The sequence below is a fragment of the Mycobacterium sp. NGS18 genome (genome assembly GCF_059813185.1).
This window is the reverse complement of sequence record NZ_JCALEC010000002.1, coordinates 459,043-515,157: the sequence shown is the minus strand read 5'-3', so window position 1 is coordinate 515,157 and position 56,115 is coordinate 459,043. Positions and strand designations below refer to the sequence as shown.

Below are 56,115 nucleotides of genomic sequence, written 5' to 3'. Positions count from 1 at the left end.
GCGCCCGAGGTGACCGTGTCGGTGCGGAAGACGACGTTGCCGTGCGCCGGCAGCGAGACCGCGGCGTCGGTGATGGCACCCGGGCCGGCGCCGTCGCGCTGCCACAGCGCGATGTGCACCGCCCAGTCGTCGCGTCCGGGCGTGGTGAACTCGCGGGTGCCGTCGAGCGGGTCGATGATCCAGACCCGGTCGGCGTGCAGCCGGGCCAGATCGTCGGGGGATTCCTCGCTGAGCACGGCGTCGTCGGGGCGTTCCTCCCGCAGCCGGTCGAGGATCAAGCGGTTGGCGCGCGCGTCCCCGGCGTCGCCGAGGCGCCACGGGTGGCCGAATCCCACCTCGTCGCGAACTTCGAGCAACAGCTTTCCGGCCTCGACTGCCAGTTCGGCGGCCAGCGCCGCGTCGGTCAGCGTCACGTGGAAAGTATCCCCGACCACGCCGGGGCGGCCGCTGCCGAGCCGATCAGAACGCCGGCCACGGTATGGGCCGATCACTGTTCGGGCCGGGCATTACCGGGTGCTCCAGCAGGTCTGCCACCCGGCCGCGCAGCGCAGCGATCTCGGCGAAGGTCAGATGCGGCTCCAGGGACGCCGCCAGCGGGCCGTCCAACGCCTCGGCCAGCGCGGAGACCGCCTGCAGCGTCTCGTCGTCGACCGGTTTGCCGGCCCAGCCCCACAGCACGGTGCGCAACTTGTCGTGGGTGTGCAGGCCCACCCCGTGGTCCACGCCGTAGACGACGCCGTCGGTGCCGCACAAGATGTGCCCGCCCTTGCGGTCGGCGTTGTTGATCACCACGTCGAAGACCGCGATGCGGCGCAGCCTGGTGTCGTCGGCGTGCACCAGCACGACCGGGTCGCCGGCGTAGTCGTAGGCCCGCAGTACCGACAGGTAGCCGGCCGGGATCTTGCCGACCGGGATCAGGTCGACCAGGCCCGGCGTGGGCCCCGGATCGGGTTGGTCCACCCACAGCTGCGCCATTCCCGGCCCGGCCGGGCCATCCCGAATAATGGTGTAGGGCACCAGGTTCCAACCCAGCTCCACCGAGATCAGGTGTGCGGCGAGCTCGCGACCGGCCAGGGTGCCGTCGGGGAAATCCCACAGCGGCTGCTCGCCGGCGATCGGCTTGTACACGCAGTGGACGCGGTGCTCCCCCAGCGTCGCCTCGCACAGGAAGGTGGCATTGCTCGCCGAGCGGATGCGGCCCAGGATCTCCAACTCCCCGGAGCGCAACGCCTCCCGACCGTCAGAGCTCGGCGTCATCGGGCTCATCGTCGGGCCCGAAAGCGCCCCGCCGATAGCCGTTGGTGCGGACGCAGATGTGACCGGCCGGATCCAGCGGTTCGTCGCATAGCGGGCAGGGCGGGCGGCCCGCCGAGATGACCCGGTTGGAGCGGGTGGCGAATTGCCGCGCCGACTCCGGCGTCAGGAACACCCGCACCGCATCCGGGCCCTCCTCGGTGTCGTCGAGCACCACCGAGGCATCGAATTCGGTATCGCTGACCGCGAGCAGCTCCACCACCACGGTCTGCGCCTCGGAGTCCCAACCCAGCCCCATGGTGCCGACCCGGAATTCGGCGTCCACCGGCGTCACCAGCGGGTTCAGGTCCTCGATCTCGGTGGGCTCGGGCGGTACGGGCGTACCGAAACGACGGTTGACCTCCAGCAACAGCGCACCGATCCGCTCGGCGAGCACCGCAACCTGCTGCTTTTCCAGCACCACCGAGACCACCCGCTCGTCGTGCACCGCCTGCAGGTAGAACGTGCGATTCCCGGGTTGGCCGACGGTCCCGGCCACGAAGCGGTCGGGAGTGCGGAAGACGTGGATTGCTCGGGACATGGCATCTCCAAAATACCGGCAGTCGGCAACCACACCGGGATCTGCGTGGACTAGGTGGTGGACCCGCCGACGACGGCGTCGCTCGACGAGCCGTCGGCGGGCGGCGAATCCTTGACGGCGGCGGCCAGCGAGGGCCCGGTGTGGTTGAGATGGATGACGAACGGGCGCAACGGCGTGTAGCGGATCACGCTCGCCGAGGCCGGGTCGGCGACGATGCGCTGGAACCCGTCCAGGTGGACGCCGAGTGCGTCGGCGACGACGGCCTTGATGACGTCACCGTGCGTACAGGCCAGCCACAGCACATCGCCGCCGTGCTGCTCGGCCAGCTGCCGATCATGGTCGCGGACCGCGGCGACCGCCCGGGTTTGAACCTGCGCCAAGCCCTCGCCGTCGGGGAACACCGCCGCGCTGGGCTGGGCCTGCACCACCCGCCACAACGGCTCGCCGGTCAGCTCGCTCATCTTGCGCCCGGTCCAGGCCCCGTAGTCGACCTCGGCGAGCCGGTCGTCGATCACCGGTTCCAGCTCGAGCGCGGCGGCCAGCGGTTCCAGGGTGCTGCGGCAGCGCAGCAGCGGTGAGCGCACCAGCGCCTTGATCGGCAGCCCGGCGAGCCGGTCGACGAGCTGTGCGGCCTGCTCGCGACCCTTCTCGTCGAGGTCGACGCCTTCGGAACGCCCGGCCAACACGCCGGCGGTGTTGGCGGTGGAGCGGCCGTGCCGCAGCAGGATGGCGGTCATGGCTGGGCCGCCAGCACGCCGGTGGCCAACAGAACCAGGATCGTCGTTCCGGCCAGGACCCGATACCCGACGAACCAGTACATGCTGTGGGCGACCAGGAACCGCAGGAACCAGGCCACCGCCGCCCAGCCCACCGCGAAGGCGATCAGGGTGGCCACCAACAGTTGCGGCCCGCTGGCGCTCATCCCGGCACCGGCCGGGTGAAACGCGTCGGGAAGTGAGAACAACCCGGAGGCGAACACCGCCGGAATGGCCAGCAGGAACCCGAAGCGGGCGGCCAGTTCCCGGTCCAGGCCGGCGAACAGCCCGGCGCTGATTGTCGCGCCGGACCGCGACACCCCGGGCACCAGTGCCAGGGTTTGCGCGGAACCCACCAGGACGGCGTCGCGCCAGGTCAGCTGTTCGGCGTGGCGAGTCTGCCGCCCGAAGTACTCGGCGGCGGCGATCACCGCCGAGAACACCACCAGTGCGGTGGCCACCACCCACAGGTTGCGGACCCCGGAGCGGATCTGGTCGGTGAACACCAGCCCCAGCACGCAGATCGGGATGGTGCCGATGATGACGTACCAGCCCATCCGGTAATCGGTTCGGCGGTCGGCGGCCAGCGGGGTCTTGGTCATCCCCGAGGCGACCCCGGACAGCCAGGCCGTGGCGATGCGCGCGATGTCCTTGGCGAAATAGACCAGCACGGCCACTTCGGTACCGAGCTGGGTCACCGCGGTGAACGAGGCTCCGGCGTCGCCGGCGAAGAACAGCCGCGACACCAACGCCAGGTGTCCCGAGGACGAGACCGGCAGAAATTCGGTGAGTCCCTGGACTACCGCCAGGACGACGACCTGGGGCCATGACATCGCCGGCTCGAGTACCGACACGACCTCAGACACGTCAAAGACCGTACCGGCCGGGGCTCAGCGGGTCAGGTCGGCTACCACGTCACGGACCGCGGCGATCAGGCTGCGCTCGTCGGCGAGGTCGATGTCGAACATCTTCCGGCTCGCGGTGGCCACCACGTCCTCGTCGTGCGGGACCGGGCACTGCAGCTGCGGCCGGTAGATGTCGACCACCAGTGATTGCTGCTCGACGCGGAAGGAGAAGCTGCGGCCGTCGCCGACCTCACCGAACCCGCTCGCGAACGCGCCGGTCCAGATCTCCTCGATGAAGAATTCTGAACATGCCAGTTGCCAGTCTTCGGCCACAGTCATGGCCGCGAGATTACACGTAAGCGAACTTATTGTTGCCGGGACATGCTGATCGGCTGTCAGCGCCTTCCTTAGAATCGGGTTCGCCCCCGACCGCGACGAGCCAGAAGAGCTGCCCGTGCTGAAGCACTCCCCCCGCCGGCCCTTGCCGGGCCTGCTGTTCTCGCTGCTGCTGGTGCTCAGCGCATGCTCGTCCAATCCCGTCACCGCGCCGCCGCCGACCATCCCGCCGGCACAACCTGCTGTCTCCCCCGCGGTGTCGGGGCGTCCGGCCGGCACGGTGCGGCCGCTGAGCGCCCCGGCCACCGGCGCGGTGTTCGACGTCGCCACCGGGCTGCTGGTGGTGCTGTGCCCCGGAGCCGACCCGCAGGCGCCCGCCACCGTCAATCTGATCGGCGCACCCGGCCAGCCCGCCCTGGCGCTGCCGGGCCCGGCCACCGCGGTGACCGGTGACGGCGCCGGTGTCGCCTATCTGTCCGGCCGGGGCGGCTACTTCACTGTCGACCTGACCACCCGACGCATCGAACGGGTCGCCGTCGACGATGCCGCCGAGGCCGACTTCACCGCGATCGCGCGGCGCAGCGACGGCACCCTGGTGTTGGGCACCGCCGACGGCGCGGTCCACACCCTGGCCTCCGGCGGCACCCGCACCGCCGAGCGGGCCAAGATCTTCGCCCGAGTCGACGAGCTTGTGACCCAAGGCGACACCGCCGTCGTGCTGGACCGCGGTCAGACGTCGGTGACCACCATCGGCGCCGACGGCAAGCCGCAGTACGCGCTGCGCGCCGGCCAGGGCGCGACGACGCTGGCGGCCGCGGCAGACGGACCGGTACTGGTGGCGGACACCCGCGGCGGCCAGCTGCTGGTCTACGGCGCCGACCCGCTGATCCTGCGGCAGGCCTACCCGGTGCCGCAGGCCCCCTACGGGCTGGCGGGCTCCGGGGGGTTCGCGTGGGTGTCGCAGACCGCGACGAACACCGTGGTCGGTTACGATCTGACCACCGGAATCCCCGTGGAGAAGGTTCGGTACCCGACCGTGCAGCAGCCCGACACCCTGGCCTTCGACGACACGTCGGACACCTTGTATGTGGTGTCGGGTGCCGGAGCCGGGGTGCAGGTTATCGAGCATGCGGCACGGCAACCTTGACCGCGCTGCGCTCGCATCGGCTGCCGCCGGGTTGGGACGGCGAGCTGTCCGATGAATACGAATGGATTCCGCTGCGGCTGCCGCCGGAGATCACCCGCATAGGTGCCTCGACCCGGTTGTCGATCGAGGCCGAGTATCGAGGTTGGGAGTTGACCCGGGTGCGGTTGTACACCGATGGAAGCAGGCGGGTGTTGTTGCGCCGCAAAAAGTCCCAGTTGAACGCGGTCAACGGCAACCGCTGCGTCGACCAGCCAGGGTTGTAGGCGGATGGACTGGTACGGCGTACTGCGCCGCGCGCTTTTCCTGGTGCCCCCGGAACGCATTCACACCATCACGTTCGCCGCGTTGCGCGGCGCCACGGCGCCGTCGCCGGCCCGTCGGGTGCTGCGGCGCCGGCTGGCGCCCCATGACCCGGTGCTGGCCAGCACGGTGTTCGGGGTGCACTTCCCCGGTCCGCTCGGGCTGGCGGCCGGGTTCGACAAGGACGGTGTCGGGCTGAAGGCTTGGGGCGCATTGGGTTTCGGTTATGCCGAGGTGGGCACCGTGACGGCGGCGCCGCAGCCCGGCAATCCTGCGCCGCGGCTGTTCCGGCTGCCCGAGGACCGCGCCCTGCTCAACCGGATGGGGTTCAACAACCACGGGGCCGGCGCGCTGGCCGCCCGGCTGGCCTGGCAGCACGCCGACGTGCCGATCGGGGCCAACATCGGCAAGACCAAGATCACCCCGGCGGAGGAGGCGGTCGCTGACTACCGCGCCAGCGCCCGGCTGCTCGCGCCGCTGGCCGCCTATCTGGTGGTCAACGTCAGCTCGCCGAACACCCCGGGGCTGCGGGATCTGCAGGCGGTCGAAGCGCTGCGGCCCATCCTGGCCGCGGTGCGCGCCGAGACCACCCGGCCGGTACTGGTGAAGATCGCACCGGATTTGGCCGACGACGACCTCGACGCCGTCGCCGACCTCTGCGTGGAGCTGGGGCTGGCCGGCATCGTGGCCACCAACACCACGGTGTCCCGCGACGGCTTGGCCACCCCGGGGGTGGCCGAACTCGGGCCGGGCGGCATCTCCGGCCCACCGGTGGCCCGGCGAGCGCTCGAGGTGCTGCGGCGGCTGTACGCCCGCGTCGGTGACCGGTTGACCCTGATCAGCGTTGGCGGGATCGAGACCGCCGACGACGCCTGGGAGCGGATCACCGCCGGCGCCTCGCTGCTGCAGGGCTACACCGGGTTCATCTACGGCGGCGGCCTGTGGGCCCGCAACATCCACGACGGCCTGGCCCAGCGGTTACGTGACGGCGGGTTCGCGTCGCTTGCCGAGGCCGTGGGGAGCTCGGCCAAGTAACCGCGAGCAGACGCGAAAGCCCCCAAATCGAGGCCGAAATGGGGGCTTTCACGTCTGCTCGGCGGGGATTCGCTACTTCTGTTCGTAGGTGCCGACGATCACCGCACGGGCGATCGCCTGCATGAACAGGTTGAACCCCAGGTAGGCGGGGCTGGCGTCCTCGGCCAGCTCCAGCTTCTCCACCTTCACCGCATGCACCGCGATGTAGTACCGGTGCGGGCCGTGGCCGGCCGGCGGCGCGGCACCCACGTAGCGGCGCATCCCGGCGTCGTTGACCAGGGTGAGCGCATCACCGGGCAGCAGGCTGCCGTCGCCGACACCCTCCGGCAGCTCGGTGCAGGTGGCCGGCAGGTTGGCCACCGCCCAGTGCCAGAACCCGGATGCGGTCGGCGCGTCGGGGTCATAGACGGTGACCGCGAAGCTGCGGGTCTCCTCCGGGAAGCCCGACCAGCTCAGCTGCGGGCTGGCGTCCTGGCCTCCGGCGCCCATGATTCCGCTGACCTGCGCGGTGGCCAGCGGTTGGCCGTCGGTGACCGACGACGAGGTCAGCGTGAACGTCGGCAGCTTGGGCAGCGCGGCGTAGGGATCGGGGGCGGCACTCATGGCGTGGTCCTCTCGTTTTGATCAACAGTGTGTCAGGAAGTGTTCTAGTACCCGGGTACCGAACGTCAGGGCGTCGACCGGAACGCGTTCGTCGACTCCGTGGAACAGCGCGGAGAAGTCGAGATCCGGAGGCAGGCGTAGCGGAGCGAATCCGAAGCACCGAATACCCAATTGCGCGAACGCTTTTGCGTCCGTTCCGCCGGAGAGCATGTAGGGCACGGTCCGGGCGTCGGGGTCGCAGAACAGCAGCGCGGCGTTCATCGCCTCCACCAGGTCGCCGTCGAAGGTGGTCTCGACCGGCGGCAGGTTGGTGACCCATTCCCGGGTCACGGCCGGACCGATCAGTTCGTCGACCTCGGCTTCGAACGCCGCCTGGCGCCCCGGCAGCACCCGGCAGTCCAGCACCGCCTCCGCCGTCGCGGGGATGACGTTGGCCTTGTAGCCGGCTTGCAGCATGGTCGGGGTGGCGGTGTCACGCAGGGTGGCGTTGACGATGCGGGCGATCGGCCCGAGTTTCTCGATCATCCCTTCCAGGTCCGGCGAGTCGACGTCGATGGCGTGGCCGGTCTCCTCGCTGACCGCGGCCAAGAACTGCTCGACGGCCTCGGTGAGCACCAGCGGGAACCGGTGTCGGCCCAGCCGCGCCACCGCCTCGGCCACGGCGGTGACGGCGTTGTCGTCGTTGACCATCGAGCCGTGCCCGGCGCGTCCGTGGGCCCGCAGCCGCATCCAGCACAGCCCCTTCTCGGCGGTCTCGATCAGATACAGCCGGCGCTCCCCGCCGTCGCGGCGCGGCACGGTCAGCGAGAAACCGCCGACCTCACCGATCGCTTCGGTGACGCCGGCGAACAGGTCCGGCCGGTTCTCGACCAGCCAGTGCGCGCCGTATTTGCCGCCGGCCTCCTCGTCGGCGAGGAAGGCGAAGACCAGATCCCGCGGCGGGGTGATGCCGGCGCGGGCCAACTTCCTGGCCACCGCGATCATCATCCCGACCATGTCTTTCATGTCGACCGCGCCGCGGCCCCACACGTAGCCGTCGGTGATCGCACCGGAGAACGGGTGCACACTCCACTCGCTGGCCTCGGCGGGCACCACGTCGAGGTGGCCGTGGATCAGCAGCGCGCCGCGGCTCGGGTCGCTGCCCGCCAGGCGGGTGAAGACGTTGCCCCGGCCCGGCGCGCCGGACTCGACGTACTCGGTCTGGTAACCGGCCTCCTGGAGCTGCGCGGCCACCCACCGGGCGCACTCGGCTTCGCCCTTGGTGGTGTCCGGCTCACCGGTGTTGGTGGTGTCAAAGCGGATGAGCGCACTGACGAGATCCACTACTTCGTCGGCAGGATCAGGGCAAACCGTCACAGTTACCTTTCCTACCACTTCGCCACATCGGCCTTGATCTGACGCCGTGTGGGCTGGGTTGGGTCCGGGCAGCGGCATCCGTTAGCCTTAGCTGCCCGGCCCGAACCGGGTTGGTCCGAGTGGCGGAATGGCAGACGCGCTAGCTTGAGGTGCTAGTGCCCTATTAATGGGCGTGGGGGTTCAAGTCCCCCCTCGGACACAATCGCGATTGAGTCGCGTCAGCGGTGACGGGTGTTTGGGTTGCGGTTTTCCTAGACCAGCCCGCGAGACTGCAATCATGCAGGGAAAACTTAACTTTTTCCTGCGTGTACGCAATCTCGGCGCGGGCTACGCTCCGCGCCGGAGCCTGGGCCGCCGGGCGTCGTAGGCTCGATGGGGAGATGACTCAACCAGGCGCCTGGACCCATACGGCGGCTCGCACGTTCCGCGACCGCCACGACGCCGGCCGGTTTCTGGCCGAACAGCTGGTCGATTTCCGCCGCGCCGATAATCTGCTGGTACTGGGTCTGCCCCGCGGCGGCGTGCCGGTCGGATGGGAGGTCGCCGCCGCCTTGCAGGCGCCGCTGGATGTGTTCCTGGTCCGCAAACTCGGTGTGCCGCGGTGGCCGGAACTGGCGATGGGCGCGTTGGCCAGCGGCGGGCTGGTGGTGCTGAACGATCACGTGGTCGCCGACCTCGGTATCAGCAGCGAGGCGCTGCAGACGGTGGTCGACCGCGAGTCGGCCGAGTTGCAGCGGCGGGAACGCGCCTACCGCGGTAATCGGCCGGCCGCCGATCTGCACGGCCGGGTGGTGATCCTGGTCGACGACGGGATCGCGACCGGCGCGAGTGTGCTCGCAGCGGTCCGAGCGGTCCAGGCGGCCGAACCGGCCAGGACCGTCGTCGCAGTACCGGTCGGCCCACTCTCGGCGTGCCGCAAGATCTCCCAGGAGGCCGACGAGGTCGTATGCGCGACGATGCCCGCCGCGTTCGACGCGGTCGGACAGAGCTACATCGACTTTCGTCAGGTCACCGACGACGAAGTCCGCGACCTGCTGGCCACGCCGACCACCGTGGCCGGTTAGTTAGTCGGCCGGATGCGGCACGGGCTCGTCGGTGTTGTCCTCGACCGCCACGCCGTCGTAGTCCTCGATGGCGTCGGGGTCAACGGTTTCCGCCACCTCGGTCGTGCCGTCGTCGATGTCGTTGTCGGCGTCGATGAAGGCCTCGGAGTCGTCGGGGACTTCGGCCGCGTCCGGGACCTCTTCCGGCGCGGCCGCCGGGCTGTTTTGGCGCCGTTCCCGCAGCGCGTCCACGATCAGTAACAGCACGCCCAGCAAGCTCGCCCCGATACACACCCATGCCACCAGCGCATTACTGGTGACCACGGCGAATACCAACGCAGCAAGTCCTATTGCCGCCAATACCAGTGCGATGATCAGCATCGACTCACCTCCCACCCGACGAGCAGACTACTCGGTTCCGCCGTGCCGGTTCGGTTCCGCCGGTCAGTTGGTGCCGCGGTTGAAATGGTTGAACCCGCCGCCGTCGCTGGTCGCACTGGTGTCGACCGGTGCCGCCGAGCCGCGTTGACCCAACTCCTCGAGCTGGGATTCCAGGTAGGTCTTGAGCCGGGTGCGGTATTCGCGCTCGAAGGTGCGCAGCTGCTCGAGGCGGCCTTCCAGCACGGTGCGCTGCTGGTTGATCGTGCCCATGATCTCGGAGTGCTTGCGTTCGGCGTCGGCCTGCAGTGCATCGGCCTTCTCCTGGGCCTGGCGCAGCTGGGTCTCCGAGCGCGTCTGCGCGTCGGCCAGCATGGCGTCGGCCCGCTGGCGGGCGTCGGCGACCGTCGTCTCCGCGGTCTGCCGGGCCTCGCTGACGATCTGGTCGGCGTTGGCGCGGGCGTCGGCCATCAGCTTCTCGGACTCGGCCCGGGCGGTGCCGGTGAGCCGGTCGGCGGTGTCCTGGGCCAGGCTCAGCACCCGCGCCGCCTTGAGGGCCTGGTCTTCGGAGCTCGACTCCGGTGCGGCCGGCTGCGGCGGAGGCGGCGCCGCCGGCTCGGGGGACGGCTCGTAGACCGGGATCGCGGTGGTGGCCTGCGCACCTCCACCGGCGCGGGCCGCAGCCAGATCCTGGTCGAGCTCGCTGACCCGCTGGCGCAGGTCGGCGTTCTCCTCGATGAGCCGCGTCAGCTCGGTCTCCACCAGGTCGAGGAAGGCGTCGACCTCGTCCTCGTTGTAGCCGCGCTTCCCGATCGGCGGTTTGCTGAACGCGACGTTGTGTACGTCTGCCGGTGTTAGTGGCATCGTCTGCCCCCTTGGTCAGGTAGGTAGCACCGATCGGGCAAGGTTAGGTCGACCGGGAATACGCTAGCCGTGTTGTAACTGCCGCCCATCCTGTCACATCAGACGCTGTGCTCGGCAATGAGAATGATATTAAGAGTGAATTTCAAATTGCTGCCACAGAAATCACGTTCCGGCAAATATCGCTGGTGGGGCTCATCACTGTCCTGCCGGTGAGCCGCGCCGCGAGCACGAGTCGCCCCGCGGGGTACCGGCCCGAGCGCCGTGGTCGTATTATTCACAACACCCACCCGTAAATATTGACGGCAGGTCGCCGTAAGGCCGGCGCAGGCGATGACCGATCGGAAGGACACCCGAGGATGACAATCAATGACGTGGTCGTGGCGACCAGCGCGGCGGATTCGGCGGCGGTCGACGAGGTGCGGTCGCGCTACGCCGAGCTGCTCGGGCACCAGGCCGCACTCGGGGCAGCGGTGTTCGCCGCGGTCGGCACGGCCGGCCCCGGCTTCGACGACGCCCACCGCGCGGTCCAGGCCTTCATCGAGCACGGGGTGCGCCCGCAACTGCGGGCCGCGGTGGAGCTGATCTACCCGGCTTCGGCCGGTGTCGAACGATCGCGGCTACTGGTCGAGGGCCTGCTCGGCGAGACCCAGCTCATCGAGCAGGCAGCGGCGCGCATCGCCCGCGACGCCGACCGGGTGCAGATCGCCGCGCACGTCGAGGCACTACGCGTGCTGCTGGAGGCGCTGCTGGGCAAGGTCGCCGACCTGCTGCTGCCCGCGCTCGCCGAGGCCAGTGGGGTCTCCCTGGCCGATCTGGCCGCCCAGTTGCCGGCGGTCCCGTCCGAGCCGGCCCAGCCCGGCCCGGCCGGCGGCGGCCACGGACACGGCCACGGCCACGGCGGGTGCGGCTGCGGCGAAGAGGACGAGGAGATGCCCGAGCTCGACGTGCGCGAGATCCCGCACGCGATCCGGCACGCGACGGTGTTCGGGGCTTTCGACGCGGTCCCGGTCGGCGGCTCGATGCTGCTGGTGGCGCCGCACGACCCGATTCCGCTGCTGCACCAGCTCGCCGAGCGCAGCGGCGGCCGAATCGCGGTCGCTTACGAGGAGCGCGGCCCGGAGGCCTGGCGGCTGCGGCTCACCCGGGTCTGAGGCCCGGCCAGGGCTGTCAGGCGGCGTCTTTCAAGCGGCGTGCTGCAGCGCCAGTTCCATCCCGACGAACGCGATCAGCAGCAGCACCATGATCGACAGGTCGATGCGCACCGCGCCGATGGTCAATTGCGGGATCAGGCGCCGCAGCAGCTTCACCGGCGGATCGGTGATGCTCATGATCAGCTCCAGGATCACCACGGTGGCGCCGCGCGGGTGCCAGTCCCGGCTGAACGAGCGGATGAACTCGATGACGATCCGGGCGATCAACAGCAACCAGAAAACGAACAGCGCGATACCGAGAATCGTGAAGAACAGCGCCAACGGAATGCGACCTTACTGACGAGGGTGTGCCCGCATCAGCATCGCGCTGACCGGCCCGACTGTCGTCCCAGCCTACCGATAGGCGTAGAAGCCGGTTTCGGCGATCCGACGGCGCTCTTCGGGCGACACGTCGACGTCGGCCGGCGACAGCAGGAACACCTTCGTCGCGACCTTGTCGAACGAGCCGCGCAGCGCGAAGGCGAGACCCGCCGCGAAGTCGACCAGCCGCTTGGCGTCGGCGTTGTCCATCGACACCAGGTCCATGATCACCGGGGTGCCGTCGCGGAACCGCTCGCCGATGGTGCGGGCCTCGCTGTAGTCCTTGGGGCGCAGCGTGGTGATCTTCGACAGCGGGCTGCTCTCGTCGAACATCATCGCCATCCGGCGCGGGTCCATCGCCAGCGCACCGCGGGTCGAACCGCGCAGCGATGCGAAACGCGAGCGTTCGAAGTCGCGGGGCCGGTCGAAATCGCGGCCCCGGTACCGCGGCTCGTCCTCGTAGCCGCCCCGGTACCCGCCCGGCGCCTCGTCGTAGTCGCGGTCGTCGAACCGATCGTCGTAGCGGCCCTCGGAACGGCCCGCGACGCGGTCGAAGACGTCCGCCCGGGGTGAGTAGTCGCGCGACGAGGCGCGGTCATCGCCGTCGTCGTAGTAGTCGTCGTCGTAGTCCTCCATTGGAGCCATCCCGAAGTAGGCCTTGACCTTGTGGAGTGTGCTCATCCTTGGACCCTTCTCTGATGACTGTGATGAAGGTGTGACTGAAGTGACTAATAACGGTGACGGTAACGGCCGAGAACGCCTTGGCGCGGCAACGACACGCGGACAGGCGCAACCCGTTTCATTCCAGCCACACCAGCGAGGCGAGTCGGCCGGTGCGTCCGTCGCGGCGGTGGCTGAACAGGTTCGCATCCGCCGCCGTGCAGCGCGGGTCGACATCGATCGCTTCGACGCCCAATTCCTGTAATTGCCGGGCGATTCCAGCGCGCAGGTCCAGTCCGGGCGTGCCGGCCGAGGTGCGTGTGCGACTGCCCGGCAGGGCCGCCTCGACCTCGTCGGCCATTGCGGCGGGGACCTCGTAGTGCGGCCCGCTGACCGCCGGGCCCAGCAGCACGGAGATGTCGCCGGCCTGCGCACCGGCCGCGAGCATGCCCTCCAATGCCCGAGCCACCACGCCGTGCTGCGCGCCGACCCGGCCGGCGTGCACCGCGGCGACCACTCCCGCGCGCGCATCGGCCATCAGCACCGGGACGCAGTCGGCGGTCACCACCACCATCGCCAGCCGGGGCACGGTGGTGATCAGCGCGTCGGTCGCCTCCAGGGCGGCGTCGCGGGGGCCGTCGACGAACTCCACGTGATCGCCGTGCACCTGGTTCATCCACACCAGGCGATCGGGACCCAGGCCGGTGGCCTTTGCCAACCGGGATCGGTTGGCCGCCACCGCATTCGGGTCGTCGCCGACGTGATCGCCCAGGTTGAAGCTGTCGAATGGAGCCTTCGACACCCCACCGGCCCGGGTGGTCGTCACCCGCCGGACGCGAAAGCTCACGAGGCCCGCGGGCTAGTGGCGCATGAACGGCGGGACGTCGACGTCGTCATCGTCGCAGCCGTCGTCACCGTTGCGGCCGCCGCCGACGCTGACCGTCGCACCGTTGGTGGGGGCGGGCACGCTCACCGCGTCGACCGGGTCGAACAGCGACGAGGTGACCTTGCCGGCCTGCCCGGGGGCCACCGCGTGCCGGGCCTGACCGGGCGCGCTGGTCACCGGCTTGCGGCCGGAGCCGGCCGAGTCGAAGCCGGCCGCGATCACCGTGACGCGGACCTCGTCGCCGAGCGAGTCGTCGATCACGGTGCCGAAGATGATGTTGGCCTCGGGGTGAGCGGCGTCCTGCACCAGCGAGGCCGCCTCGTTGATCTCGAACAACCCCAGGTCGCTGCCGCCGGCGACCGACATCAGCACGCCCTGGGCGCCCTCCATCGAAGCCTCCAGCAGCGGCGAGTTGATCGCGACCTCGGCGGCCTTGAGCGCCCGGCCGTCGCCGCGCGCCGACCCGATACCCATCAACGCGGTGCCCGCACCGCTCATGATGCCCTTGACGTCGGCGAAGTCGACGTTGATCAGCCCCGGGGTGGTGATCAGGTCGGTGATGCCCTGGACACCGTTGAGCAGCACCTCGTCGGCGCTGCGGAAGGCGTCCATCAGCGAGACCTGGGCGTCGCCCATCTGCAGCAACCGGTCGTTGGGGATCACGATCAGGGTGTCGCAGCTCTCCCGCAGCGTGGTGATGCCGTTCTCGGCCTGGGTGCCGCGCCGCTTGCCCTCGAAGGAGAACGGCCGGGTGACGACGCCGACGGTCAGTGCCCCCAGCTTGCGCGCGATGCTGGCCACCACCGGGGCGCCGCCGGTGCCGGTGCCGCCGCCCTCGCCGGCGGTGACGAACACCATGTCGGCGCCGCGTAGCAGCTCCTCGATCTCGTCCTTGGCGTCTTCGGCGGCCCGGCGGCCCACTTCGGGGTCGGCGCCAGCACCGAGGCCGCGGGTGGAGTCCCGGCCGACGTCGAGTTTGACGTCGGCGTCGCTCATCAACAATGCCTGGGCGTCGGTGTTGATCGCGATGAACTCAACGCCCTTGAGGCCCTGCTCGATCATCCGGTTGACGGCGTTGACGCCGCCACCACCGATACCCACGACTTTGATGACGGCCAGATAGTTGTGCGGTGGGGTCATCGTTCGTCTTCCTCCCTGGTGGGATTGGATTCCTCTTGGGCCTATCTGCGGAACTCCCGGAGCTGCCGTGGTGTTACTGACCCTGGCCAAACCCTCAACCTCAACCACAGGCTTAGAGTTATGTCAAGTTGTTCCGTGCAACCGCCACAGTAGGGCCGTCGCGCCCGTCAACAGCGCAGACGCGCCGAGACACGCCGGGCGAATTTTCCTGTCAGACGGGAGGTTCCCCGTCGCGATCCGCGCCGCGCGTCAGCGCACGGTCGGCAGGTCCGGACTCGACACGTCGTAGGTGTGCCCGGGCTGGGTGAGCAACGCCGCGAGTTTCTGGGCCTTCTCCGCAGTGCGATCGGTGCTGCCCCAGACCACCACCCTGCCGTCGGTCAAGGTCAGGGTGATCGAGGCGACCGACGGGGCGGCCACCCGGCTGACCTGCCCGGCGACCTCCGGGGCCAGCGCGGTCATCACCTGCAGCGCGGCCCGGCTGGCCGGGTCCGTCGGCCCGGGGTTGTCGACGTCGAAGATCGGCAGCATCGCCGTTGGCGCCGCCGTCGCGAAGTCGACCCCGTCCCGGTCGAACAGGTGCGGGCCGTCCGGAAAGTCCTTGTACACCACCGCGACCCGCTCGATCACCGAGATGCCCAGCGCCGACGGGTACTGCCGCTGCACCCGGGCGCTGGCCACCCGCCGGATCGTGGCGACCCGCTCGGCGACACCGCCGGTGTCGACCTGCAGCAGCGGAGTGCCCAACTGCACCTTGGCGACGTCGAGCACCTCTTCGCGGGTCACCGCCGCGATGCCGGTCACCTCGATGTCGCGCACCGACATCACCGGCGTGAAGTACAGCACCAGCCCGAGCCCGACGACGACAACCACCGTGAGAAAGGTGGCCAACGCCATCTTCAGGCCCCGCACCGTGCCGCGCGGAACACCTTTCGCCGGCTCGGCGGAGCCGGTGCGCAGCCGCCGCTTGGCTTCCCGGCGGGCCTGTTCGATCGCCTCGGCGCGGGCCTGCGCCTCGCGCCGCTCGGCCCGTTCCCGCCGCGCCCGCCGCCGCGGACCCTCGACTTCGGCCGGCTCCTCGGATTGCTCACCGGGTTCTTCGGTGACGTCGGTGCCTTCGGGGTCTTCGGGGTCTTCGGCGACAGTGATGTCTTCGGTGTTCTCGCCCGCGCCGACCCCCACCGGGTCATCCGCTGGCACATCCGGGGTTTCAGGTGGCTCGCTCACAGCACGCCTGGGCGGCCGGGAAAGGTCCGGGCGGCCCGCGCCCGCAGCGCGGTCACGATCTCCGGGCCCAGCAGGGTCACATCGCCGGCGCCCATGGTGACGATCACGTCACCGGGACCGGCGGCCGCGGCCACCGCTTCGGGCACCGCGGCGAAATCCGGTAGATAATGCACCGGCACGCTCACGTGCTCGGCGACGCTGGCCCCGCTCACGCCGGGCAACGGCTGCTCGCGCGCACCGTAGACGTCGAGCACGAAAACCTCGTCGGCGCCGTCCAGCGAGTGACCGAACTCAGCGGCGAAAGCCTTTGTCCGCGAATACAAATGCGGCTGGAACACCACCAGGCTACGGCCCATCCCGCGTTCGGACAGCAGGGCGCGCACGGCGGTCAGGGTCGCGGCGATCTCGGTGGGATGGTGCGCATAGTCGTCGAAGACCTGCACCGAATCGCCGTTGCCGGCCGAGCCCACCAGCTCAAACCTGCGCCGTACCCCGTCGAACCCGGCCAGGCCGTCGAGCACCGCATCCAGCGGCGCGCCGACCTCGATCGCGGCCAGCAGCGCCCCCAACGCGTTGAGGGCCATGTGCCGCCCGGGCACCGCCAGCCGCATCGCCGCGCGGTGGGTCGTTCCGGCCAGCGCGATCTCGGCGACCGCGCCGGTGCCCTGCTGCTCCCAGCTCAGCAGCGACCCGGCCAGCTCTGGTCGCCCGGGGGCCTCGGTGCCGTAGCGCAGTACTCGGATGCCCTGGGCCGCAGTGCGATCAGCCAACTCAGCGGCTCCGGGATCGTCCACGCACACCACCACGGCCCCACCCGGGGTGATACGCTCCACGAACGAGTCGAACACCTGGGTGTAGGCCTCGGCACTGCCGAAGAAGTCGAGGTGATCGGCTTCGATGTTGGTCACCACCGCGACGTTGGGGGTGTACTCCAGCAGCGAGCCGTCGCTCTCGTCGGCCTCGGCGACGAACAGCGGTCCGCTGCCGTGGTGGGCGTTGGTGCCCGCTTCGGCACCGGCAGAACCCAATTCGCCCCCGACCGCGAACGACGGGTCCAGTCCGCAGTGCTGCAACGCGACCACCAGCATCGAGGTGGTGGTGGTCTTGCCGTGGGTGCCGGTGATCATCAGCGTGGTGCGCCCGGCCATCAGCTTGGCCAGCACCGCGGGCCGCAGCACCACCGGGATGCCGCGGCGGCGGGCCTCGACGAGTTCGGGGTTGGTCTTGGGGATCGCCGCGTGGGTAGTGACCACCGTGGTGACACCGCCCGGCAACAGATCCAGGGCCGACGCGTCGTGACCGATCCGGACCTGCGCGCCGCGGGCCCGCAGCGCATGCGTACCGCGGGACTCCTTGGCATCCGATCCCGACACCAGGCCGCCGCGGTCCAGCAGGATGCGGGCGATACCGGACATGCCCGCTCCCCCGATACCGACCATGTGCACCCGGCTCAGCTCCGGCGGCAGTTGTTCGGCGCTCATGCCGGGCTCCCCGACCGCCCGGCAACCGCGACCTCCAGCGCGACGGAAGCCACCCGCCGCGCCGCCTCGGGGTGCCCGGCCAGGGCGGCCGCGCTCGTCATCGCCGCCAGCCGCGCCTCGTCGACGAGCAGCCCGGCGACCGTGCCGGCAACGAATTCCGGGGTCAGCGCGGCGTCGTCGACCAGCACCCCACCGCCGGCGTCCACCACCGGCAGCGCGTTGAGCCGCTGCTCTCCGTTGCCGATCGGCAGCGGCACATACACCGCCGGCAACCCGACCGCTGAGACCTCGGCGACCGTCATCGCCCCGGACCGGCAGATCGCCAGGTCGGCGGCCGCGTACGCCAGGTCCATCCGGTCCAGATAGGGCACCGCGACATAGGGCGGATCGCCCGGGCCGGGCTCCGGCAGGTCCAGGGTGTTTTTCGGCCCGTGTGCATGCAGCACCGAAACCCCGGCCGCGGCAAGGTGTTTGGCTGCTGCGGCCACGGCCTGGTTGATCGATCGGGCGCCCTGGGAGCCGCCGAACACCAGCAGCACCCGGGCGTCGTCGGCGAAGCCGAAGTGGGCGCGGGCCGCCGAGCGCAGCGCCGCCAGGTCCAGCGTGGTGATCGCTGCCCGTACCGGCACCCCGACCACCTCCGGCCGCGCCAGCCCGCAATCGGCGACGGCCGAGAGCACCCGCTGTGCGCCGCGGGCCCCGACCCGGTTGGCCAGTCCGGCGCGCGCGTTGGCTTCGTGGATGACCACCGGGACCCGGCCCCGGGCAGCCAGGTACGCCGGCAGCGCCACATAACCGCCGAATCCGATCACCACGTCGGCCTGCACGGCGCGCAGCACCGCCCGGGTCTCCCGGACCGCCCGCAGCACCCGCAGCGGCAACCGGGCCAGATCGGCGTTGATCTTGCGGGGTAACGGCACCGGGGTGATCAGCTCCAGGTCGTAACCGCGCGCGGGCACCAGTCTGTTCTCCAGGCCGCGGGCGGTGCCCAGGGCGGTGATCCGGACGCGCGCATCCAGTGCGCTCAGCGCGTCGGCGACGGCCATCGCGGGCTCGACGTGGCCGGCGGTACCCCCGCCGGCCAGGACCACCGAAATCGGCGCACCGCGGTCCGGCTTGCTGACCGAGTCGTTCACGCCCCTAATGCTGACCTTCCAATGCGCGTGCGCGCCCGCCGGTCGGACGCCGCTCGGCCGACGCCGCCCGGCGGCGTTGGCCGCCTCCATTTTGCCCTGCGCGGCCCCTACCCCGACTCGCCGCCCGGTTGGGCGTCTGCGTGGACCGCCCGGTGGCACGTCGGGGTCCGGCCGGTTGCGGCCGGGACCGCAGCCGGTCGCGCAGCGCCTCGATCCGGGTCGGGGTGTAGGGCTCCGGCAGCGGCAGCCGCAGGATCCGGTTCATCCGGTCGTCGGCGCCGGCGCGCAGTGCGGCAACGGCCTCCGGTTCGTGCCGGGCCGCGTTGGCCATGATGCCGATCATGAACAACGTTGTGGCGGTGGATGTCCCACCAGCGGAGATCAGCGGCAGCTGGATGCCGGTGACCGGCAGCAGACCGATCACATAGCCGACGTTGATGAACGACTGGCCGATCACCCACATCGTGGTGGTGGCGGTCAGCAGCCGCAGGAAAGGGTCGGCGGAGCGCCTGGCGATGCGCATGCCGGTGTAGGCGAACAACCCGAACAGTGCCAGCAGCCCGAACCCGCCGATGAAGCCGAGCTCCTCGCCGATGATGGCGAAGATGAAGTCGTTGTGCGCGTTGGGCAGATAGTTCCACTTGGCGGTGCCCTGGCCCAGTCCGTCGCCGAAGATCCCGCCGTTGGCCAGCGCGAACTTCGCCTGCCGGGCCTGGTAGCCGGCGCCTTGCAGGTCGGCGTCAGGGTCCAGCCAGGACCGCACCCGGTCGGAACGGTAGCCCTCAGTCACCGCCATGATCGCGGCGGCGACGACGATGGCGGCCAACGAGGTGGTGAAGACCCGCAACGGCAGGCCGGCGTACCACAGCAGCGCCAGCAGGATGATGCCCAGCGAGACCGTCTGGCCCAGGTCGGGTTGGATGACGATCAGCACCAGGGCGACCCCCGCCGCAGGCACCAGCGGGACCAGCATCTCGCTCAGCGTCGCGCGCTCCATGCGCCGGGCCGCCAACAAGTGTGCACCCCAGATGGCGAAGGCGATCTTGGCAAGCTCCGAGGGCTGCATCGAGAAGCCGTAGATGACGAACCAGCCCCGCGAACCGTTGGACAGCGTGCCGATACCGGGGATCAGCACCAGCACCAGCAGCACGATGGTGAAGGCGTAGCCGGCAAAAGCCGTGCGGCGCATGAACCGTACCGGCATCCGCAGCGCCACATAACAGCCGAACAGCCCGATCACCGTCCACAGCACCTGCTTGCCGAAGATTCGCCACGCCGAACCGTCGACACCGTAGGACTCCACTCCCGATGCGGACAGCACCATGATCAACCCGAGCGTGGTCAGCAGGGCGGCGATGGCGACGATCAGATGAAACGAGGTCATGGGCCGGCCCAGCCAGGCGCCGAAGCGGGTGCGTGGCTCGGTCTTGGCCGGCTTTTCGGCAGTCGACTCCGCGGTGGCGTCCGCGCCGTCGGCTGCGGCATCGCGCCGCCGCAGCCGGGCCAGCAGGCCGATCACACCGACCCTGCCGCGGAGCGCGCGGCGGCCGCGAACGCATCGCCCCGGGCGGCGTAGCCGGAGAACTGGTCGAAGGATGCCCCCGCCGGGGCCAGCAGCACCGTGTCGCCGGGCCGGGCCAGACTGCGGGCGGCGCTCACCACCGCCGTCATTACCCGGGCACTCAGCGACTCATCAGACCCATCAGCTACTTGCGCAACACGAGTAACTGGAGACACGGCAGTATCACCCATATCAATATCCTCGCCTGTCACAACGTGGACGACGGGGACATCCGGTGCGTGTCGTGATAACGCGTTGGCAACCTCGCCGCGATCGCGGCCGATCAGCACCGCCCCGGCCAGGTGGCCGGCGATCCTGGCGACGGTCGCGTCGACCGAGGCGCCCTTGAGCAGTCCGCCGGCCACCCAGACCACCCGCGGATAGGCCAGCACCGACGCCTCGGCCGCGTGCGGGTTGGTGGCCTTGGAGTCGTCGACGTAGCTGATGCCGTCGGCGACGACGACCAGTTCGGCGCGGTGCCGGCCGACCTGGAACGCGGCCAGCGCCTCGGCGATCGCCGTCGCCGGCACCTCCACGCTGCGGGCCAATGCGGCCGCGGCCAGCGCGTCCAGCGTTCCGACCGGCCCAGGCACCGGTATCGACGCCACCGGCGCAAGGACCAGATCACCGGCGCCGGCTGAGACAAAGGCCCGATCGACCAACATGCCGTCGACGACCCCGAGTTCGCCGGCTTTCGGCTCACCGAGCCGAAAGCCCGCCTTGACCGCGGCGGGGGCCGAACCCAACAGCGCGGCCGCGCGGGCGTCGTCCATGCCGACCACCGCGACCCGGCCGGCGAGCGCGCGGGCCTTGTCGGCGGTGTAGGCGGCCATGCTGCCGTGCCAGTCCAAGTGGTCTTCGGCGATGTTGAGCACCACACCGGCCTCCGGGCGCAGCGACGGCGCCCAGTGCAACTGGAAACTGGACAGTTCGACGGCCAGCAGTTCGGATTCATGCGGCGGTCCCAGCTTCGGCTCTCCTCCGTCGAGCCTCGCTGAACCGCCGGCCGGCTCCCCCAGCACGTCCAGCACGGGACTGCCGATGTTGCCACACAACTGGGCGCGCCGGCCCGCCGCGCACAGCATGGCGTGCAGCATCGACGTCGTGGTGGTCTTGCCGTTGGTGCCGGTGACCACCAGCCAGCGCCGCGGTGGCCCGTAGTGGCCGGCCGCGTCCAGACGCCACGCCAATTCGACGTCGCCCCAGATCGGTACGCCGGCGCCGGCCGCCGCGGCCAGCACCGGGGTACTCGGGCCAAACCCGGGGCTGGTGACCACCAGGGTGTAGTCGGCGATGCGCGCCGCGGCCTGATTCGGGCTGGCCGTGGTGACTTCGGTGTACCGGCGCAGGGCGGCCGGGTCGTCGTCGCAGAGCGTGACCTCCAGTCCCAGCGGCGCCAGCGCGCCCAGCACCGCCCGGCCGGTCACCCCGGCGCCGGCGACGAGCACCCGCGCGCCGGGCTCCAGCTCGGTCAGCACCTCAACCGCCGACCGCGGTGAACCACTCGCCGTAGAACATGGAGACGCCCAGCCCGCAGGCGATGGCCGTCAGCAGCCAGAATCGGATGATCACGGTGGTCTCGGCCCAGCCGGCCAACTCGAAGTGGTGATGGAACGGGGCCATCCGGAACACCCGGCGCCCGGTGCTGCGGAACGCCAGGATCTGCACCACGACCGAGGTGATCTCGGCGACGAAGAGCCCGCCGAGCACCACCGCGAGGATCTCGGTGCGGGTGGTGATCGACAGGCCGGCGATCACCCCGCCCAGCGCCAGCGACCCGGTGTCGCCCATGAAGATCTTGGCCGGTGCGGCGTTCCACCACAGGAATCCGATGCAGGCGCCCGCGGTCGCGGCGGCGATCAAGGCCAGGTCCAGCGGATCGCGGACGTTGTAGCAGCCCAGTCCGGGCGCGCTGGCGCAGGCATTGCGGTGCTGCATCACGGTGATCAGCACGTAGGCGGCGCTGACCATCGCCATGGACCCGGCGGCCAGTCCGTCCAGACCGTCGGTGAAGTTGACCGCGTTGGACCAGGCGCTGACGATCACGATGACGAACAGCACGAACACCACCGCAGGCAGTGTGACCGTGGCGATCTCACGCACATAGGACAGCTGCTGGGAGCCCGGGGTCAGCCCGGCCTCGTTGCGGAACCCGAGCACCAGCAGACCGAACAGCGTCGCCGCGGTCACCTGCCCGACGGTCTTGGCGGTCTTGTTCAGGCCCAGGTTGCGCGCCCGCCGGATCTTGATCAGGTCGTCGATGAAGCCGACCGCGCCCAGCGCGGTGGCCAGCCCCAGTACCAGCAGACCGGACGCGGTGGGCCCGGTGCCGTAGAAGACCAGTCCGGCCAGCTGAGCGGTCAGATAGCCCGCCCAGATCCCGGCCACGATCGCCACACCGCCCATCGACGGCGTACCGCGTTTGCTGTGATGGCTGGCCGGGCCGTCTTCGCGGATCTCCTGACCGAACCCCTGCTTGGTGAACAGCCGGATCAGCACCGGGGTCAACAGGATCGCGACCAGCAGGGCGACGCCCGCGGCGACCAGGATCATGATCATCGGCGATCTCCCGCGTCGTCGCTGATCAGAGCGTCGGCCAGCACGGTCAGCCCGGCGGAGTTCGAGGCCTTGACCAACACCACGTCGCCGGGGCGCAGTTCGGCGCGCAACAGGGCGTGGGCGGCGTCGACGTCGGGTACCGCGGTGGCCTCGGCACCCCAGGATCCCTCCATGACCGCGCCGTGATGCATCGCGCCCATCGATCTCCCTACTCCGACGACAACAAGACGAGACACATCTAAGCGCACCGCGAGCCGTCCGATGCGGTCATGCTCGGATATCGCGTCCTCGCCCAGCTCAGCCATCTCCCCGAGCACCGCCCAGCTGCGTCTCGGGGACGCGGGGTCCTCCCCGCGGGCGATCCAGGCCAGCGCCTGCAGCGCCGCCCGCATGGAGTCGGGGTTGGCGTTGTAAGCGTCGTCGATCACCGTCACCCCGTCGGCGCGGGTGCTGACCTGCATCCGGTGTTGTGAGATGGCTCCGACGCCGGCCAGCGCATCGGCCACCTGTTGGGGCGTGGCGCCGCATTCCAGCGCGACCGCGGCGGCGCACAGCGCGTTGGAGACGTGGTGGTCCCCGGACACCCCGAGCCGTACCTCGGATGCGCCCGCGCCTGCGTGCAGGGTGAAGCGGGGGCGGGCCAGCTCGTCGAGCGCCACCGGCCCGGCCCACACATCGGCGGGGGCCGCGCGGCTGATCCGCACCACCCGTGCCGCGGTCTTGTCGGCCATCGCGGCCACCGCCGAATCGTCGACGTTGAGGATCACCACGCCGGACTCCGGAACCGCTTGCGCTAGTTCGGCTTTGGTTTCGGCGATCGCCTCGCGGGAGCCGAACTCGCCCAGGTGCGCGGTCCCGACGTTGAGCACCACTGCCACCCGCGGCGGAGCGATGGCGGCCAGCGCCGCGATGTTGCCGCGATGCCGTGCCGAGAGTTCCAGCACCAGGAAGTCGGTGTTCTCATCGGCCCGCAGCACCGTCCAGGGGTGGCCCAGCTCGTTGTTGAACGACCCCGGCGGCGCCACCACCTGCCCCAGCGGAGCCAGCACGGCGGCCAGCAGGTCCTTGGTGGAGGTCTTGCCCGACGATCCGGTGACGCCGACGATCGTCAGTCCGCGGGCCACCAGGGTCGCGGCCACCGCGGCGGCCAGCTGCGCCAGCGCGGCCAGTACCGCGGCGCCGGACCCGGCGGCATCGTCGTACTCCAGGGCGCCGGATCGGCTGTCGGAGGCGGCGGGATCGACCACGATGGCCGGCACTCCGACCGGGCGGGCCGCGAGCACCGCCACCGCACCGGCTGCCACCGCCGCGGCCGCGTGGTCGTGGCCATCGGCGCGCGCACCGGGCAGCGCCAGAAACAACGAGCCCGCGGTGATCTTCCGCGAGTCGAACTCCACGGTCCCGGTGACGCTGGTACGTGCGGCCTGCTCCGGTGAGATATCACTGAGCCGGCCGCCGACGATCTCGGCAATCGCGGCGATACTCAGCGCGATCATCCGCGGCTCTCCAGGGCGGCGGCCAGCTCGACGCGGTCATCGAAGGGCTGCGTGACCCCGCCGGCGGTCTGCCCGGTTTCGTGGCCTTTGCCGGCCACGAGCACCACGTCGCCCGGCCGCGCCCAGCGCACCACGTGCTCGATCGCGGTCCGGCGGTCCCCGATCTCGACCACGTCCGCGGTTCCCTCGGCGGCCCCGGCCAGGATGGCCCGCCGGATGTCGGCCGGGTCTTCGCCGCGCGGATTGTCGTCGGTGACGACGACCAGGTCGGCCTCCTGGGCGGCGATCCGGCCCATCGGGCCGCGCTTGCCGTGGTCGCGGTCGCCGCCGGCGCCGAACACCACGGCCAGCCGCCCGGTCGTCTCGCGCAGATCGGAGCGCAGGGTCGCCAGCGCCGCCGCCAGCGCGCCCGGCTTGTGCGCGTAGTCGACCAGCGCCAGGAAGCCCTGGCCACGGTCGATCGGCTCCATCCGGCCGGGCACCCGCGCGTCGCGCAGGCCCGGCGCCGCCTGCTCCGGTGACACCCCGACGGCGTCGAGAACGGCCAGCGCCACAAGACAGTTGGCGATGTTGTAGTCGCCGGGCAGCCCGATGCCGACCGGATGGCGCACCCCGGCGGGATCGACCGCCGTGAACTGCCTGCCGACCGGCCCGGCGCTGGGCTGCTCGACGCCCCAGTCCGCCGGGCGTCCGGTCGCGCTGACCGTGACCGGCGCCGTGGCGCGCGCCGACATCGCCTCACCGGCCTCGTCGTCCACACAGACCACCGACCGGGCGGCGTGCAGGGGTGACGCCGGATCGAACAGCCGCGCCTTGGCTTCGAAGTAGTCCGCCATGCTCGGGTGGAAGTCCAGGTGGTCGCGGGACAAGTTCGTGAACGCGCCCAGCGCAAAGCGGGTGCCGTCGACCCGGCCCAGCGTCAGCGCGTGGCTGGACACCTCCATCACCACGGTGTCCACCCCGCGCTCGGCCATCACCGCCAGCAGCGCCTGCAGGGCCGGGGCCTCCGGGGTGGTCAGCGCGCTGGGCAGGTCGACGCCGTCGATGCGGACGCCGACGGTGCCGATCAGCCCGGCAGTGCGGCCGGCAGCACGCAGCCCGGCCTCGACCAGATAGGCGGTGGTGGTCTTGCCGGACGTGCCGGTGATCCCGATGACCGTCAGCCGCTCGCAGGGATGCCGGTAGACCTCTGCCGCCAGCTCGCCGAGCACCGCGCGCGGGGCCGGATGAACCAGCACCGGGATACCGGTTGCGCCGTCGGCGATTTCGGCGGCCCCCGCGCCGTCGGAGAGCACCGCGACCGCGCCGCGAGCAACCGCCTCGGCCACGAACCGCGCACCGTGGGTCGTGGCGCCGGGCAGCGCCGCGAACAGGTCTCCGGGCTCGACGTCCTGGGCGCGCAGCGTCAGCCCGGTGATGGCCAGCTCAGGCACCGCGCCCCCGGTGGCAGCAACCGCTCCGATCTGGGCCGCCAGCGCCTGCAGCGACGTGCCCGCACCGACGTCAGGGCGCAATGCGGCGCACACCGCCATCACCTCCATCCGCTGCGGCCGGTCCTTGAAAGGATCGGACCTGAGACTACCCAGGCGGGCAGGGACAGCCGCTACATCGCCTGCAGAACCAGTGGCGGCCCGGGGTCGGGCGACAGCGGGACGTTGTGGCGCTGCAACAGCCAGGCGGCGATGTTGTGGAACAGCGGCGCGCCCGAGGTGCCCGGCGACCCGTCCGCGGCGCGATGCGGGTTGTCCATCATCAGGCCGATGACATAGCGCGGGTTGTCCGCGGGGGCTATCCCGGCGAACGTGATCCAGTAGACGTCGTCGTAGTAGCAGCCGCAGGCGGAGTTGATCTGCTGTGCGGTTCCGGTCTTTCCGGCGATCTGGTAGCCGTCCACCGCGGCCTGCCACCCGGTGCCCTGCTGGACCCCGGTCGGGTCGCGCTGGGTCACCGCACGCAGCATGTTGCGCACGGTCGCCGCGGTCTGCTCGGTGACCACCCGCACACCGTCGGGCCGGGGTTCCTCGGTGCGGGTGCCGTCGGGGGCAATGGTCGCTTTGATGATCCGCGGCGGGATCCGCAGGCCGTCGTTGGCAATGGCCTGGTACATGCCGGCCATCTGCAGCAACGTCATCGAAAGGCCTTGGCCGATCGGCAGGTTGGCGAACGAGCTGCCCGACCACTGATCGACCGGCGGAACCAGGCCGGCGCTCTCGCCGGGCAGCGCCACCCCGGTGCGCTGCCCCAGGCCGAACTTCTCCAGCATCTCGAACCAGCGCTCCGGGCCCACCCGCTGTGCCAGCATCAGGGTGCCGACGTTGGAGGACTTACCGAAGATCCCGGTCGTGGTGTACGGCGCGACGCCGTGCTCCCAGGCGTCGCCGACGGTGACATCGGCGATGTTGATCGATCCGGGGACCTGCAGCACCTCATCGGGATTGCTCAGTCCGTACTCGATGACCGAGGCGGCGGTGATGAGCTTGTTGACCGAGCCCGGCTCGAACGGCGACGACACCGCCGGGTTGCCGAGCTGCCGGTGCTCTTGCCGCCCGATGTCCTGGGACGGGTCGAAGGTGTTGTCGCCGGCCATCGCCAGCACTTCGCCGCTCTTGGCGTCGAGCACCACCGCGTTGGCGTTGCGCGCGCCGGAGACGTTCTTGGCCTGCTGAACCTGCTGCTGGACGTAGAACTGGATGTCGTCGTCGAGGGTGAGCTGGATCGTCGACCCGTTGACGGCCCGGTGCCGGTTGCGGTAGCTGCCCGGGATCACCACGCCGTCGGAGCCGCGGTCGTAGGTGATCGAGCCGTCCGTGCCGGCCAGCACGGCGTCCATCGAGTCCTCCAGGCCCAACAGGCCGTGGCCGTCCCAGTCGATGCCGCCGATGATGTTGGCCGCCAACGACCCGCCCGGATACTGCCGCAGGTCTTGGCGCTCGCTGCCGACTTCCGGGCACTTGTCGATGATCGCCTCGGCCAGCGCCGGTTCGACGGCGCGGGCCAGGTAGACGAAGGTCTCGTTGCTGCGCAGCTTCTTCAGCAGCGTCGCCGCATCCGGTTTGTTGCCGAGCCGACCGGCGATCTCCTTGGCGATCTCCTGCAGCCGGCGCTGCGGATCGGGCGCGGCGGGATTCTTCTTTTTGGCCTCTTCGAGTTGCTTGCCGACCTTGATCGGCTGGAAGGTCAAGGCGCGGGCTTCGATGGTGAATGCCAGTTTGTCGCCGGTGCGGTCGATGATGTCGCCGCGCATGGCTTGTTGGACATCGGTGACCTTGAGCTGTCCGGCGGCCTCGGCGCGCAGTCCCGATGCCTGGGGGACCTGCAGATAGAACAGCTGTGCCGCGGCCAGGGCCAGCACCAGGAAGATGACGGCGTTGCCGGTGCGGTGCCGGAAGACGAATGACGCGCTGCGCGAACCCAACTCGGTGGCGTGCCGGGTCCGACGGTCGCGGGCCGAATGTCCTTCCGGCTGCTGCGTCACTTTCGTTGCTTTACCGGGCTTGGCCTGCTTGCTGGGTTTGGTGACCCGGCCGGCCTTGCGGCGGGCTGTGCTGGAACCGTCGGCGCGGCGCGTCGGGCCGGTCCCCCGCGCCGGCCGTCTCATCGCGCGGCTCCCGGGAGCACCGGCGGCAATGCCGCCTCGGGCGGCAGCACCGTCGCCGGGGGCAGCACAGCCTGCGGGGGAAGCTCCGTCGCCGGGGGCAGCACAGCCTCCGGCGGCAGGGCGACCGGCGGGATGTCGAGCACGGGACCCGGCGGCGGACCGGACAGTGGTGCGCCGGGTGCGGCGGGCATCCCGGGCAGGCCCGGAATGATCAGGGGCGCGCCCGGCGTGGCCGGAGAAGGCACCGCCGGAGCGGGCGCAGCCGGGGTGGGCAGATGCCGGCTGTCCAGCTTCGGCCCGGCGGGCGGCACCCGGACCGGAACCTCGGCCGGCGGCGATGCCGGCCGATCGTCGGGCAGTTTGGTGTTCAGCGGCGGCGGCGGTACCCCCTCGGCCGGCTTCGGAACGCCCACCACCACCCAGTTGCCGGCCGGGTCCTGGACCAGATGCGCGGTGTCGCGGGTCGGGATCATGCCCAGCTCGCGCGCCGCCTCGGCCAGTGCCGGCGCCGATTCGGCGGTGAGCACGTCACGCTCGAGCGCCTCCTTCTGCTGCATGAGCACCCGGTTGTGTTCCCGGATGTTGCCCAGCTGATACGAGCGCTCGGCGGCGTCCGTCGACAGCCACAGCGTGATGCCCAGGCCGATGCCGAGCGAGCCGATGATCAGCACGACGAACGGAACCTTGGCCGCCAGCGTGCGCGGCCGCAGGTCGACCGACGCCAGCCGGGCGATCAGGCGTTCCCGTAGCGGGACACGCACCACCTTGGGCGCCTTGGCCTTTCGTGCCTTGGCCCGCGCTTTGGCCTGTTTGGTGTTCTTCGGTGGTGCCGGCCTGGTGTCGGGACGCGGCAGCGCCGCGTTCTGCGGCCCCGACCGTGGCCGCGATTCGCGCCCGGGGGCGGGCGGATTCGGGTGCTGGCGGCGCAGACGCCGCGATTGCGGCGCCTCGTTGGAGCGGCGCGGCCCGGTGCGGGTCTTGCCCTCGGGGTTGCGGCGGCGGTCGCCTTGCCGGGCCGCAGGTTTGCGCTTGGTCGCCATCAGTTCCCCCTCGATGCCGCAATCGGCCCGTTCGTCACCCGCTGCACGGCCCGGAGCCGGACCGACCCGGCCCGCGGGTTGCGCTCGATCTCATCCGGTTGGGCCCGTTCGGCACCCCGGGTCAACGTGGTGAAAGTCGGTTCGTCACCGGGCAACTCGACCGGCAGGTCGACCGGGGTGCGCGACGTGGTCACCGCGGCGAACAACTGCTTGACGATGCGGTCCTCCAGCGATTGGTAGGACATCACCGCGATGCGCCCGCCCACCGCCAGGGCGTTCAGCGCCGCCGGAAGAGCATCGCGCAGCGAGTCCAGTTCACCGTTGACGGCGATCCGTAGCGCCTGGAACGTCCGCTTGGCCGGGTGCCCCCCGGTACGCCGCGCCGGCGCCGGAATCGCCTCGTAGAGCAGGGCGGTCAGCTCGCTCGTCGACGTGAACGGTGTCTGCGCCCGGCGGCGGACGATGTGCGAGGCGATCCGGGATGCGAAGCGTTCCTCGCCGAAACGCCGCAGGATGTCGGTCAACGCCGCCGCGTCGTAGGTGTTGATGATGTCCGCGGCCGTCAGCTCCCCCTCGGGATCCATCCGCATGTCCAGCGGGGCGTCGTGAGCGTAGGAGAAGCCCCGCTCCGACCGGTCGAGCTGCATCGAGGAAACGCCGAGATCGAACAGCACCGCGTCGACGGAAGCCGTTGCGGCCAAGCCCGTTTCGGCCAGCGCGGCGCTGATTCCGTCGTAGCGGGTGTGGACCGTGTGCAGCCGATCGGCGAAACGGGCCAACCGAGCGCCGGCGATGCCGAGTGCGGTGGTGTCCCGGTCGAGGCCGATCACCCGCAGTCCGGGGAACTCGGTCAGAAACCGTTCGGTGTGGCCGCCGGCTCCCAGGGTCGCGTCCACGAGGGTGGCGCCGTGACCGTCGGGAGACTGCCGAGTCAGTGCCGGGGCCAGCAGCTCCACGCAGCGCTCGAGTAGCACCGGCACGTGCCCGAATTCGCCCTGCTCGGCCACCGCAACACCTCCCCGTCTCTGGGCCGCCCCTGCCTCGAGGTCCCTGCCCGACAGCGCGAACCTGACGTTGGGGAAGTACGTCAGGGTCGGTTCGGACAGAGGCCACGAGGCACGGGCGGGTGCCTCAGATGATGTCGCTGAGTGCTTCATCGCTGGCCGCGGAGAAGTTCTCTTCATGGGTCTGCTGGTAGTCGCTCCAGGCCTGCGCGTCCCAGATCTCGAGGTAGTCGACCGAGCCGATGACCACGCAATCCTTGGACAGGTTGGCGTAGCGCCGGTGATCCGGTGACAACGTGATCCGGCCCTGGCCGTCGGGATGCTGTTCATCGGTGGCGGCGGCCAGGTTGCGCAGGAACGCCCGCGCCTCCGGGTTACTGCGCGACGCCTTGGCCGCGCGGCGGGCCAGCTGCTCGAACTCTGCCCGCGGATACACGGCCAGGCTGTGGTCCTGGCTCTTGGTGACCATCAACCCTCCTGCCAGTGCGTCACGGAACTTCGCGGGCAGTGTGAGCCGCCCCTTGTCGTCGAGCTTGGGCGTGTAGGTGCCGAGGAACATCGGCTACCTCCCACCCACTCGATGACGTCAGCCCACAATACCCCACAATCACCCACTCCGCACCATTTGGCGGTCCAGTTTCCCCCCGCTTCCCCACTTGTCCGCGGGTTTTCCGGCTCGCCTTCGGTTGCAGCGGTCGGCGACGCCACGAAATGTCCTGGTCAGCCAGGCGAAAACGAAGTGGGGCGAAGTGGGGCTAACCGGCCGCCAGAGCCGCGCCGGCATCGAACGCCCACCCGGATGCGCCCATGAAAAAAGGGCAGCCGATCGGCTGCCCTGTCACCTCACCCGTGCCGCGTTACGGCTCGAAGCGGCGGCGGAACCGGTCCTCCATACGGCTGGCGAACGTCCCGCTGCCGCCCTTGACCCGGCGCTGCTGGCTGCCGCCGGTCCTGGCCGCGCCATCACGGCCCGCAGCGGCATGCTTGCCGGTGATGGCGAAGATCACGCCACCGAACATGACGACGAAGCCCAGCACGCTCAGAATCAAGAATCCGGGATTGACCGTCGCGTAGAACGGGATGCCCGAGACCAGCATCACCAGCCCGACCAAGAACAGTGCCATGCCCTGAATCCGCCGCCGGGTGGTCGGGGTGCGCAGGGCACCGCCGCGAACGCTGGAAGCGAACTTCGGGTCCTCGGCGTAGAGGGCGCTCTCGATCTCATCGAGCATGCGCTGTTCATGATCGGAGAGTGGCATTCGTCCCTCCTTGCCGACGGCCGCTCACATCACTGCCCACCGCTGGCTACGACTGTGCGGGCATCTAATACTGATAATACGAGGTCGACCTGCGGTGTACCACAGGCTTCGTCAGCTGATTGTAGCCGCGGTCCGGCGATGCCGATCCACAACCACCGACGTCCGCCGGATAATAGGTCCGGCACGCCCCACCACCGGCCGGGAAAGGAACCTGCACGTTGGCGACATTGCTCATCGACCTGTCGCCGCATGACATGGCGGACCGTCTCGGCGAGGCGCTGCGGGTGTACGTCACCGCGATGGGCTACCCGCCGGGCACCGAGAACCAACGTGCGGCGATGTGGCTGGATCACACCCGCCGGCGCGGGTGGCAGGCGGTGGCCGCCCTGGACGGCGGAGACGGCGGCGACGGCGGATCCGGCGCCGAGATGCTGGGAATCGCCTACGGCTACTGCGGAGCACCCGATCAGTGGTGGCAGCAGCAGGTGGTGATGGGCCTGCAGCGCCGCGGCCTGCCCCGGCCCGATATCTCCCGCCTGATGACCAGCTACTTCGAGCTGACCGAGTTGCACGTGCTGCCGCAATCGCAGGGCAGCGGCCTGGGCGAGGCGCTGGCGCGGCGGCTGCTCGCCGGGCGTCCCGAGGCCAACGTGCTGCTGTCCACCCCGGAGATCAGCGGTGAGGGCAACCGCGCCTGGCGGCTGTACCGCCGGCTGGGTTTCACCGACGTCATCCGCAGTCACCACTTCGCCGGCGACCCCCGGCCGTTCGCCATTCTCGGCCGCACACTGCCTTTGGAGCAGGCATCGGCAGCGCAGAACCGGGCCGATCTGGCACGATGACGTCCGTGCATGTTCGGCGCTCCCCCCGGCTCACCGTGTACCGCCGACTGCTGGCCCTGGTGGGGCTGCTTCTGATCGCCGCGCCTTCCCTGATCGGCTGCGTGCGCATCAAGGCCACCATCACCGTCTCCCCCAACGACCAGGTGTCGGGCCACATCATCGCGGCGGCCAAACCCCGCAACGACAACGACACCGGCCCCAAGCTCAACGCCGACCTGCCGTTCGCCCAGAAGCTCGCGATCTCCAACTACAAGCGGGACGGCTACGTCGGCTCCCAGGCGGTGTTCTCCGACCTGACCTTCGCCGAACTACCCCAGCTGGCCGAGATGAGCCGCGACGCGGCCGGGGTGAACCTGGCGCTGCGCCGCGCCGGCAATCTGGTGATCCTGGAGGGCCGAGTGGATCTCACCTCGCTCAGCGACCCCGATGCCGACGTCGAATTGAGCGTCGCGTTCCCGGGTGAGGTGACCTCCACCAACGGCGAACGCATCGGCGAGGACACGGTGCAGTGGCGACTCAAGCCGGGCGTGGTGAGCACCATGAGCGCGCAGGCGCGTTACACCGATCCCAGCACCCGCTCGTTCGCGCGCGCCGCCATCTGGCTGGTGTTGTCGACGCTGGCGGTGGCCGGAGCGGTGGCGCTGATCGCCTGGCAAGGCCGCGACCGCTCACCGCGGGTACGCAGCGCGCACGACGAGGCCGACTGAGCCGGCCGGCTCAGCGGGGCTGCGGCGACCAGTACTCGAGCATCTGCGCGAATGTGGTGAACGCGGCCGCGGACACCCCGTAGGTCGCCTCCAGGTGAATGCTCAGCGGGAAGCCGAGATCGGCGACCCCATCGATCACCCGCTTGTACAGGTCGAGCATCAGCTTGCGCCGCTGCTCGGGCTCACTGCCGGACAGCGTCTTGACGAAGTCCTGCTCGGCTGCCACCGCCGCGTTGCCGGGGTCCTGGATCAGCCAGTTGATCAGCCCGACCCTGTTCTCGAACGTCGGCACGAAACCGAAGGACAGCAGGATCTCCGGGCGCGCGTCGCTGTGCTGGGCGAACTCGGTCAAAAACGGCACGATCGCATCGGAGTACAGCAGCTGGGTCAGCCCGAACGTCGCGCCACGGTCGCACTTGAAGTCGAACCGGCCGATCTCGCCGGCGCGAGTGGGGATGAGAATGACGCCGCGGTTGGGCAGCTCGTCGCGGAAGGTCGCCAGCGCGTCGGTGGGCGGCACACCCGAGCCCTCGCCGTCGGCCATGGTGCGGGGCACGCCGACGAACACGACGCCCTCGATGCCGGCCGCGGTCAGATCGCCCAGCCGACTGCGCAGCGCCGATTCGTCGGAGAACGCGGTGACCTGGGTGCACAACCCGGCCATGCCCGGCAGTTCCGGCTTGATCGCCGTCCAGAAGTCCAGCACATCGAGCTTGGGCTTCATCTCGATCGGCCGGTCGTCCTCCTCGGCGATCATGCTCGGCATCAGGATGTGCCGGATCCGCCCCTGCAGGCCGGACTCGGCCGCGAACCGCACGACCTTGCGCGCCTCCTCGATCGTCTGCTCGGGGCCCCGCTCCACGTTGGGCGGGACCAGCTCGAGTGCGACGGTGTTCAAGGTCACGAGGTTGCTCCTCATCGAAGGCGGTCAACGGTGCCGCGGGCGGGCTTCGCCGGCCCTCCGCGGAGAAGCAGGGGCGGCACCGCGGCCGATACGGGCACCAGACGCTGAGCCTATCGACCATGCGTCCGCGCCGCCTGCCTGAGTCCCCCCCGAGCGTGGTGGCACACTCTACGCTGAACGCACGCCGGGGGTCCCGGCCCGGGCCGAGTGAGAAAGGGACGCGCGCTGAGCTTCAAGGCACCCGCAGCAACCGCACCGTCGGCCGTCGAGTTGGCCGGCGCGGTAACCGCGCAGTTGCGCTCCTACCTGCGCACCCGCCGCACCGACACCGCCTACATGGGCGACGACTACCAGCACCTGATCACCGGCCTGGAGGAGTTCGTGCTCAGCGGCGGCAAGCGGCTCCGTCCGGCGTTCGCCTACTGGGGCTGGCGCGCCATCACCGGCCGGGATGCCCTCGACGACGAGCTACTGCTGTTCTCGGCGCTGGAATTGCTGCACGCCTGCGCGCTGGTGCACGACGACGTGATCGACGCCTCGGCGACCCGCCGCGGCAGCCCGACCACCCACCACAAGTTCGCCGAGTTGCACCGCAGTCGCGGCTGGCGCGGCGCGCCCGAACAATTCGGGATATCGGCCGCCATTCTGCTCGGTGACCTGGCGCTGGTCTGGGCCGACGACATCGTCGCCGGCGCCGGCCTGCCCGCCGACGCCCAGCGCCGGGTGCGGCGGGTCTGGTCGGACATCCGCACCGAGGTGCTCGGCGGGCAGTACCTCGACATCGTCGCCGAAGCCAGCGGTGTCGAGTCGATCGCGTCGGCGATGGCGGTCAACACCTACAAGACCGCCTCCTACACCGTGGTGCGCCCCCTGCAACTGGGGGTCGCTGCCGCGGCCGACCGGCCCGACATCCAGGCGCTGTTCCACGAACTGGGCACCGACCTGGGCGTGGCGTTTCAGCTGCGCGACGACGTGCTGGGCGTGTTCGGCGATCCGGCGGTGACCGGCAAACCTTCGGGCGATGACCTGCGTTCGGGCAAGCGCACGGTGCTGGTGGCCGAGGCGGTGGAGTTGGCCGACAACTCGGACCCGTTGGCGGCCAAGCGGTTACGCACTTCGCTGGGCACCGCGTTGACCGACGCGCAGGTCCGCGAGCTGTGCGAGGTGATCGAGGGGGTGGGCGCACTGGCCGCCGTCGAAGACCGGATCGATGTGCTGACCCGCCGCGCCATGTCGGCGCTGGCGGCCGCCCCGATCGACGAGATCGCCAAAGCCGGACTGACCGACCTGGCTCGCCTGGTCGCCGACCGGTCAGCCTGAGTACCCGGAGCGCCGATGTCCACCCCTACCACCCCACCGGTCCCGGTCGTGTCCACTGATGCCGCCGACACCCGTTTCCGGCTGCGGCGATTCGCCACCAGCGAGCAGTCCGGCGCGGCGTGGCGCGGCTGCCTGGGCGCTGTGCTGATCACCCTGGGCGGTCTGGGGGCGGGCAGCACCCGGATCCAGGACCCGGTGCTGGAGTCGGTGCACCTGTCCTGGCTGCGCTTCGGCCACGGCCTGGTGCTGTCGTCGGTGCTGTTGTGGGTCGGGGTCGCGGTCATGCTGGTGGCCTGGCTGGGTCTGGGCCGGCGCGTGATCAACGGCACGGTCACCGAATACACGTTGATCGCGACCACCGGTTTCTGGCTGGCGCCGCTGCTGCTGTCGGTTCCGGTGTTCAGTCGCGACACCTACTCCTACCTGGCCCAGGGCGCGCTGCTGCGCGACGGTTTCGACCCGTATGTGGTCGGCCCGGTCGAAAATCCCAACCCGCTGCTGGACGACGTCAGCCCGATCTGGTCGGCGACGACGGCGCCCTACGGTCCGGCGTTCATCTTGATCGCCAAGCTGGTGACGATCCTGGTGGGCGACAACGTGGTGGTCGGCACCATGGTGTTGCGGTTGTGCATGCTGCCCGGTCTGGCGCTGTTGATCTGGGCGGCGCCGCGGGTGGCTCGCCGGGTCGGGGGCAGTGCCCCGGCGGCGCTGTTCCTCGCGGTGCTCAACCCGCTGGTGATCATCCACCTGATGGGCGGGGTCCACAACGAGATGCTGATGGTCGGCCTGATGATCGCCGGGATCGCCCTGACCTTGGAGCGCCACCACCTGGCCGGGATCACGCTGGTGGCCCTGGCCGCGGCGGTCAAGGCCACCGCCGTGATTGCACTGCCGTTTCTGGTCTGGATATGGATGCGCCGGCTGCGGGAACCCCGCGGTTCAGCGAGGCTCGACGAAGGAGAGCCGAAGCTGGAACCGCGACATGAACCCCGCGGTTCAGCGAGGCTCGACGAAGGAGAGCCGAAGCTGGAACCGCGACATGAGCACCGCGGTTCAGCGGCGGGGGCGTTCGCAGCGGCAGCCGCTGTCTCCGCGCTGATCGTCGTCGCCGTCTTCGCGGTGCTCTCGACCCTGGCCGGGGTGGGCCTGGGCTGGCTGACCGCCCTGCTGGCCGGCAATGTCAAGATCATCAACTGGCTCACCGTGCCGACCGCGGCCGCCAACGTGATCCACGCCGTCGGCGGGCTGTTCGCACCGGTGAACTTCTACGCGGTGCTGCACATCACCCGGATCACCGGAGTCGCGGTGATCGCGCTGGTGCTGTCGGTGCTGTGGTGGCGGTCCCGGCGCGACGATCGCACCGCGGTGGCCGGGATCGCCTGGGCGATGCTCATCGTGGTGCTGTTCGTGCCGGCCGCGCTGCCCTGGTACTACACCTGGCCGTTGGCGGTGGCGGCCACCGTCGTGCGCTCACCGACGGCGATCGCCGCGATCGCGGCGGCCTCGACCTGGATCATGGTGATCTTCAAGCCGGACGGCTCGCACGGCATGTACTCCTGGCTGCATGTGATCGCTGCGAGCGCCTGCGCACTGTTCGCCTGGTACCGGCTGTCGAAAGCCGTCGAGGCGCCGCGGGCGGCTGAGATCAATACGCCATAGCCTGCGCCCGGCGCATCACTTCCCGGGCCTGGTGGGCGTGCAGCGCGTCGATGGGGCGGGCGTTGGACACCGCCTCCCGCACGCCGTCGCGGGTCAACGACAGCGACGAGTCCGGGGTGAACAGCCAGCGCACGATGTCGGTCTGCTGGTAGCCACCGTCGTGCAGCACGGCCAGCAACCCCGGCAGGCTCTTGACGACGTCCCCGTCCGCGGTGAAGAACACCTGCGGGACCACCAGCACGCCCTCCCGCCGCACCGCGACCAGATGGTTGTCGCGCAGGTACTGGTGCACTTTGGTGACCGGCACCCCGAGCATGTCGGCGACCCGGGGCAGGTCGAAGGTCGGTTCATCGGGTTCTAGGACATCGTCGGCGGCTGGAATGCTGCTCACGACACAAGTTTAAAGCCGCCGGCGGGGCCACCCACGCGCATACCATGACCGGGTGACTTCCACGTGGGGCCCGGACGCACTGGAAGGCGCCCTGCTGGACGGCCGGTACCGGGTCGGGACCCGGATCGCCACCGGCGGCACGTCCACGGTCTACCGGGGTCTCGACGAACGCCTGGACCGCCCGGTGGCGTGCAAGGTGATGGACCTGCGTTATGCCGGCGATCAGCAGTTCCTGACCCGCTTCCAGCTCGAGGCGCGTGCGGTCGCCCGACTCAAGGACCCGGGGCTGGTGGCGGTTTACGACCAGGGTTTCGGCACCCCGCACGATCCCGGACAGCCGTTTCTGGTGATGGAACTCGTCGAGGGCGGAACGCTGCGGGAACTGCTCAACGAGCGCGGCCCGATGCCCCCGCATGCCGTCGCCGCGGTGCTGCGCCCGGTGCTGGGGGCGCTGGGGATCGCGCACCGCGCCGGCCTGGTGCACCGCGACGTCAAACCGGAGAACATCTTGATCTCCGACGACGGCGACGTGAAGGTGGTCGACTTCGGGCTGGTCCGGGCCATCGCGGCGGCCGGGATCACCTCGACCAACGTAATTCTGGGCACCGCGGCCTACCTGTCACCCGAGCAGGTCCGCGACGGGAACGCCGGTCCGGCCAGTGACGTGTACGGGGCCGGCGTACTCACCTACGAGTTGTTGACCGGCCGCACCCCGTTCTCCGGCGATTCGGCGTTGACGGTCGCCTATCAGCGGCTGGATCATGACGTCCCGCCGCCCAGCTCGGCAATCGACGGTGTGCCACCCGAATTCGACGACCTGGTGGCCCGAGCCACCGCACGCGACCCGGCTGACCGGTACGCCGACGGCCTCGAGATGGCCCGTGTCGTCGATGCGATCGCCCAACGGTTGGCGCTGCCGGCGTTTCGGGTGCCGGCCCCGCGCAACTCCGCACAGCACGTCGCGGCGCAGCCCCGCCCCACGCTGCACATGGCACGCGAACCGCAGGACCGGGCGACCGACACCCAATATCAGTTGGTGACAGGGCAATTCGCCGGGATCGAGTTGAGTCAGTTCGTGCTCGCGCGCCAGCATGCGCGCCGGATGGTGCTGATCTGGCTGGCGGTGCTGTTCGCGCTCACCGGACTGGTGGCCGCGGTCGCCTGGACGCTGGGCAACAGCGTCGGCGCGCTGCTGTAGGCCCCTCCCCTTCGCCGAGCAGACACAGCGTCGCACCGCCTACAGGCACATTGCGCGATTCGGTGTCTGCTCGCGGTGGTACTCAGCCCGTCAGCCGCGCAGCATCTCGGCGACCAGGAAGGACAACTCCAGGCTCTGCTGGGTGTTGAGCCGCGGGTCGCACGCCGTCTCGTAACGGCCGCCCAGGTCCGCATCCGAAATGTCTTGGGCCCCACCGAGACACTCGGTGACGTCCTCGCCGGTGAACTCCAGGTGGATGCCGCCGGGGTGGGTGCCCAGCGCGTGGTGCACCTCGAAGAACCCCTGCACCTCGTCGACGATCCGGTCGAAGTGCCGGGTCTTGTGGCCGGTCGAGGCCTCGTGGGTGTTGCCGTGCATCGGGTCGCACTGCCAGATCACCTGGTGGCCGGTGGCCTGCACCTTCTCGATGATGCCCGGGAGCAGGTCGCGCACCTTGTTGTTGCCCATCCGGCTGACCAGCGTGAGTCGGCCGGGATCGTTCTTCGGGTCGAGCCGCTCGACGTATTCGACCGCCAGCTCGGGCGAAGTCGTCGGCCCCAGCTTGATGCCGATCGGGTTGGCGATCACCTCGGCCAGCCCGACGTGGGCGCCGTCGAGCTGGCGGGTCCGCTCCCCGATCCAGACGAAGTGCGCCGACAGGTCGTAGAGCTGTGGTTCGCCTTCGAGGTCGGCCATCCGCAGCATGGCGCGCTCGTAGTCGAGCACCAGCGCCTCATGGCTGGCGTAGATCTCGGCGGTCTGCAATTCCCGGTCGGCTACCCCGCACGCGTTCATGAACTTCAGGCCGCGGTCGATCTCACCGGCCAGCGCCTCGTAACGCGCGCCTGCCGGAGAGGTGCGAACGAACTCCCGGTTCCAGTCGTGGACCAGTTCCAGCGACGCCAGCCCCGACGAGGTCAGGGCCCGCACCAGGTTCATCGCGGCACTGGCGTTGGCGTAGGCCCGCACCAGCCGGGACGGGTCGTGCTCGCGCACCGCGGCATCCGGGGCCAGGCCGTTGACCATGTCACCGCGGTAGGACTTCAGCCCCAGCGCGTCGACGTCGGCCGAGCGGGGCTTGGCGTACTGGCCGGCGATGCGGGCCACCTTGACCACCGGCATGGAGGCGCCGTAGGTCAGCACCACCGCCATCTGCAGCAGGGTGCGGATGTTGCCCTTGATGTGCGGCTCGGTGTTGTCGGTGAAGGTCTCGGCACAGTCGCCGCCCTGCAGCAGGAAGGCCTCCCCGCGGGCCACCTGGGCCAGCTGCTCTTTCAGCCGGACGATCTCGGCGGGCACGGTGATCGGCGGTACCGCTTCCAGCAGCGTGCGCATCGGCTTGACCTGGTCAGCGGGCCAGCTCGGTTGCTGAACGGCCGGCCGGGCCAGTGCGGCGTCGAGACGCTCGCGCAGGTCCGCGGGCAGCGGCGGCAGCGCCGGCAGCTGGTCGATGGGTACGTCAACGGTCCAGTTCACCCGACCATGGTAGCCGGGCGCAGACATGCACTGATCAGGCCTGTTCGGTGGCGGTGTTGCTGGGCCAACTCCTCAACGGTCCGCTCCGCGCCCCGCATCGTCGTCGGCCGTGATCACCTTGAAGCGCCGCAACTGGTCGCGGGCGTCCACCAGCGCGTCGTGGCTGCCGGGCGACCGCGGTGGCAGCCGCGGCCGCCCCCGGTCCTCCCAGAGCTGTCGCAGCTCATGGGTGAAACGCGGGATCGGCGCCGGCAGGTCGGGCATCGTCCCCCACAGTTGGCAGAGCACCACGTGGTCGTAGGCCGCGACCCAGGCCCACAATTCGATCGGCTCCCCGCTCTCGACACCGAGGAATTCCTCGAGGTCGGCGCGGATCCTGCTGCGCGAGCGCCAAGCCTGCGATGCCGGGGAGGGCAACTTGGGCAGCACGTGGTTGCGAACCCACTGCCCGGCGCGGGCGGGATCGAATTCGGTGGACACCGCGTAGTACTCGCGGCCATCCTCGGCTGCCACGCCGATCGAGATCAGCTCGATGGTGCGGCCGTCCTCGATGAACTCGGTGTCGTAGAAGTACCTCACCAGCGCGGACCCCCCGGCCTGCGCACCGGAGGGATAACGAAGGGCCTAGTCGGCGCCGAGGCCTCCGCGACCGCCCGGTTGGGCGCCGGACGCTCGGGGATCCGCCCGGGGGGTACTCGCGGCCGTCGGATCATGATCGGCTCCGTCGGCGCCGCTGCCGCCCGCACCTCGCGGTTGAGTTCGGCGTCGACGACCTGCTCGTTGGGCACCTGGGGCCGGCCCGCAATGGCGTCCTGCAGCCAGAGCTTGGCCTGCACAACCGGGCGGCGCAGCCGACGTTCCCGCTCCAGCGCGCGGTGTAGCCGCTCGCGCTTGGCCAGGTAGCGCCACCGCGCCCACGGTGCGTGCGGCCGGGACAGCCGGACCGCGCCGATCACCAGCAGCGGGAAGAAGAACATCCCGATCAGCCCGGTCCACACCTTGCCCTTGAGCAGCACCACCACGCCCAGCGGCAGCGCCATCACCAGTCCAGCCAACACCCCGGTGCGGATCAGCGGCGAGGAGGTGTCGTGCCACGTCGACAACATGAACGTCAGGGGGTGAAAGCCCAGCACCAGCAGTCCGGCCACCGCGGTCGCGGCGAATACGGCGTCCACCGAGGCGCGCCCGTCCTCTTCCCAGTACACGTCGGACAGGTGCAGGATCAGTGCGTACTCGTCGAGCACCAACGCCGCGCCGACCCCGAACGCGATCGCGGCGAAGCTGAACGCCGGCTCGTGCCCGTTGGGGCCCGCCGCCACCAGCGTCACCCCGGCGACCATCACCAGCACGACGCCGAACACCACGTGGTGGATGTGCTTTGAACCGATGTGCACGTTGCGCGGCTGCCACCACCGGGGGGTGTCGACGCGCCCGGCAGTGCTGCGGATGTAGCGGACCACGGAGCGGGTCACCAGAAACGTCAGCAGGAACGCGAGCAGGCAGCACAGCAGCGGTAATCTGCCGCGGTCGATGATGTCGTCGCGGAACCATTCGAGCACCTAATGCAACGTACGCCACCGCGGCACCCGACGCCCAGATCACCGCCGGTGCGGCCCGGCGAAACCTGGTCGACGGCAGCCACCCGATAGGCTGTGCGGCGACATGAGTACATCGCGGCCGCCCGACCCGGGCCGTCGGCACGGGGGCGGCGCCGGTTGGTGGATTTTCGCCCTGCTGGCGATCGGGGCGCTGGGCTACACGACGTGGCGGGCGCTCGGCAGCACGCCGTATCACATCGACGTCGACGTCTACCGGATGGCCGCGCAGGCCTGGCGCGACGGCCTTCCGCTCTACGGCGATGACTGGTTTGCCACCCAGATCGACGGAACGGTGCTGCCTTTCACCTATCCCCCGATCGCTGCGGTGCTGTTCGCCCCGCTCACCTGGGTGCCGTTGGGCGTCGGCACCGCTGCGCTGACCGTCGTCTCGACGCTGCTGCTGGTGCTGTCCCTCACCATCGTGCTCACCGGCCTCGGTGTCGGCGTCGGCGACGGCCCGGCGTGGTGGCGGCGGGGTGTGGTGGCCGCGGCGATCGTCGCGGCGGCCATCTGGCTCGACGCCGAACCGATCTGGTCCAACTTCGACTTCGGTCAGGTCAATGCGGTGCTGATGACGCTGGTGATTGCCGACTGCGTGCCGCGCCGCACCTACTGGCCGCGCGGCGCGCTGCTGGGAGTGGCGGTCGCGCTGAAACTGACCCCGGCGGTGTTCCTGCTCTATTTCCTGCTGCGCCGCGACGGCCGCGCCGCGGTGACCACGCTGGTGTCGTTTCTGGCGGCGACGCTGATGGGCTTCGCATTGGCCTGGAGCGACTCCTGGCAGTACTGGACGCACACCGTCCGCAACACCGACCGCATCGGCGGGGCCACGCTGAACACCAACCAGAACCTGGCCGGCGCGCTGGCCCGGCTGCCACTGGGCGAACATCAGCGCTCGGCACTGTGGCTGGTGGGCTGCCTGCTGGTACTGGCGCTGACGGTGTGGGCGGCCCGCCGGGTACTGAGCCAGAACTTCGCCGAGGCGCCGATCATGGCGCTGATCTGCGTGGCGCTGTTCGGGTTGGTGGTCTCCCCGGTGTCGTGGTCACACCACTGGGTGTGGATGCTGCCGACCGTGGTGGTGACCGGCGTACTGGCCTACCGGCACCGGGCGATCGCGCTGGGCGTGCTCAGCGCGCTCGGGGTGGCGCTGATGATGCGCAGTCCGATCGAGTTACTGCCCGAGCATCACGAGGCCGGCGCGGCGTGGTGGCGCCAACTGGCCGGGACGTCATACGTGTGGTGGGCGCTGACGGTGATCGTCACAGCCGGCGCGACGCTCAAGCAGGCCCGCCGGCCGATCCCGGATCAGCCTGCGGCGGTTTCCGGAAACCGGGCGACCGGCTGAGCCGTTGCCCCATCTTGTTGCGGGGCACCGTTTTTGAGACTGGCCGCGTAGATGTCGACGTACTCCTGGCCGGACAGACCCATCAGCTCGTAGATCACCTCGTCGGTGACGGCGCGCTCGATGAACCGGTTGTCGGCCATCCCGTCGAAGCGGGAGAAGTCCATCGGCTTGCCGAACCGGACCGTGACCCGGCCGAACCGCAGCATCTTGGTCCCCGGCGGGTTGACCACATTGGTTCCGACCATGGCGACCGGAATCACCGGCACGCCCGAGTGCAGGGCCAGCCGGGCCAGGCCGGTCTTGCCCTTGTACAACCTGCCGTCGGGTGACCGGGTGCCCTCGGGGTAGATGCCCAGCAGTTTGCCGTCTTTGAGGATCCGCTCGGCGGTGGTCAGCGCGGCCTGCGCGGCGTCGGCATCGGTGCGGTCGATGGGCACCTGCCCGACCGCGGTGTAGAACCAGCGGGTGAACCAGCCCTTGATCCCGGTCCCGGTGAAGTACTCGGACTTGGCCAGGAAGGTGATCCGGCGACGGACCACCAGCGGCAGGTAGAAGCTGTCCATGACGGCCAGGTGATTACTGGCGAGGATCATCGCACCCTCGTCGGGGATGTTCTCCAAACCCTCGACTTTGGGACGACCGATCAGGGCCAACAGGGGACCCAGGAGTACGTACTTGAACAGCCAATACCACATGGCCCCTCCCTCCTACCCACGAACATCGGCCGTGTTCGCGCCAACTTTACCGACCACGCGTGGCTACGGCCACACGGTGATTCGTCACACGGACGATTCCCCGGAATTCCTTAGGTTGCTTAGTCATCGGCGTTCACTGCGCTCATTTTTCTATGGTGACCGGGATGGGCTGGTAGCCGGACCGGGCCGGCGCGCCCTCGCCGCCGCCGGGGGGCGGACCCTGGGGCGGGTCTGGAGCCTTGCCGGTCTCACCGACCACCGCCCGGATCACCTCGAACAACGCGACACTGTGCTCGGCGACGACGGTGAGCAACGGATGTTCTTCCCCGGTGACCAACGCCGCCAGCGCACACACCGGGCACCACACCTGCTGACACTTTCCCGGCCCGTCACCGGATGCCGCCAGCAGCGCCGCCGCCCGCACCGCCGGATCGAGACGGTCCAGGATCGCCTGGGCGAGCTTGCGCAACTCGGGTCCCAGCTCGCCCAGATCGGGGTGCGCGCCAGCGCTCAACGCCGCACCTCCTCGTCCCTGCTGACCGGCCACACCTGTGGGTCCGGCCGGAAACGCACCGTCAATTCGCTGCCACGCAACGTTGCGTCCACAACCGTGCATCGCCGCAGCACCGACGCCAGCCGGACTCGGCGTCTGGTGCCGCCGGCACCGATGATCAGGTCGTCCCCGGACCGCCCCAGACTGAGCGCACCGGAATCGACCTGGGGCAACTCTAGCCGCAACCGGTACACCGCCCCCAGTCCGGAACCCGACTCCCGGTCCACCACCGGCCGCACCGGTCCCGGCGGCGCCGACCCGTCGCGGCGCCGGGCGCCCTCGAGGAGTTCGGCCAGCGCCTTGGGCCCGATCGGTTCGCCCGCCAGATGCGGAATCAGCACCATCGCCACGTCACCGATGGCGCGGTCCAGTTCTTCCAAAACGCCGTGCTGCTCGCGAATCCGTTCGGCGTACCAGTCAAACGCCGGATGGGCGGGCAGATCGGTATAGATGTAGGAATCATCTTGCAGCAAAATCTGATTGACGATCAGCTCGTCGACGCGCACCCCGGTCAGGGCCAATGTCCCCAAGGTCCGGACGGCTTCGGCCGCCACCACGCGCTCAGCGGTCAGCACCAGGTGCGCTCCGACCAGTGACTCGTCGGTCAACAGCGCGGCAAGACGCTCGGCGGCCCCGCAGACCCGCTCGATCAGCTCGACCAGGGCGGCCGATCTGCCCTCGGTCGCACTGAGCCTGCGGTGCCGCGGCCAGGATCGCTCGGCATACAGCGCCACCGTGGCGGGCAGCGTCAGCATCCGCATCGCATCGGCGGTGGACGCGCAGTCGACGACGATCCGATCCCACCGGCCGCTGTGCGCCAGCTCGCCGACCTCATGCAGTCCGAGCACCTCCTGAACCCCGGGAAGAGCCGAAAGTTCTTCGGGGGCAACGCTTCCCAAATCCGATTCCGGGAACCGCTCGGACAGCACGACGACGACCTCGGTCCAGTGCGCCTCGAGCAACGCCAGCGTGTCCAGCGCCAGCACGTCGAGCCCGCCGGGACCGACGTCGTCGAGCACCACCGAAACGGGGTCGCGTGCGCCGCTGGGCGTCACCGTCACGCCGAGCACATCGCCGACCGAGTGCGCCTGGTCGGTGGAGATCAGCAGCACCCGGTGGCCGGCGCGCGCGTCGGCGACCGCAGTCGCAGCGGCCAGCGTGGACTTGCCTACCCCGCCTTTGCCGACGAACAGACTGATCGGCGCCACTGGAAGCGCGGTGTGCGCTCCTGCCTCAGGCGGCCTCACTCAGCCTCGGCTCGCTTCTTCAGGTCCTTGAGCGCGGTGTCGGTCAGGCGCCGCTCCGCCTTGCGCTTGAGCAGACCGATCATCGGGATCATCAGATCGACCGACAGTTCGTAGACGACTTCGGTTCCGGATTCCTTGGGCGCCAAACGGTATTCACCGTCGAGGGCCTTGAGCAGCGAACTGGAGACCAACGACCAGCGCACCGAGCGACGATCAGCCGCCCAGTCGTACTTCAGCACCATGGTGTCTTTGAGCACCGCCGCGTCCAGGACCAGCCGGGCCTGCTTCGGGTAGCCGTCGGAGTCGGTTTCGAGCACCTCGGCCTCGGTGTACTCCGAAACCCAATCGGGGTAGGCGCCGATGTCGGCGATCACCTTCATCACCGTGTCAGGATCCGCCGCAATGACGATGGTCTGAGCTGTCTTGTCCGCCACCTGGTTACTTCCCTAACTTGTTTGCGCCTGCCACCGGCCCTCGGCAGAGACGGTACCTCGCCGCGCCGGGCGCCCGCCCGTTCAGCGGCGGGTCAGCTCCCGGCGGCCGGTCCGACACCGACCGGCCGGGCCCGCTCGAGGCGAGCCTTCACTTCGAAAGCCATCCGCTTTCCGGCCACCCGGCGGCGGTGGATCAGCTTCGGCAGGTTCAGCCGGGCCAGCTGGCGGCCGGTCACGCCGGTGGGCTCGGCGTGCAGGAAATAGTGCAGCAACACCCCGTCGAGCATCGGGTCCAGCCAGATCTCCATGGTTCCGGTCAGCGGCCCGCTCACCGTCCATCGAACGCCCTTCTCGGCGCGATCCTCGACCACCTGGAGTTGCAGGTCCGGCCACCACCGCTGCCAGCTCGACCGGTCCGCGACCACGGCGCCGACCTGATCGCCGGGTGCGGCGATGAACGTCTGGTCGGCCACCTGGATACTGTTCATCGCTTCAGCTTCACATATGACGCGCGCACGGGGAACGCAGCGGGTGCGCAGCTGCCCCGGCAGTGAACACCGTCACACCGGTCGTCGGGCGGCTATTAGGCTGGGCACACAGACAGCAGGTCGCCAAGAGAGGTCATCGCATGCGTGAGTTCAGTGTTCCCGCGTCGTTCACCGTCGAGGAGCACGACAACGTCGCCGCAGTAGTCTTCGAACACGAGCGCGACAATCCCGACTACGTCATCTTTCAGCGTCTGGTCGACGGGGCCTGGACGGACGTCACCTGCGCCACCGCCGCCGCCCACATCCGCTCGGCGGCACTGGGTCTGATCGCCCAGGGCGTGGCGGCCGGCGATCGGGTGGTGGTCTTTTCGGCGACGCGTTACGAGTGGGCCATCCTGGACTTCGCGATCCTGTCGATCGGCGCGGTGACCGTACCGATCTACGAGACGTCGTCGGCGGAGCAGGTGCGCTGGGTGATGGAGGACTCCAGCGCGGTGCTGGCGTTCGCCGAAACCGACGCCCACGCCCAGATGATCAACGAACTCGCCGGTGACCTGCCCGCCCTGCGGCGGGTGCTGACCATCGACGGATCCGTGCCCAAGGCTTTGGACGAACTCGCCGAAGCCGCCGCCGGCCAGGACCCGGCGCAGGTCACCGCACGCCTCGACGCGCTGAAGGTCACCGACCCGGCGACGCTGATCTACACCTCGGGCACCACCGGGCGCCCCAAGGGCTGCGAGCTCACCCACTCCAACCTGATCTACGAGGTGCGCGGCACCAAGGCCGCACTGCCGACCCTGTTGGGACCCGGCCAGCGCCTGCTGATCTTCCTGCCGCTGGCACACGTGCTGGCCCGCGCCCTGACTCTGGCGGCCTTCACCAACCGGGTCACCGTCGGGTTCACCAGCGACATCAAGAATCTGGTGCCGATGTTCTCGGTGTTCAAGCCGACCGTGGTGGTGTCGGTGCCGCGGGTGTTCGAGAAGGTCTACAACACCGCGGCGCAGAACGCCGCCAACGACGGCAAGGGCCGGATCTTCGAGATGGCCGCCCAGACCGCGGTGGACTGGAGCGAGGCCACCGACCGCGGCGGTCCCGGGCTGCTGCTGCGCGCCAAGCACGCGCTCTTCGACAAGCTGGTCTACCACAAGCTGCGCGCGGCGCTGGGCGGTGACTGCCGCGCCTCGGTGTCCGGCGGTGCGCCGCTGGGCGAACGGCTGGGCCACTTCTACCGTGGCGTCGGGCTGTCCATCTACGAGGGCTACGGCCTGACCGAGACCACCGCCGCCGTCACCGTCAACCCGGTCGGTGGCATGAAGGTCGGAACCGTCGGAAAACTGGTGCCCGGCAACAGCATGCGCATCGCCGACGACGGTGAGTTGCTGGTGCGCGGTGGTGTGGTGTTCGGCGGCTACTGGCGCAACGAGCAGGCCACCGCCGAGGCGTTCTCCGACGGCTGGTTCAAGACCGGCGACCTGGCTGACATCGACGCCGAGGGCTACCTGAAGATCACCGGCCGCAAGAAGGAGATCATCGTCACCGCCGGCGGCAAGAACGTCGCTCCGGCGGTGCTCGAGGACCAGCTGCGCGCTCACCCCCTGATCAGCCAGGCGATGGTGGTCGGCGACGCCAAGCCGTTCATCGGCGCGCTCATCACCATCGACCCGGAAGCCATCGAGGGCTGGAAACAGCGCAACAGCAAGTCCAGCACCGCCACCGCCGCGGACCTGGTCACCGACCCGGATCTGATGGCCGAGGTGGATGCGGCGGTCAAGCAGGCCAACCTGGCGGTGTCGCACGCCGAGTCGATCCGCAAGTTCTCGATCCTGCCGGTCGACTTCACCGAGGCCACCGGTGAGCTGACGCCGACGATGAAGGTCAAGCGCAAGGTGGTCGCCGAGAAGTTCGCCGATTCGATCGAGGCGATCTACGCCAAGGACTGACCAGCTCAGGCCCGCAACAGGTCGGCCATGCGTCCGGCCAGCGTGTCCCAGCGCCAGTGACCGGTCACCCAGTCGCGTCCCGCGGCACCCATCGCGGCGGCCCGGTCGGGATCGGCGAGCAGTTCGCTGATGGCGTCACCGATCTGCGCGACGGACCGACCGTCGACGACCCGCCCGGTCCGCTTGTCCAGCACGGTTTCCGGTGCACCGCCCGAGCGACCGGCGACCACCGGGACACCGGCCGCCGACGCCTCCAGGAACACGATGCCCAGCCCCTCGACGTCGAGCCCGGCACCGCGGGTGCGGCACGGCATCGCGAAGACGTCGCCGAGCAGGTAGTAGGCCGGCAGCTCGGCGGCCGGTACCCCGCCGGTGAAGGTCACCGCATCGGCCACCCCGTGTCGGGCGGCCAGCCGGTGCAGCGTCTCGGCGTAGGGGCCGCCGCCGACGATCACCAACGCCGCCCCCGGCACCCGCTGCCGAATCGCCGGTAACGCCCGGATCAGCATGTCCTGGCCTTTGCGCGGCACCAGCCGCGACACGCACACCACCGTGGGCCGCTCACCCAGCCCGTGCCGCAGCCGCAGTTCGGCCCGCGCTCCCGGATCGGGCCGGAACCGGTCGGTGTCCACCCCGGGCGGCAGGTGTTCCAGCGCGGCGTCGGGCCCGAACGCCGAGGAGAACCGGCCGCGGGTGTAGTGGCTGACGAAGGTGACCGTGTCGCAGGTCTGGCCGATCCGGCGCAGCACCGAGCGGGCCACCGGCAGCATCGACCAGCCGACCTCGTGGCCGTGGGTGCTGGCCAGCACCCGGGTGGCGCCGGCGGTGCGCGCCCGCTGCGCCAGCAGCGCCAGCGGGGCGGCCGCGCCGAACCAGACGGTGTCGATGGCCTGGTCGCAGATGAGCCGGCGCATCCGGCGGTCGACGGCCCGGCCCGGCAACATCAGCGTGCCCGGATGCCGCACCACCTGGTAGCCGGCGGATGTCGCCGCCTCGTCGAATGCCTCGGCGCCCTTCCACTGCGGTGCATACACCGTCACGTCGTGGCGTCCCGAGCCGGCGATGCGGCGCACCAGCTCTTCCAGATAGCACTGGATGCCGCCGGGACGCGGCGGAAAATCGTTGGTAACCAGCAGGACCCGGCTCACTGCAGGGATGCTAGCTGCGCCACTGCCCTCACCCGGCGAGCAGGTCGGCTAGATCCACGCCGAGCACCAGCGGCACGGCCACCGAGGGGTCCACATGTCCGGGACCGCAGGCGGACGCATATAGCTCGCGCAGCTTGGCGGTGCCGAACCGGGCGGCGACGTACCGGGCGAACTCCCACGCCCGGTCATAGGCCTGTGCCCGGCGCGGGCCGGGGGCATCCAGGTCGGCATCTGAAGGAAGGGCGACCGGAGGCACCGGCGCGCGGGCCGAATCCGGGGCGGGGCGGGCGACGAAGTCCGCCACCCCCTCGGTGAGCCAGCGCGGGGCATCCAGGGCGGTGTCGGCTCGGGCCGCGTAGTGGAAAAGCTCGTGGGTCAACACGATTCGCAGCGCCGGCGTGCTCATCGCGTACGCGCCGGGGGCGAACACGATCCGCTGGCCGCTCACCTGCCGACGTTCCGGATCGACCCGGTCGGCCACCGCGACCGCGGCGACGTCGGACCACTGTTCGACATCGGCCCCGCGGGCCCCATTTGCCAGGGCGGCGAACTGCCGATCCGAGCCGGTAGCCGTCACCTCGATGCGGTGCGCCCAGTCGGTGCCCCAGAACGCCTCAACCGCCTCGACGGCGTCGCCGATGTTGGCCTCGACGCGGCTCAGCAGTGCCTCACCGCGCGGGCCGCCGTGATTGTCCACGACGACGCTGCGGTGATCACCCACGATCAACGGCGCGTCAGCCTCGGGCCGGGCCGCGACGGCCAGCACCGCCGCGGCGGCGATCAGCTCGGCCGCCAGCAGCGCAGCCAGCGGCCGGCGGAACCGGCGGCGCTCAGTAACGGCGGGCGTTGTGGATCGGGCCGGAGGAGTTCATCGGCACCACCCGGACCGGCTGACCGTAAGTCGACGAGTGGATCATCATGCCGTCGCCGACGTAGATCCCGGAGTGGGAGGCATCCGAGTAGAAGGTCAGCACGTCGCCGGGCTGCAGGTCCGAGAGCGCCACCGGCTGACCGCCGTTGGCCTGCGCCTGGCTGGAGTGCGGCAGATTGATGCCGGCCTGGTTGAACGCCCACATCACCAGTCCCGAGCAGTCGAACCCACCCGGTGCGGCCCCGCCCCACACGTAGGGGGTTCCGACCTGGGTCAACGCGGCCTGCACGGCGGTCGCGGCTCCGCCGCCTGCGCCACCGGGCGCGTCGGGGGCCGGGAAGCCGGGCAGCTGGAATCCGGGGAACGCGGGGGCCGGCGGCGCGCCTTCGGGAGCGGGCGGCTCCCCCGGTACGCCTTCGGGGCCCGGCCCCGGCTCGGCCATCGCGGTGCGCTGCTGCGGTGTCAGCGCGTAATACTGCGACTTGACCACCGAGATCTGCAGCTGCAGGCGGCTCTGCTTGGCCTGCAGTTCGGCGCGCACCGCGGCGGCCTGCTCGGCCGCGGTCCGGGCGTCCTCGGCGGACTTGGCGGAGGCCTGCTCGGCCGCATCGGCCTGGTCGCTGGCGACCCGGTAGCGCTCCATCTGCACCGACAGGTCCCTGGCCACCACCCGCTGCACGGCGAGCTTGTCGATCAGCTGCTGGGGCGACTCGGCGGTCAGGATGGCGTCCATGCCCCCGACCCGGCCACCCATGTAGGTGGTGGCGGCGAATCGGTTGACCGCCGACCGGTAGCCGGACAGCTCTTGCCGGGCGGTGTCGAGCGCGGCCTGGTCCTGAGTGTGCGCGGCGTCAGCGGCCTGTTGTTCGGCGAGTTTCTGGTCGAGGTTGAGCTGGGCGGTGTGCATCGCCTCGGTGGTCTGCTCGGCCTGCCGGGACAGCTCGCTGAGCTTCGCCAGCGCGTCGTCAGCCGGGTCGGCGTACACGCTGCCGACAAAGCTGCCGGTCAGAGCCGTGACGCCGGCCACCAGGCCGGCGGCAACGCCGAGAGCAGGACGCCTAAAAGCACGCAGATTCCACCGCATACGTTCGAGCTTCAAGATTGCATCCTTTAACACTGCCAAGGGGGGCGTGGCCGTGCCGCCGAAACTAAGATCTCGAATAGGTTACGAAATAGCAACGGCGTTGTCCATCGCGAGCTGCAACGTTAACAGCCCGGATTGTGAAAACTCTAAGGCGACGCGCCGCCGTCAGGCCACCCCGGATCGGCGCGCCGGGCCGCGTTCTCCGCGGATGGGAACCAAGCGCAGCCGCGGCGCCATCCCGGCCTCGGCGAGCACCGCCAAAGCCGCCCGCTCGTCCTCGAGCAGCTCGTTCGGCACGCCCAACAGCACGCTGACCACACAGTCTCCGCAGGCGGGCCCGCGGACCGCACAGTCGTCACAGTCGATGACCACCGGTTCCGGATCGGTCCGGTGCGCATCGCGGCGGTCCGAGATCTCTCCCATGACGATTCCTTTCGATCGGTTGCCGGCACGCTAACCGCGGCCACCGACAACAACGGCTCGACGCGATGTCAGTGCGTCCGCCTACGGTTCACGGCATGACCCGCCGCGCTGATGCAGGGCAGCAGCTGAGCCTTCTCGACGACCAGGCCCGGCTCGACGCCACCCCGGCAGCCACGGCATTGCGGGAGACCACCTTTGTGGTGGTGGACCTGGAGACCACCGGTGCCCGCGCCTCCCCCGGCGCCGACGGCACGGCGGACGCCATCACCGAGATCGGCGCGGTCAAGGTGCGGGGCGGCGTGGTCGAGGGCGAGTTCGCCACCTTGATCAACCCCCGGCGCGGCATCCCGCCCCAGATCGTCCGGCTGACCGGGATCACCACCGCGATGGTGCACGACGCACCCACCGTCGAAGCCGTGCTGCCGACCTTCCTGGAGTTCGCCGGGTTCGACCGCGGTTCGGTGCTGGTGGCCCACAACGCCGGATTCGATGTCGGCTTCCTGAGGGCGGCCGCGCAACACTGCGACCTGGGCTGGCCGCGGCCGCCGGTGCTGTGCACGGTCCGGCTGGCGCGGCGGGTGCTCAGCCGCGAGGAGGCGCCCAGTGTGCGGTTGGCCGAGTTGTCTCGCCTGTTCGCGGTCAGCACCACGCCCACCCACCGGGCACTCGACGACGCCCGCGCCACCGTCGACGTCCTGCACGCCCTGATCGAGCGGGTCGGTAACCAGCGGGTACACACCTACGCCGACCTGCGCGCCTACCTGTCGCACGCAACGCCGGCCCAGCGCCGCAAACGCACTCTCGCCGAGGGGCTTCCGAACCGCCCGGGCGTCTATTTGTTCCGCGGCCCGTCCGAGGAGGTGCTCTACATCGGCACCGCCACCGACCTGCGCCGCCGGACCGGTGCCTACTTCAACGGATCGGACCGCCGGCGCCGCATTGCCGAGATGGTGGCACTGGCCACCCGGATCGACCACGTCGAATGCGCGCATCCGCTGGAGGCCGGGGTGCGCGAACTGCGCCTGTTGGCCGCGCACGCTCCGCCTTACAACCGCCGATCGAAGTTTCCCCGGCGGTGGTGGTGGATCGCCCTGTCGCAGGAGGCCTTTCCACGCCTGTCGGTGGTGCGCGCACCCCGGCACGGCCGGGTGGTCGGTCCGTTCCGCTCCCGCGCCGACGCCGCCGAAACCGCCGCCCTGCTCGCACGGTTCACCGGAATCCGCACCTGTACAACGCGTTTGAGCCGCACCGGCCGGCACACCTGCCCGCCCGTCGAAGTCAGTCCCTGCCCCGCCGCGTCCGACCTCACCGCCGCGCAGTACGCCGACAGCGTCGAGCGGGCGGCCGCGTTGATCGACGGCCGCGACAACACTGCGCTGCGTGCGGCGGTGGACCAGGTGAACGCGCTGGCCGACCGGGGGCATTACGAGAGCGCCGCGCGGCTGCGCGACCGTGCGGCGACCACCATTGAGGTCCTGTGGCGAAGCCAGCGGGCCCGCGCGCTGGCGGCACTGCCGGAGTTGGTGGCCGCCGCACCGGACGGCTCCGGCGGGTGGCAACTCGCGGTGATCCGCCACGGCCGGCTGGCCGCCGCCGGCTGCGCCGCCCGCGGCGTGCCACCGATGCCCGTCGTCGACGCGATCACGCTGGGCGCCCAGACGGTGGTGCCCGAGCCGGCGCCGTCCCCCGCAAGCGGGAGGTGCCCCCAGGCCGGCGCCCTGGTGGAGGAGACCGGGCTCATCGCCCGCTGGCTGGCGACGCCCGGGGTGCGCATCGTGCGTCTCGATCCTGTCGAGGGCGCGACCGAACCCGACGGATGGGCCGAGCCGCTGAGCTCGGCCGGGCCGTTGACAGCGTGGGCGGCCCTGGCCCGCTCGGCGCGGCTGGCCTCAGAGCTGAGCGCCGAAGCGGACCCAACGAGCGAGCAGCTGTTCGGCCGCGCCGCTGTCTATCGCCGCGACAGCGCGCTGCAGCCCGTCCTCCCAGGCCGGCAGCCAGTCAGCGCTGCTGGATAGCCCGGCGTGGGCGACGATCGCCCCGGCGGCGTTGAGCACCACCGCATCGCGCACCGGGCCCGCGGTGCCGGCCAGCACCGACCGGGCCTCCTCGGCATTGGCCTGCGCATCGCCGCCGAGCAGCTGGCCCACCTCGGCGCGAGCGAACCCGAACCCGGCGGGGTCGAACGTCAGCCGGTCGATGGTGCCGGCCTGCACCCGCCAGATGGTGCTGGTCGTCGTCGTGGTCAGCTCGTCGAGGCCGTCGTCGCCGTGCACCACCAGCACGCTGGACCGCCGCGCCGCGAACACCCCGGCCATCACCTCGGCCAGCTCGCCGAACGCGCAGCCGATCAGGCCCGCCCGCGGCCGCGCCGGGTTGGTCAGCGGCCCCAGCAGGTTGAACACGGTCGGCACGCCGATCTCGCGTCGCGCCACCGACGCATTGCGGTAGGACGGCTGAAACTGCGGCGCAAAGCAGAACCCGATGCCGACCTCGGCGACGCTGCGCGCCACCGCGTCGGGCCCCAGATCGATGCGCACCCCCAACGCCTCAAGAGTGTCGGCGCCACCGGAGAGCGAACCGGCCGACCGGTTGCCGTGCTTGACCACCGGCACCCCGGCGGCCGCGACCACGATCGCTGCCATCGTCGAGAGGTTCACCGTGTTGGCGCCGTCACCGCCGGTGCCGACCACGTCCACGGTGTCGGTGCCGATCTCGTCGGTGGGCACCTTGCGGCCGTAGGCCAGCATGACGTCGGCCAGCTCCCCGACCTCGGCCGCCGTCGGACCCTTCATCTGCATGGCCACGCCGAAGGCGGCGATCTGCGCCGACGTCGCGCTGCCGGCCATGATCTGCTCCATCGCCCAGGCCGCCTGGCCCCGAGCCAGATCCGCGCCGGACGTCAAGCCGCCCAATACCTGCCGCCACTGTGCTATTTGCGCTATCGGCTGCGCCTCACCACCGGGCTCGACCACGCGCCGATCGTCGCATGCGGCCCGCACGCCGCCAAAGCCGCCTGGAAACACGGCGCGAACGCGCGGCCAACAGCAGTTCCAACGAATTGCCCGCCCCGGGTGGAGATCTTCAACTACATAGCGTCATACTTGCGGATGTGACGAGCGCTGTGGGGTCCTCGGGTACTGCCATTACGTCGCGTGTGCATTCGCTGAACCGTCCCAACATGGTCAGCGTCGGCACCATCGTGTGGCTGTCCAGTGAGTTGATGTTCTTTGCCGGGCTGTTCGCGATGTATTTCACCGCGCGAGCCCAGTCCGGTGGTGCCTGGCCGCCGCCGCCAACCGAGCTGAACCTGTGGCAGGCGGTCCCGGTGACGCTGGTGCTGATCGCGTCGTCGTTCACCTGCCAGATGGGCGTGTTCGCCGCCGAGCGCGGCGACGTGTTCGGGCTGCGCCGGTGGTATCTGCTGACGTTCGCCATGGGACTGTTCTTCGTCTGCGGTCAGGCTTACGAGTACTACCACCTGATCATGCACGGCACCACCATTCCGTCGAGCTCCTACGGCAGCGTGTTCTACCTGACCACCGGCTTCCACGGTCTGCACGTCATCGGCGGCTTGGTCGCGTTCATCTTCCTGATGATGCGCACCACGATGAGCAAGTTCACCCCGGCCCAGGCCACCGCATCGATCGTCGTGTCCTACTACTGGCACTTCGTCGACATCGTCTGGATCGCACTGTTCGCCACGATCTACTTCATCCGATGAGCAACCGCCCGATGAACAGGAGTGTTCGGTTGAAGACACCGAAGAAGTGGGCCCGACCTCGCCCCAACGAATCCGTCGCCCGGCGGCGGCTTCGGCGTCGGTTGTCCGGCGGGCTGCTGCTGCTGGTCGCACTGGCCATGGCCGGCGGACTGGCGGCGGTGGTGACCCCGACCCCGCAGGTCGCGGTCGCCGACGAGTCCACCTCGGCGCTGCTGCGCACCGGTAAGCAGCTCTTCGACACCTCTTGTGTGAGCTGCCACGGCGCCAACCTGCAGGGTGAGCCCGGCCGCGGACCGAGCCTGCTCGGCGTCGGCGAGGCCGCCGTGTACTTCCAGGTGTCCACCGGGCGGATGCCCGCGGCACGCGGTGAGGCCCAGGCGCCCCGCAAGTACCCGAACTTCGACGACAAGCAGATCGACGCGCTGGGCGCCTACGTGCAGGCCCACGGTGGCGGGCCCACCGTGGTGCGCAACGCCGACGGCAGCATCGCGCAGGCCTCGCTGCGCGGCGACGACCTGGGCCGCGGCGGTGACCTCTTCCGGCTCAACTGCGCGTCGTGCCACAACTTCACCGGCCGCGGCGGCGCACTGTCGTCGGGCAAGTACGCCCCCGACCTGGCACCGGCCAACGAGCAGCAGATCCTGACCGCGATGCTGACCGGCCCGCAGAACATGCCGCGCTTCTCCGACCGGCAGATCTCCATGGAGGAGAAAAAGGACATCATCGCCTACGTCAGAGCCGTCACCGAGGAACATGATCCGGGCGGCTACGGGCTCGGCGGTTTCGGCCCCGCGCCCGAAGGCATGGTGATGTGGATTATCGGAATGGTCGCCGCCATCGGCGCGGCTATGTGGATCGGGGCACGTTCATGACCGAGGTCAGCAAGGAGACAAGCGTTCCCGACGAGGCCCAGCTGGCCGCGATGGACAACGACGAGCTGCTCGCCCTCGGTGGCCGCCTCGACGGCGTGGAGACGATCTTCAAGGACCCGCGCTGGCCGATCGCGGACAC

At 70.1% G+C, this 56,115-nt stretch carries 57 protein-coding genes, 1 tRNA gene and 1 pseudogene (2 of these 59 cut by a window edge); 17 read left to right on the top strand and 42 right to left on the bottom strand.

Annotation, left to right across the window (positions count from 1 at the left end; translation table 11 throughout):
• The 6 genes in view from AC5Y31_RS05950 to AC5Y31_RS05925 are tightly spaced (at most 57 nt apart) and all read right to left on the bottom strand, a layout consistent with a single transcriptional unit that may run on beyond the window.
• Positions 1-413, bottom strand: the 5' portion of a protein-coding gene (locus AC5Y31_RS05950) for a 3'(2'),5'-bisphosphate nucleotidase CysQ (RefSeq protein WP_082966333.1). 361 nt of this gene lie to the left of the window's left edge; 413 of the gene's 774 nt are visible here — the first part of the coding sequence; its start codon is at positions 411-413; the stop codon falls past the left edge of the window.
• Positions 414-459: 46 nt separating this feature from the next.
• Entirely contained in the window at positions 460-1,257 is a 798-nt protein-coding gene (locus AC5Y31_RS05945; RefSeq protein ID WP_499978812.1) for an SCO1664 family protein, read from the bottom strand.
• Positions 1,241-1,834: a DUF3090 domain-containing protein gene (locus AC5Y31_RS05940; protein ID WP_065023591.1), complete on the bottom strand. Its 594-nt coding sequence runs from the start codon at positions 1,832-1,834 to the stop codon at positions 1,241-1,243. Before AC5Y31_RS05940 ends, AC5Y31_RS05945 begins: the two co-directional genes overlap by 17 nt.
• Before the next feature lie 50 nt (positions 1,835-1,884).
• Positions 1,885-2,571: a histidine phosphatase family protein gene (locus AC5Y31_RS05935; protein ID WP_065023590.1), complete on the bottom strand. Its 687-nt coding sequence runs from the start codon at positions 2,569-2,571 to the stop codon at positions 1,885-1,887.
• Positions 2,568-3,422: an undecaprenyl-diphosphate phosphatase gene (locus AC5Y31_RS05930; RefSeq protein ID WP_301637146.1), complete on the bottom strand. Its 855-nt coding sequence runs from the start codon at positions 3,420-3,422 to the stop codon at positions 2,568-2,570. Before AC5Y31_RS05930 ends, AC5Y31_RS05935 begins: the two co-directional genes overlap by 4 nt.
• 57 nt (positions 3,423-3,479) lie before the next feature.
• Positions 3,480-3,773, bottom strand: a complete 294-nt coding sequence (locus AC5Y31_RS05925; protein ID WP_499978807.1) for a hypothetical protein — start codon at positions 3,771-3,773, stop codon at positions 3,480-3,482.
• A gap of 118 nt (positions 3,774-3,891) precedes the next feature.
• Between AC5Y31_RS05925 and AC5Y31_RS05920 the strand changes: the two genes are divergently transcribed.
• From AC5Y31_RS05920 to AC5Y31_RS05910, 3 genes are read left to right on the top strand one after another with little or no spacing between them, the layout of a single operon-like run.
• Positions 3,892-4,917 carry a YncE family protein gene (locus AC5Y31_RS05920; RefSeq protein ID WP_499979009.1) on the top strand — a complete coding sequence of 342 codons (1,026 nt, stop codon included), beginning with the start codon at positions 3,892-3,894 and terminating at the stop codon, positions 4,915-4,917.
• Complete coding sequence (locus tag AC5Y31_RS05915) at positions 4,914-5,180, top strand: DUF5703 family protein (protein WP_064855942.1); 267 nt, start codon at positions 4,914-4,916, stop codon at positions 5,178-5,180. The genes AC5Y31_RS05920 and AC5Y31_RS05915 overlap by 4 nt, the downstream gene beginning before the upstream one ends.
• A gap of 4 nt (positions 5,181-5,184) precedes the next feature.
• Positions 5,185-6,252 carry a quinone-dependent dihydroorotate dehydrogenase gene (locus AC5Y31_RS05910; protein ID WP_499978803.1) on the top strand — a complete coding sequence of 356 codons (1,068 nt, stop codon included), beginning with the start codon at positions 5,185-5,187 and terminating at the stop codon, positions 6,250-6,252.
• A gap of 72 nt (positions 6,253-6,324) precedes the next feature.
• On the opposite strand, the gene AC5Y31_RS05905 is transcribed toward AC5Y31_RS05910, so the two are convergent.
• Positions 6,325-6,855, bottom strand: coding sequence for a YbhB/YbcL family Raf kinase inhibitor-like protein (locus AC5Y31_RS05905; RefSeq protein WP_065023588.1), 531 nt, complete (start codon positions 6,853-6,855; stop codon positions 6,325-6,327).
• Between the two features lie 21 nt (positions 6,856-6,876).
• Positions 6,877-8,229 carry a M20/M25/M40 family metallo-hydrolase gene (locus tag AC5Y31_RS05900; protein WP_207511604.1) on the bottom strand — a complete coding sequence of 451 codons (1,353 nt, stop codon included), beginning with the start codon at positions 8,227-8,229 and terminating at the stop codon, positions 6,877-6,879.
• A 95-nt stretch (positions 8,230-8,324) separates the two neighbouring features.
• On the opposite strand from AC5Y31_RS05900, the gene AC5Y31_RS05895 reads away from it, so the two are divergent.
• Positions 8,325-8,410 (top strand) — tRNA-Leu (locus tag AC5Y31_RS05895).
• A 181-nt stretch (positions 8,411-8,591) separates the two neighbouring features.
• Positions 8,592-9,275: a phosphoribosyltransferase gene (locus AC5Y31_RS05890; protein WP_065023586.1), complete on the top strand. Its 684-nt coding sequence runs from the start codon at positions 8,592-8,594 to the stop codon at positions 9,273-9,275.
• Here the strand turns inward: AC5Y31_RS05890 and AC5Y31_RS05885 are convergent, their stop codons facing one another.
• Positions 9,276-9,635: a hypothetical protein gene (locus tag AC5Y31_RS05885; RefSeq protein ID WP_065023627.1), complete on the bottom strand. Its 360-nt coding sequence runs from the start codon at positions 9,633-9,635 to the stop codon at positions 9,276-9,278.
• 63 nt (positions 9,636-9,698) lie between these two features.
• Positions 9,699-10,496, bottom strand: a complete 798-nt coding sequence (wag31, locus tag AC5Y31_RS05880) for a DivIVA-like cell division protein Wag31 (protein WP_065023585.1) — start codon at positions 10,494-10,496, stop codon at positions 9,699-9,701.
• 356 nt (positions 10,497-10,852) lie between these two features.
• Here wag31 and AC5Y31_RS05875 point away from each other — a divergent pair, with 356 nt between their 5' ends.
• The gene (locus AC5Y31_RS05875) at positions 10,853-11,647 is read left to right on the top strand and encodes a DUF2249 domain-containing protein (RefSeq protein WP_499978794.1); all 795 of its coding nucleotides are present in this window, start codon (positions 10,853-10,855) and stop codon (positions 11,645-11,647) included.
• Between the two features lie 30 nt (positions 11,648-11,677).
• On the opposite strand, the gene AC5Y31_RS05870 is transcribed toward AC5Y31_RS05875, so the two are convergent.
• The 17 genes from AC5Y31_RS05870 to AC5Y31_RS05790 form a co-directional block, all read right to left on the bottom strand.
• A complete protein-coding gene (locus AC5Y31_RS05870; protein WP_019735026.1) occupies positions 11,678-11,968 on the bottom strand; it encodes a YggT family protein in 291 nt (96 codons plus the stop codon).
• A gap of 72 nt (positions 11,969-12,040) precedes the next feature.
• Complete coding sequence (locus AC5Y31_RS05865; RefSeq protein WP_064855949.1) at positions 12,041-12,688, bottom strand: cell division protein SepF; 648 nt, start codon at positions 12,686-12,688, stop codon at positions 12,041-12,043.
• Positions 12,689-12,806: 118 nt separating this feature from the next.
• Positions 12,807-13,514: a peptidoglycan editing factor PgeF gene (gene pgeF, locus AC5Y31_RS05860; protein ID WP_499978792.1), complete on the bottom strand. Its 708-nt coding sequence runs from the start codon at positions 13,512-13,514 to the stop codon at positions 12,807-12,809.
• A 12-nt stretch (positions 13,515-13,526) separates the two neighbouring features.
• Entirely contained in the window at positions 13,527-14,693 is a 1,167-nt protein-coding gene (ftsZ, locus tag AC5Y31_RS05855; protein WP_065023582.1) for a cell division protein FtsZ, read from the bottom strand.
• 249 nt (positions 14,694-14,942) lie between these two features.
• Positions 14,943-15,875, bottom strand: coding sequence for a cell division protein FtsQ/DivIB (locus AC5Y31_RS05850; RefSeq protein ID WP_499979007.1), 933 nt, complete (start codon positions 15,873-15,875; stop codon positions 14,943-14,945).
• Between the two features lie 41 nt (positions 15,876-15,916).
• A complete protein-coding gene (gene murC, locus AC5Y31_RS05845) occupies positions 15,917-17,401 on the bottom strand; it encodes a UDP-N-acetylmuramate--L-alanine ligase (RefSeq protein ID WP_499978787.1) in 1,485 nt (494 codons plus the stop codon).
• Positions 17,398-18,447, bottom strand: a complete 1,050-nt coding sequence (gene murG, locus AC5Y31_RS05840) for an undecaprenyldiphospho-muramoylpentapeptide beta-N-acetylglucosaminyltransferase (RefSeq protein WP_499979006.1) — start codon at positions 18,445-18,447, stop codon at positions 17,398-17,400. Before murG ends, murC begins: the two co-directional genes overlap by 4 nt.
• Positions 18,448-18,541: 94 nt before the next feature.
• Positions 18,542-20,047, bottom strand: coding sequence for a putative lipid II flippase FtsW (ftsW, locus tag AC5Y31_RS05835; RefSeq protein WP_499979005.1), 1,506 nt, complete (start codon positions 20,045-20,047; stop codon positions 18,542-18,544).
• 5 nt (positions 20,048-20,052) lie between these two features.
• Positions 20,053-21,576, bottom strand: a complete 1,524-nt coding sequence (gene murD, locus AC5Y31_RS05830) for a UDP-N-acetylmuramoyl-L-alanine--D-glutamate ligase (protein WP_499978786.1) — start codon at positions 21,574-21,576, stop codon at positions 20,053-20,055.
• A 1-nt stretch (position 21,577) separates the two neighbouring features.
• The gene (gene mraY / locus AC5Y31_RS05825) at positions 21,578-22,657 is read right to left on the bottom strand and encodes a phospho-N-acetylmuramoyl-pentapeptide-transferase (RefSeq protein WP_301636954.1); all 1,080 of its coding nucleotides are present in this window, start codon (positions 22,655-22,657) and stop codon (positions 21,578-21,580) included.
• Positions 22,654-24,153 carry a UDP-N-acetylmuramoyl-tripeptide--D-alanyl-D-alanine ligase gene (locus AC5Y31_RS05820; RefSeq protein ID WP_301636952.1) on the bottom strand — a complete coding sequence of 500 codons (1,500 nt, stop codon included), beginning with the start codon at positions 24,151-24,153 and terminating at the stop codon, positions 22,654-22,656. The genes mraY and AC5Y31_RS05820 overlap by 4 nt, the downstream gene beginning before the upstream one ends.
• Complete coding sequence (locus tag AC5Y31_RS05815) at positions 24,150-25,694, bottom strand: UDP-N-acetylmuramoyl-L-alanyl-D-glutamate--2,6-diaminopimelate ligase (RefSeq protein WP_499978784.1); 1,545 nt, start codon at positions 25,692-25,694, stop codon at positions 24,150-24,152. The genes AC5Y31_RS05820 and AC5Y31_RS05815 overlap by 4 nt, the downstream gene beginning before the upstream one ends.
• 62 nt (positions 25,695-25,756) lie before the next feature.
• On the bottom strand, positions 25,757-27,751 hold the full coding sequence (locus AC5Y31_RS05810; RefSeq protein ID WP_499978783.1) for a peptidoglycan D,D-transpeptidase FtsI family protein: 1,995 nt from the start codon (positions 27,749-27,751) through the stop codon (positions 25,757-25,759).
• Positions 27,748-28,794: a cell division protein FtsL gene (gene ftsL / locus AC5Y31_RS05805; RefSeq protein ID WP_499979003.1), complete on the bottom strand. Its 1,047-nt coding sequence runs from the start codon at positions 28,792-28,794 to the stop codon at positions 27,748-27,750. Before ftsL ends, AC5Y31_RS05810 begins: the two co-directional genes overlap by 4 nt.
• On the bottom strand, positions 28,791-29,948 hold the full coding sequence (gene rsmH / locus AC5Y31_RS05800) for a 16S rRNA (cytosine(1402)-N(4))-methyltransferase RsmH (RefSeq protein ID WP_499978781.1): 1,158 nt from the start codon (positions 29,946-29,948) through the stop codon (positions 28,791-28,793). The genes ftsL and rsmH overlap by 4 nt, the downstream gene beginning before the upstream one ends.
• Positions 29,923-30,354, bottom strand: a complete 432-nt coding sequence (gene mraZ, locus AC5Y31_RS05795) for a division/cell wall cluster transcriptional repressor MraZ (protein ID WP_019738354.1) — start codon at positions 30,352-30,354, stop codon at positions 29,923-29,925. Before mraZ ends, rsmH begins: the two co-directional genes overlap by 26 nt.
• A gap of 298 nt (positions 30,355-30,652) precedes the next feature.
• Entirely contained in the window at positions 30,653-31,054 is a 402-nt protein-coding gene (locus tag AC5Y31_RS05790; RefSeq protein WP_065024891.1) for an SCO2097 family morphological protein, read from the bottom strand.
• Between the two features lie 218 nt (positions 31,055-31,272).
• On the opposite strand from AC5Y31_RS05790, the gene AC5Y31_RS05785 reads away from it, so the two are divergent.
• The gene (locus AC5Y31_RS05785) at positions 31,273-31,896 is read left to right on the top strand and encodes an N-acetyltransferase (protein WP_301636944.1); all 624 of its coding nucleotides are present in this window, start codon (positions 31,273-31,275) and stop codon (positions 31,894-31,896) included.
• Positions 31,893-32,603, top strand: coding sequence for an LppM family (lipo)protein (locus AC5Y31_RS05780; RefSeq protein WP_499978776.1), 711 nt, complete (start codon positions 31,893-31,895; stop codon positions 32,601-32,603). Before AC5Y31_RS05785 ends, AC5Y31_RS05780 begins: the two co-directional genes overlap by 4 nt.
• Positions 32,604-32,613: 10 nt before the next feature.
• Here AC5Y31_RS05780 and AC5Y31_RS05775 read toward each other — a convergent pair whose 3' ends face one another.
• The gene (locus AC5Y31_RS05775) at positions 32,614-33,507 is read right to left on the bottom strand and encodes a mycobacterial-type methylenetetrahydrofolate reductase (protein ID WP_499978772.1); all 894 of its coding nucleotides are present in this window, start codon (positions 33,505-33,507) and stop codon (positions 32,614-32,616) included.
• 270 nt (positions 33,508-33,777) lie between these two features.
• Between AC5Y31_RS05775 and idsA2 the strand changes: the two genes are divergently transcribed.
• Together idsA2 and AC5Y31_RS05765 are read left to right on the top strand one after the other, a co-directional pair.
• Positions 33,778-34,827, top strand: coding sequence for a bifunctional (2E,6E)-farnesyl/geranyl diphosphate synthase (gene idsA2 / locus AC5Y31_RS05770; RefSeq protein ID WP_499979002.1), 1,050 nt, complete (start codon positions 33,778-33,780; stop codon positions 34,825-34,827).
• A 15-nt stretch (positions 34,828-34,842) separates the two neighbouring features.
• The gene (locus tag AC5Y31_RS05765) at positions 34,843-36,486 is read left to right on the top strand and encodes an alpha-(1->6)-mannopyranosyltransferase A (protein WP_499978770.1); all 1,644 of its coding nucleotides are present in this window, start codon (positions 34,843-34,845) and stop codon (positions 36,484-36,486) included.
• Here AC5Y31_RS05765 and AC5Y31_RS05760 read toward each other — a convergent pair.
• Complete coding sequence (locus AC5Y31_RS05760) at positions 36,473-36,877, bottom strand: Rv2175c family DNA-binding protein (protein WP_065024896.1); 405 nt, start codon at positions 36,875-36,877, stop codon at positions 36,473-36,475. The two genes, AC5Y31_RS05765 and AC5Y31_RS05760, sit on opposite strands and share 14 nt — an antisense overlap.
• 52 nt (positions 36,878-36,929) lie before the next feature.
• Between AC5Y31_RS05760 and AC5Y31_RS05755 the strand changes: the two genes are divergently transcribed.
• A complete protein-coding gene (locus tag AC5Y31_RS05755; RefSeq protein ID WP_499978768.1) occupies positions 36,930-38,075 on the top strand; it encodes a protein kinase domain-containing protein in 1,146 nt (381 codons plus the stop codon).
• Between the two features lie 90 nt (positions 38,076-38,165).
• On the opposite strand, the gene AC5Y31_RS05750 is transcribed toward AC5Y31_RS05755, so the two are convergent.
• From AC5Y31_RS05750 to AC5Y31_RS05740, 3 genes are all read right to left on the bottom strand, one after another.
• The gene (locus AC5Y31_RS05750) at positions 38,166-39,551 is read right to left on the bottom strand and encodes a class II 3-deoxy-7-phosphoheptulonate synthase (protein WP_499978766.1); all 1,386 of its coding nucleotides are present in this window, start codon (positions 39,549-39,551) and stop codon (positions 38,166-38,168) included.
• Positions 39,552-39,623: 72 nt separating this feature from the next.
• A complete protein-coding gene (locus AC5Y31_RS05745) occupies positions 39,624-40,130 on the bottom strand; it encodes a polyadenylate-specific 3'-exoribonuclease AS (protein ID WP_065024898.1) in 507 nt (168 codons plus the stop codon).
• Positions 40,127-41,110, bottom strand: a complete 984-nt coding sequence (locus AC5Y31_RS05740) for a hypothetical protein (RefSeq protein ID WP_301636935.1) — start codon at positions 41,108-41,110, stop codon at positions 40,127-40,129. The genes AC5Y31_RS05745 and AC5Y31_RS05740 overlap by 4 nt, the downstream gene beginning before the upstream one ends.
• 103 nt (positions 41,111-41,213) lie before the next feature.
• Between AC5Y31_RS05740 and AC5Y31_RS05735 the strand changes: the two genes are divergently transcribed.
• Positions 41,214-42,497 carry a glycosyltransferase 87 family protein gene (locus AC5Y31_RS05735; protein ID WP_499978762.1) on the top strand — a complete coding sequence of 428 codons (1,284 nt, stop codon included), beginning with the start codon at positions 41,214-41,216 and terminating at the stop codon, positions 42,495-42,497.
• Here AC5Y31_RS05735 and AC5Y31_RS05730 read toward each other — a convergent pair.
• The 5 genes from AC5Y31_RS05730 to AC5Y31_RS05710 form a co-directional block, all read right to left on the bottom strand.
• Positions 42,458-43,192 (bottom strand): lysophospholipid acyltransferase family protein, encoded by a 735-nt coding sequence (locus AC5Y31_RS05730; RefSeq protein WP_065024901.1) that lies wholly within the window; start codon positions 43,190-43,192, stop codon positions 42,458-42,460. The genes AC5Y31_RS05735 and AC5Y31_RS05730 overlap by 40 nt on opposite strands.
• Positions 43,193-43,334: 142 nt before the next feature.
• The gene (locus AC5Y31_RS05725; protein ID WP_499978760.1) at positions 43,335-43,706 is read right to left on the bottom strand and encodes a hypothetical protein; all 372 of its coding nucleotides are present in this window, start codon (positions 43,704-43,706) and stop codon (positions 43,335-43,337) included.
• Entirely contained in the window at positions 43,703-44,953 is a 1,251-nt protein-coding gene (locus AC5Y31_RS05720) for an ArsA family ATPase (protein WP_499978758.1), read from the bottom strand. The genes AC5Y31_RS05725 and AC5Y31_RS05720 overlap by 4 nt, the downstream gene beginning before the upstream one ends.
• Positions 44,954-44,988: 35 nt before the next feature.
• Positions 44,989-45,426 (bottom strand): SRPBCC family protein, encoded by a 438-nt coding sequence (locus AC5Y31_RS05715; protein WP_065024487.1) that lies wholly within the window; start codon positions 45,424-45,426, stop codon positions 44,989-44,991.
• Positions 45,427-45,518: 92 nt separating this feature from the next.
• Complete coding sequence (locus AC5Y31_RS05710; protein WP_301636926.1) at positions 45,519-45,914, bottom strand: SRPBCC family protein; 396 nt, start codon at positions 45,912-45,914, stop codon at positions 45,519-45,521.
• 140 nt (positions 45,915-46,054) lie between these two features.
• On the opposite strand from AC5Y31_RS05710, the gene AC5Y31_RS05705 reads away from it, so the two are divergent.
• The gene (locus AC5Y31_RS05705) at positions 46,055-47,857 is read left to right on the top strand and encodes an AMP-dependent synthetase/ligase (RefSeq protein ID WP_499978756.1); all 1,803 of its coding nucleotides are present in this window, start codon (positions 46,055-46,057) and stop codon (positions 47,855-47,857) included.
• Between the two features lie 5 nt (positions 47,858-47,862).
• Here the strand turns inward: AC5Y31_RS05705 and AC5Y31_RS05700 are convergent, their stop codons facing one another.
• The 4 genes from AC5Y31_RS05700 to AC5Y31_RS05685 form a co-directional block, all read right to left on the bottom strand.
• The gene (locus AC5Y31_RS05700; RefSeq protein WP_499978754.1) at positions 47,863-49,005 is read right to left on the bottom strand and encodes a glycosyltransferase family 4 protein; all 1,143 of its coding nucleotides are present in this window, start codon (positions 49,003-49,005) and stop codon (positions 47,863-47,865) included.
• A gap of 28 nt (positions 49,006-49,033) precedes the next feature.
• Positions 49,034-49,771 (bottom strand): hypothetical protein, encoded by a 738-nt coding sequence (locus AC5Y31_RS05695; protein ID WP_499978753.1) that lies wholly within the window; start codon positions 49,769-49,771, stop codon positions 49,034-49,036.
• Positions 49,772-49,835: 64 nt separating this feature from the next.
• Positions 49,836-50,960 (bottom strand): peptidoglycan hydrolase RipC, encoded by a 1,125-nt coding sequence (ripC, locus tag AC5Y31_RS05690; protein ID WP_499979001.1) that lies wholly within the window; start codon positions 50,958-50,960, stop codon positions 49,836-49,838.
• Positions 50,961-51,125: 165 nt separating this feature from the next.
• Positions 51,126-51,383: a hypothetical protein gene (locus AC5Y31_RS05685; protein WP_499978752.1), complete on the bottom strand. Its 258-nt coding sequence runs from the start codon at positions 51,381-51,383 to the stop codon at positions 51,126-51,128.
• A gap of 65 nt (positions 51,384-51,448) precedes the next feature.
• On the opposite strand from AC5Y31_RS05685, the pseudogene AC5Y31_RS05680 reads away from it, so the two are divergent.
• Positions 51,449-53,335, top strand: a pseudogene (locus AC5Y31_RS05680) (DEDD exonuclease domain-containing protein); the annotation flags it as partial.
• Here the strand turns inward: AC5Y31_RS05680 and trpD are convergent.
• The gene (gene trpD, locus AC5Y31_RS05675; protein ID WP_301636922.1) at positions 53,273-54,355 is read right to left on the bottom strand and encodes an anthranilate phosphoribosyltransferase; all 1,083 of its coding nucleotides are present in this window, start codon (positions 54,353-54,355) and stop codon (positions 53,273-53,275) included. The pseudogene AC5Y31_RS05680 and the gene trpD overlap by 63 nt on opposite strands.
• A gap of 137 nt (positions 54,356-54,492) precedes the next feature.
• Here trpD and ctaE point away from each other — a divergent pair, with 137 nt between their 5' ends.
• The 3 genes in view from ctaE to qcrA are tightly spaced (at most 11 nt apart) and all read left to right on the top strand, a layout consistent with a single transcriptional unit that may run on beyond the window.
• On the top strand, positions 54,493-55,104 hold the full coding sequence (gene ctaE, locus AC5Y31_RS05670; protein ID WP_082966421.1) for an aa3-type cytochrome oxidase subunit III: 612 nt from the start codon (positions 54,493-54,495) through the stop codon (positions 55,102-55,104).
• 11 nt (positions 55,105-55,115) lie between these two features.
• Entirely contained in the window at positions 55,116-55,976 is an 861-nt protein-coding gene (qcrC, locus tag AC5Y31_RS05665; protein ID WP_082966425.1) for a cytochrome bc1 complex diheme cytochrome c subunit, read from the top strand.
• Positions 55,973-56,115, top strand: the 5' portion of a protein-coding gene (gene qcrA, locus AC5Y31_RS05660; RefSeq protein ID WP_499978748.1) for a cytochrome bc1 complex Rieske iron-sulfur subunit. The gene runs 1,030 nt beyond the window's last position; only the first 143 of its 1,173 coding nucleotides appear in the window; the start codon lies at positions 55,973-55,975; the stop codon falls past the right edge of the window. The genes qcrC and qcrA overlap by 4 nt, the downstream gene beginning before the upstream one ends.

Coding starts and splice junctions, on each gene's coding strand:
- AC5Y31_RS05810 (WP_499978783.1), bottom strand. CDS start 27,751: ATGAGACGGCCGGCGCGGGGGACCGGCCCGACGCGCCGCGCCGACGGT.
- AC5Y31_RS05910 (WP_499978803.1), top strand. CDS start 5,185: ATGGACTGGTACGGCGTACTGCGCCGCGCGCTTTTCCTGGTGCCCCCG.
- AC5Y31_RS05780 (WP_499978776.1), top strand. CDS start 31,893: ATGACGTCCGTGCATGTTCGGCGCTCCCCCCGGCTCACCGTGTACCGC.
- murG (WP_499979006.1), bottom strand. CDS start 18,447: ATGGCCGTCGCCGACGCGCTGAGCGCACTGGATGCGCGCGTCCGGATC.
- AC5Y31_RS05930 (WP_301637146.1), bottom strand. CDS start 3,422: ATGTCATGGCCCCAGGTCGTCGTCCTGGCGGTAGTCCAGGGACTCACC.
- ftsZ (WP_065023582.1), bottom strand. CDS start 14,693: ATGACCCCACCGCACAACTATCTGGCCGTCATCAAAGTCGTGGGTATC.
- AC5Y31_RS05730 (WP_065024901.1), bottom strand. CDS start 43,192: ATGTGGTATTGGCTGTTCAAGTACGTACTCCTGGGTCCCCTGTTGGCC.
- AC5Y31_RS05765 (WP_499978770.1), top strand. CDS start 34,843: ATGTCCACCCCTACCACCCCACCGGTCCCGGTCGTGTCCACTGATGCC.
- murC (WP_499978787.1), bottom strand. CDS start 17,401: ATGAGCGCCGAACAACTGCCGCCGGAGCTGAGCCGGGTGCACATGGTC.
- AC5Y31_RS05945 (WP_499978812.1), bottom strand. CDS start 1,257: ATGACGCCGAGCTCTGACGGTCGGGAGGCGTTGCGCTCCGGGGAGTTG.
- AC5Y31_RS05815 (WP_499978784.1), bottom strand. CDS start 25,694: ATGGAGGTGATGGCGGTGTGCGCCGCATTGCGCCCTGACGTCGGTGCG.
- AC5Y31_RS05885 (WP_065023627.1), bottom strand. CDS start 9,635: ATGCTGATCATCGCACTGGTATTGGCGGCAATAGGACTTGCTGCGTTG.
- AC5Y31_RS05935 (WP_065023590.1), bottom strand. CDS start 2,571: ATGACCGCCATCCTGCTGCGGCACGGCCGCTCCACCGCCAACACCGCC.
- AC5Y31_RS05865 (WP_064855949.1), bottom strand. CDS start 12,688: ATGAGCACACTCCACAAGGTCAAGGCCTACTTCGGGATGGCTCCAATG.
- AC5Y31_RS05820 (WP_301636952.1), bottom strand. CDS start 24,153: ATGATCGCGCTGAGTATCGCCGCGATTGCCGAGATCGTCGGCGGCCGG.
- AC5Y31_RS05925 (WP_499978807.1), bottom strand. CDS start 3,773: ATGACTGTGGCCGAAGACTGGCAACTGGCATGTTCAGAATTCTTCATC.
- AC5Y31_RS05890 (WP_065023586.1), top strand. CDS start 8,592: ATGACTCAACCAGGCGCCTGGACCCATACGGCGGCTCGCACGTTCCGC.
- ripC (WP_499979001.1), bottom strand. CDS start 50,960: ATGCGGTGGAATCTGCGTGCTTTTAGGCGTCCTGCTCTCGGCGTTGCC.
- AC5Y31_RS05705 (WP_499978756.1), top strand. CDS start 46,055: ATGCGTGAGTTCAGTGTTCCCGCGTCGTTCACCGTCGAGGAGCACGAC.
- AC5Y31_RS05905 (WP_065023588.1), bottom strand. CDS start 6,855: ATGAGTGCCGCCCCCGATCCCTACGCCGCGCTGCCCAAGCTGCCGACG.
- mraZ (WP_019738354.1), bottom strand. CDS start 30,354: ATGTTCCTCGGCACCTACACGCCCAAGCTCGACGACAAGGGGCGGCTC.
- qcrC (WP_082966425.1), top strand. CDS start 55,116: ATGAACAGGAGTGTTCGGTTGAAGACACCGAAGAAGTGGGCCCGACCT.
- AC5Y31_RS05710 (WP_301636926.1), bottom strand. CDS start 45,914: ATGAACAGTATCCAGGTGGCCGACCAGACGTTCATCGCCGCACCCGGC.
- AC5Y31_RS05875 (WP_499978794.1), top strand. CDS start 10,853: ATGACAATCAATGACGTGGTCGTGGCGACCAGCGCGGCGGATTCGGCG.
- AC5Y31_RS05735 (WP_499978762.1), top strand. CDS start 41,214: ATGAGTACATCGCGGCCGCCCGACCCGGGCCGTCGGCACGGGGGCGGC.
- rsmH (WP_499978781.1), bottom strand. CDS start 29,948: ATGAAGCACTCAGCGACATCATCTGAGGCACCCGCCCGTGCCTCGTGG.
- AC5Y31_RS05790 (WP_065024891.1), bottom strand. CDS start 31,054: ATGCCACTCTCCGATCATGAACAGCGCATGCTCGATGAGATCGAGAGC.
- mraY (WP_301636954.1), bottom strand. CDS start 22,657: ATGATCATGATCCTGGTCGCCGCGGGCGTCGCCCTGCTGGTCGCGATC.
- wag31 (WP_065023585.1), bottom strand. CDS start 10,496: ATGCCACTAACACCGGCAGACGTACACAACGTCGCGTTCAGCAAACCG.
- AC5Y31_RS05940 (WP_065023591.1), bottom strand. CDS start 1,834: ATGTCCCGAGCAATCCACGTCTTCCGCACTCCCGACCGCTTCGTGGCC.
- AC5Y31_RS05685 (WP_499978752.1), bottom strand. CDS start 51,383: ATGGGAGAGATCTCGGACCGCCGCGATGCGCACCGGACCGATCCGGAA.